A 57,671-nucleotide genomic window follows, 5' to 3' on the forward strand; every position below is an offset into this window, starting at 1 on the left:
TCGAGGGTGGTCTACCCATGTCTGACTCTCCTTCAGGACCTACATAACGGCCCTGCCACTAAGTCTGACGCGCGACAATCGTGCTCAACGGTGTCATCGCTTGGTTACAGCATTTATCAGACACGCCCTAGTGCGTATGACCGTGTCGATCCGGGTGATAACTGCCGGCCAGGGCTTCCGCTACCTGCTCAACAGCGTCGCTGTCGGTGACGGGCATCGTGATGCCGCCGACGCGCTCACCCGCTACTACGAGCAGACCGGCACCCCTCCCGGCCGCTGGCACGGCACCGGTCTCGCCGGCCTCGCCCACCCGCCGGCTGTCGGCGACGAAGTCACCGAACAGCAGCTGCGTCGCCTGCTCGGTCACGGACAGGACCCCACCAGCGGCGACCAGCTCGGCCGGCCCTTCCGCCAGTTCGCTCCCGCCGACGAGCGCATCCAGAGGCGCGTCGACAAACTCCCTCCCACCCTCGAACCCGCCGAACGGCAGGCCGAGGTCACCCGGATCGAGCAGGAGGAAGCCGAACGAGACACGCCCTCCCCGGTGGCAGGGTTCGATCTCACGTTCTCCGCCCCGAAGTCGGTGTCCAGTCTGTGGGCGGTCGCGGATGCGGGCACGCAGGCGCTGATCGCCCGCGCCCACCACGAGGCCATGCAGGATGTGCTCGATCTCCTCGAGCGGGAGGTCGCGATGACCCGGGTCGGTGCCGCCGGCCCCCGTGGAGCGGTCGCCCAGGTGGAGGTCACAGGGGTCATCGCCGCCGCCTACGATCACTGGGATTCCCGCAGCGCGGACCCCAACTGCACACACACCTGGTCGTCTCCAACCGCGTCCAGACGGTCCGCGACGGGCAATGGCGCACCCTGGACTCGCGGGCGCTGCACCAGGCGGTGACCGGGTTGAGCGAGCACTACAACGCCCTCCTCAGCGATCGCGTCGCCGCTATCCTCGCGACCCGGTGGGAGGCACGCGAGCGAGGCCCGGGCCGGTCCACGGCGTGGGAGCTCGCCGGCGTTCCCCAAGACCTCATGGACGCGTTCTCCTCCCGCACCCGCGCGATCGAGGACGCCAAGGACCGGCTGGTGGAGGCCTATATCGCCAAGCACGGTCGGCGCCCATCGAAGACGGTGCTGTGGCAGATCCGCCAGCAGGCGACCCTCGAGACCCGCCCCGAGAAAGAAGTCGTGCCCCTGAGCGAGCTCACCGAGAGGTGGCGAGCCCGCGCCGCCGGCCACCTCGACGCAGAACCCCCGGTGTGGGCGTCACTGATGCTCGCCGAGACCGGCACCGAGCCGCTGCTGCGCGCAGACGATCTCCCGGCAGCGAAGATCGACGACCTCGCTCTCGCGGTCCTGAACGAGGTCGAGCAACGGCGCTCGACGTGGAAGCGGTGGCATCTGCACGCCAAAGCCGTCCGGCAGTCGATGCCCTACCGGTTCGCTTCCACCACCGACCGGGAGGCGATCGTCGGCATGGTCGCCGATGCCGCCGAACGAGCCTCGCTGGCGCTGACCCCGCCGGAGCTGGTCTCGACCCCGCAGCGGTGGCAGCGTTCGGATGGGTCGAGCGCGTTCCGGCCCCGGCACGCGACCGTGTATTCCTCGACGCAGATCCTCGACGCCGAAGACCGCCTCCTGGCTGCTTCCCGGGACCGGGCTGCCCCGACGGTGCCGCTGCCTTTAGTCGAGCACTTCGCCCGCACGCCGTTCAAACGGGGTGGCCCGGTGCTGTCGCCGGATCAGGAGCAGGCGGTGACGCGGATCGCGGTCTCCGGGCGCAGTCTCGATGGCCTCGTCGGCCCGGCCGGGTCCGGGAAGACCGCGACCATGGGGGCACTCCGGCGGGCGTGGGAACTCGAGCACGGCCCCGGTGCCGTGGTCGGGCTTGCCCCCTCGGCCGCCGCGGCCGCGGTCCTCGGTGAGGATCTCGGGGTGCGCACAGAGAACACCGCGAAACGGCTCTTCGAACACCAGCTGGGCCGATGGGATCTGCAGGCCGGGCAGCTGGTGATCCTCGACGAGGCCAGCCTCGCCGGCACCCTGGCGATCGACCAGATCACCACCCACGCCACCGACGTCGGAGCGAAAGTGCTGCTGGTCGGTGACCCGCACCAGCTCACCGCCGTCGATGCCGGTGGCGCGTTCGGGCTGGTCGTGCGCGATCTCGATGACACGGGCGGGGCCCCGCGCCTGTCCGAGCTGCACCGGTTCCGGCACGACTGGGAGAAGACCGCGTCCTTGCAAGTCCGCCTCGGTGACACCGATGCCATCGACGAGTACATCTCTCGCGACCGTGTCCACGGTGGTGCCTACGATGACATCCTCGAAGGCGCCTACCAGGCGTGGCAGGCCGACCGGGCCGCAGGGAAGACGTCGCTGCTGATCGCCGAAACCCTCGAGACCGTGTCCGCGCTCAACGCCCGTGCCCGCACCGACCGCATCGCTGCCGGCGAGGTCGACGACACCACTGGGGTGGTCCTCCATGACGGCAACCAGGCCTCCCGCGGCGACATCATCGTCACCCGCCGCAACGACCGGCGCCTGTCCCTGGGACGGGGGTGGGTGAAGAACGGCGACCGGTGGATCGTCACCAACGCCCGCGCGGACGGATCGCTGACCGTCCGGCGGGAGCACTCCCGGTGGCGGACCACGATCACCCTGCCCGCTGATTACGTGGAGTCCTTCGTCGAACTCGGCTATGCCGTCACCGCGCACCGCTCACAGGGGTCGACGGTCGATACCGCGCACGCGATCGTGCACTCCCCGGAGATGACCCGCGAATCCCTCTACGTCTCGCTGACCCGTGGCCGGGAGGCCAACCATGTCTGGGTCGCGACCGATCAGGCCCACCTCGAGGCCCACCAGCACCGGGACGGTCTGACGATGACCGCGAGGTCCATCTTGTTCGGGATCCTCCAGCATCTCGGCGTCGAGCTCTCCGCGCACGAGACGATCGTCCAGGAGCAGGAGGACTCCTCGAGTGTGGGCCAGCTGGCTGCGGAGTACGAGACCATCGCCGTTGAAGCTCAAGCCCGCCGGTGGATGACCGTGCTCGCCAGCGCCGGCCTCACCCAGGACCAGCTCGACGAGGTCGCTGCCGCGGATTCCTTCGGGGTGCTCTCGGCGGAGCTGCGGCGCCTCGAGGCCGCCGGGCACTGGGTCGATCAGCTCCTCGCCGCCGTCACCGCAGCCGGGTGTCTCGAGAACGTCGAGGACATCGGCTCCCTTCTGCGCCACCGGGTGATGCGCCTGGCGGAGCGGTACCAGCCCGCCACCCGGGAGCGGCCGGACATGATCGCCGGGCTCATCCCGCGCGCCGAAGGCGACCTCGCTCCCGCCGACCGGGCCGCACTCGACGAACGCGAACAGCTCATCGAGGCCCGCGTCGACGCCGTCCTCGACCGGGCCCGCACCCAGAACGACCCCTGGCTCGCCGGGCTCCCCGAACCGACGAGCGAGCTCGGGCACCAGTCGCTGCGGGTGATCGCCGCCTACCGGGACCGGTGGCAGATCAGCGCCGCGAGCCCCTTGGGTGGGCTTCCCGACAACGACGCCCAGCGGATTGATCACCAGCGCGCCGGCCTGTACTTGAACACGCTCGTCGCCGAGGCAGAAGATCTGCTGGAGCCCAGCACACAACGGGCCCAGCAGCCGCGTCATCACGACCGTGGCCTCTGAGCTTCAGCGCCCGTATCCGTACCGTCACGGTGGGTCGGGTGGAGCGCGAGTGCGTCCGGCCGGCATGGTCTGTCCGGAGAGCGCGTTGGAAGGTGTCGGTACGCAAGGAGAAACGATGCTCTGATGCTGGAATGAGTTGCCCTGACTGGTGAACCTCGGAGAGAGATACGCGCCGGTACGCCTTCTCCTAGCTACGCCGTCCCAGTCTCCCCCCCCAGATTATTGCGGTGCCGTATGCATGGGGCCGTCTCGTGGACCAGTCAGTCGACATCCCACCATCCCCAACATGGCTCATGTGCGTTACACACCCTGTCTCGCAACCAGGCGCCACGAGTCGCCGAGCAGGCTGAGCGAAGCTACAGCTGGCGGCGTTACAGCGCTGAGAGCGAGTCTGACGCTCCGGGCTGGCTTCCGTCTATGGACGTGTAGGATAGGCTGTGTAACGTCAAGAACCAGCGCGGCACCGACGCCGATGCGGAGCCACAAAGCCCTGGAGCGCATGCATAGGCCGTAGCGAGCTGCCATACTCCTCGGCGCGACGAGAAGATGGATGGAGGAGCTGCAACGCGAATGGGTCGAAATTCCAGTTGTATGACTTCCAATGCCCACCCCGGGCTTGCAGACCCGCTCGACACCTGGTCCGTCCGACCGGTCCTAACCACCGCTGAGCGAAATGCACTGTAGACGTGTGCCGGGCGAAATGCGCGAAACCGATAGCGCCCGCTTCCTTCATTGGTTGTTTGTCGTCATCGCAATCATTACGTGTGCGGCCACTGCCGAGGCGCTTGGGACTTGGACGTTTCAACTTGGCCCGCTTCAGATTGTTGTCCTGCCGCTCCTAACGGCCTTTGTCATGACGGCCGTTCTGAACATCGTCGCCCTCCGCACTGCTCCCTTATTCGCCGAGAGATGTCAACAGGTTGCCGGCCTGGTAATGGGCCTACTTGCCCTACTATTCGTGCTGCGCGCGGGGCTCGTCTTCGGCGAGAACCTGCCTCTGATTATCGACAACGGGTCAGCCATGGTCTTTCAAAGCATCGGAAAGATCGGCACCCTCCTGGCGTTTCCACTGGCCATGATGCTGGGGATGCGGCGTGCGTCAATCGGGGCGACCTTCTCAATCGGCCGTGAACCCAGCCTCGCCATTATCCAACAACGATATGGCGTAGGAAGCCCAGAGATGACTGGTGTCCTTACGACCTATGTCACCGGCACCGTCTTCGGGGCTATCTTCTTCTCGATCGTGGCGGCAGTCGGCAGCTGGCTGGGTTACTCGACCCAAGCACTCACGATGGCGTGCGGAACTGGAAGCGGCGGTATGACGTTCTCGTGTGCAGGTTCACTTACGCAGTTGCGAGATGACATGGACGGCGAGACCATCTTGGCTCTCGCCACAGCGAGCGATGTCTTGAGCTACGTCGCCACAATCTTGCTTGGGACGTTCGTCGCTATTCCAGTCCTCGAGCGGTTGACCCGTGCCGTCTCCCAGCGAAAGCGACTCATGACCTGCGAAGACGTCGAGGAAGTAGGTCAGGCGCCAACGCCCCCGCAGGCCCCGGTGCGCCAGCTACCGACCGCAATTCTCTCTGCAATCGTCGTCTTCGCCATCGTTACCACGCTGACAGCCATCGGACAAAGCCTTGCACGCGCCATCGTCATTCTTGCCGCGGGAATCGGTCTCGTTGGCGTAACAGCGTTGATTCGGATCATACCGAGACGAATCCAACGCTACCTGCCGCTTCCCATACTCGCGGCAGTGGTTGGCATCCTCGCAGGGGCGCCGGCGTTCCCGTGGGCCACCACCGTCAGCGGAGCATACAGCGACATGCAGCTTCTAACAATCGCCAGCGGAGTGCTCGCCTGCGCGGGCTTGGCAATCAATCGCCAACAGATCCACACCATGAAGAAGTTCGGTTGGCGAGCCGTAGCCGTCGCCTTCGCGGTGTTCGCCGGCTCGTACTTCGTCTCCGCGACGTTGGCTCAGCTGGCTCTGTAGATTCACGAAAGGACGACACCTTGGAAAACCGCAGACAGAACGACTACTCGCCCCCGGAAGGCGGCTTAGACTCGTTCGATCCACAAATCTCAGCGCTTGCCGCCGAGCAGAAGCACGCCCGCTCCGAGACACTTGGCCTGATCGCATCCGCGAGCCCTACACACCCTGCAGTCGTTGCAGCAGAAGGAGGACCTTTTGCCGCAGTCACAGCCGAAGGCTACCCAGGGAAGCGATTCCACTCTGGCGCTCAGACCGTGGACAAGCTCGAGAACCTCGCCATCGAACGCGCAAAGGCCGCCTTCTCCGCCGCTCACGCAAACGTGCAGCCGCTATCGGGCTCATCAGCGAACTTGGCTGTGATGTTCTCTCTGCTCAAGCCAGGAGACACGATTCTCAGCATGTCCCTGGACGCCGGGGGACATCTGACCCACGGCTCCAAGGCGTCCGTCACCAGCCGCTACTTCCGCGTCGTTCACTACGGTGTCGACGAAGAAGGATGGCTCGATTACAACGCCCTCGCGCGTCTCGCCGAGGAACACCGCCCTCGCCTGATCATCTGTGGGGCAAGTTCATACCCGCGTGAGATCCAATTCGACCGCATCCGACAGATCGCAGACTCAATAGGCGCACTCCTACTCGCTGACATCAGCCACATCAGCGGTCTGGTCGCTGCCGGTATCCATCAAAGCCCCATCGAGTTCGCTGACGTCACAACCACCAGCACCTACAAGCAACTCCGGGGCCCACGCGGAGGGCTAATCCTGCTGGGCCAACGCGGATACGAGAGCCCACCGATCGGTGGCAAGCCGCTCATCGAACGCATCGATCGCAGCGTGTTCCCGCAATTTCAAGGCACCCCCAGCTTCTCGTCCATGGCCGCAAAAGCCGTTGCGTTCCGATATATCAACTCCCCAGACGGTCATGAATGGATCAACAACATCCACCGCATCGGAGCCATCATCGCCGAAGAGATGCGTGGACTTGGCTACTCGCTCATGACTGGAGGCACCGATACACACATGATCGTCGTGGACTTCAGGACGAGCCCATCCCTCGATGGCGCTCGAGCAGAGCAAACCCTCGAGCAAGCTGGCGTGCTCGTTAACAGAAACACAGTTCCCAATGACCCTCGTCCAGCGAACAAAACTAGCGGGATCCGGATAGGAGCTAACGAGCTCGCGTTGCACAACCCTTCGAATGAAGCTGTCGGCCTTTTGGTCAAGGTCATAGACCAACTCCTTGCCGCGAGCGGAACTGCAGCAGAAGCGGACGCCAGAAGCCAAGTTGCGCGCTGCGTGCACAGCATCAAACGTCACTATCCATTGACCGGATTCTGACGCCAACCTCTTGGAACGAAAGGTACCAGTATGTCCTCCCTCAGAGTCTGCGTCATCTACGGCGGATGGTCGTCCGAACGCGATGTCTCCATCGCGAGCGCATGGAAAGTACGACCATATCTCGACGAACTCCCTCACGAGTTCGTCGAGATCGAACTCTCGCAAGATCGAAAATGGATCCAGGTCACAGAGCACGAGCGTAAGCACGTTGACCCGCTCCGATTCCTGCAAGATATCGATGTCGCCCTACTCCTCCTGCACGGGGTCGGGGGCGAAGACGGAGTCATCCAGGGCTTCCTCGAAACGGTGGGGGTACCCTACACCGGACCTGGCGTCGCCGCCTCGAGCATTTTCATGGACAAGATCCTCACGAAGCATCAGTTCATGGCGTTGGGCATCAACACACCCGAGTACTTCACGGTGACTGGCGCCGAGGCCCAGGACCGCGCGTACTTGGCTCAGCTCTGGACAGAAAAGGCCGCCCGGTGGGAACAAGGACTGGTGGTCAAGCCGGCGCGTGGTGGCTCGAGCTTTGGAGTATCGGTTGTCGACTCAGAGCACGACTATGTTGAAGCCGTGAACGAAGCCAGCCGCTACGACGACAGGATCCTCGTCGAGCGGTTCATTACTGGAGTAGAAGTGCAGGTGGGCCTGATCGGTAGTTCCGCTGCACCCGAGACCCTTCCCACACTAGAATTAGTTTTCAATGACGGGCAATCATGGTTCGATCCGGACACCAAATATGGCTCTGACCGGTCACGGGTCAGCTTTCGCATGCCTGCCGATGTGCCGAACCACGCTACAACCTATATGCGAGATGTGGCGCTGAAGCTCTATTCACACTATGGGTTCGAAGGATATGGGCGGCTTGATTTCCTCGTTCCCGACAGCGGTCTGCCACTTGCTCTTGAAGTGAACACCATCACCGGCATGACTCCCACAAGCACGTTCCCGCTCATGGCGGAGAAGCATGGCCTCGCATATGGAGAATTAATCAACCGCCTTATCGAGCTTGCTCGCAGTCGAGAAGAGAAAGTGGCCTGATGAGTGCGTACTGCTCTATCTCGTCCATTTACAATGGGCCGGGGTTCATAGTTGAGTGATTTCTTCGTGCAATTGACCGCGGGTACGCTCTCAGCGATTCTCGCCGGCTTGGTAATGCACCTCCTGCCGTCGGTTAGCCAGAAAGTCAAACGCAAGAAGGTCATAAAGAAGCAGAATATTCGCAACGCACCTGGCGGGGTAACTGTTGTCGGCGACGACAACATCACTGGGGATATCTCCGTCGACAACAGCAAACAGGTTGTCGTACAGAACATCTCCGCCACCCCCGGAGGTCGAACTGACTCGGACCCCGCTCAATCAGACGGACAAATATGGATAGCAGTCATCGTCGCCGTAATTGGCGCCGGCCTATTCGTGCTGTACTACGAATTTGTAGTGTTCTTCTGCATCGGAGCGTGCATTGGACTCCTCGTCAATGCCGTCGCCACGATCAGGCAGGCCATTCACCTCAGGCTCTGGGATTCGAGAGCGAGCTTGATCGTAGTCGAGGTCATCCTTACGCTTACTGCGGCAGCATTCTCGAGCTGGAGCCAGCTGAACACGGTGTACGCCGGTTTGCGATTGGAAGAACTCAGCACGTCAACACGCTCAGCTATGCCACCGATAGACGCCGACAATGGGATTACAGGTTATGTCGAATGGCTGCTGGCACCGAGTAAGCACCTAATTGAAGCCAATCAAGGTCTTGAAGGACTCGCTTTCGTGCTATGCCTCATGGCTTCCCTTGTGCTTTCCCTTGTATTGCAGTTCGATTGCTGGCGGAGGCTACGGAGCTGGGGTAGTTATCTCACGTTCTTCTACGGAACGGTCGATGAGCGTTGGGCCAAGCGAGCCAATCGGTTCCTTCAGTACGACTGGAAATCTGCCGTTGGGTTTGCCATCGCCGTCGGCCTGGCGATTGCAATGGCGATGGCCGCTCCGCTTCGAGTTCCCGAGCTATTCTCTTAGCTTCGGCATCCCGTCAACGGACATCTTGCTTCGGGCCATTCCACTGCGGCGTCGTACCGTAAAGCGCCACACCCCTCTCGTGAGACTCTTAGCTCGACATCCGAGTACCCGCAGTCCGCCAGATTCAAGAAGTTGACGTCTCTGGAGAGGCAGGAGGCTTCGCAAGAAGACTGACACCATAAGGCTCTCGCCCCTCCCCTGAACCTGCAGGCGGATCGTCATTCGCCGCAATCGAAGCATAATCGAACGGTCGCGATAGGTCGGCGACCCTTCCATCGGGTCAGCAAACCTCTCCTCGATCGCACCTCGGAGACGAGCGCGACCGGCGGCTCAGCCTCGCCACCGAAGCGACCATGCACCCTCTTGGCTTCCGCAGGCGGAGGCCCTACGATGAATAATCGAAAGTTTGTTCGATGGCTGATCGGGTGGGTGATGGTCGTGAAGATCGCGCAGAAGGGGGCAACGCTCCGGTTTGAGAGCGAGGTTCCGGTGGAACTGAACTGGGACGGTCGGCGGTGGCGGATCATCGACATGCCGACCCTGATCGGAGTCGGTGACGACTTCCTCTACTCGCCGATGATCACGCACCCGCCCGAGCCTTGGACGGGGTGGCGGTTCACTGCCCGCAACGGGGACGTCGACGAGGCCTATCTAATCGATCTCCGGCACGTGACCGGCGATGCCTATGAGGTACTCCGTGCCATCGAATGACCCCCTGGACAGCTTGGAACTCCCGGCCGGCGTGCGCCTGAGTCTGTTACCGCCCGTGAATCGGCGGCTGAAGCGTCCTCCGCCGCAGTGGGCGGTGTGGCTCGGGCCCGACCGGGTTGGGGTGATCGAGCAGTGGCGGGTGAGTAGTGCGAGCGCGACGTTCTATCGTGCCACGGCGACTCACCCTGGCACGGGCAAGTCGATCCCGCTGGAATCGAGCACGAATCTCGCTGAGCGAGTCGACAAGGTCCTCACCGCTTGGCGCGACCCCGACCGCTTCGTTTATCGCAACTCCCGGGATTGAACCAGCGGCGAGAGGCCGGCCATCTACTTCCTTGCATGTGCGTGGCCATTACCCTTGAGGGATGAGCAGCTCTCCCGAGACTGACGATCAGTCGGACTTCCAGCATGTAGAAGACGAGATCCGGTGTCAGTTGCTCAAGTGCGGCATTGCGCAGTCGACCACCCAGGATGGGATCGTCTCAGTGGCAGAGTGGCGCAGCACAGCTCGCGCCATCGGACGAGCGCTCAAGCGGCCCATCAAGACCTTCCTGGCCGGGAACTCCGTATACGCGATCTTGGGAGACTGGCCTCGAGATGACGAAGAGCGGACTCTGCATCAGCAGAACGTGCACGATGCCGCAGTGACGATGAATGAGCTCGTCGCTAAAAGGCTGGGCGTCAAGTAGGCCAGGCCCGAGCAACCTGCCATCAGAGGGCGGACTCCTCTGCAAGAGGTTTCGAAGCATCCCGCCTTAGTGCAGCCCCCAGTTCACCGGTTGCGTCCGGACCCTCCTGACTCGTCGCTGCGAGGCTCCTACGACGGACACGGCACGGCGTGGACCGGTCGTCGTAGCCGCTATTGACCTCTCGGCCGCGGCTTCGAGCTGTCTCGCGCGCATCTGATTCAGGTTCACCATCCGCGAGCTCGGGAATAAGAGCGCCCAACCCACTGGCGATTTCTTCAGCGAAGAAGCGGTGAGTCGAGCACAGTCCTCGGCAAAGTCGCTGCATGAGTGAACCCGCGAGCCCATTTATCACGGCTGTGATAGTTTGGGTTCGTCACCCGCCCCGAGTGATGGAGTACGAGAGGAGGAAGCCGTATGCCGGCACGAATCGAGCCCGAGTTGAGGCGCCAGCAGGTCGTGGAGGCCGCGTTCCGGCTCGTCGTCGCCGAGGGCATCGACGGGTGCTCGCTGCGCAAGGTGGCCACAGAATCCGGGTTGAACATCGGCTCGGTCCGGCACTACTTCGATGGACATGAGGACCTACTGGCCGCCGCAGCCAAAGAGGCCGGTGACCGGATGGGGCGCAGGCTCGCCGCGCATTCGGCCGAGAACTTGCGTGGCCTCAATGGCGATCAAGCACTCGATGCGCTGCAGGCGCTCGTAGAAGAGGTGCTGCCCGTCGATGCCCAGCGGCGAGACGCCGCGATCGTCGTCGTCGAGCTCGTGATGGCTTCCCGCACCCGCCCCGTCTTCCGGACGATGTCACAGCGCATGGGCGCAGACCTCACCGAGGTGGTCCGGGAAGTGCTCGAGGCGCTCGAGGTACCCGATCCCGAGATGGGCGCCGCCCAGGTGGCGGCGATGATCGGCGGATTGACCATCGATGCCGTCACTCCGCACGGAGGGCTCAGCATCGAACGGCTGCGGGAGATCCTACGTGCCCACCTGCGGATGCTGCTCACCGCCGAAAGAAGGAGATGACCTGGATGCCAGCATGGTTGTTCGCGCTGCTCGCGGCAGCGTTCGTGCTCTACACCGACGACTACGTGATCGCCGGCATCCTGCCGGAACTGGCCGGCGATCTCGGAGTAAGCGAGGGGCAGGCGGGGCAGCTGGTCACCGTATTCTCCCTGACTGTCGCGCTGGCTGCGCCGATCGCGGCAGTCGTTCTGGCGAGTGCGGAACGCCGACGCCTGTTCTCGCTCGCGCTGCTGGTGTTCATCGCCGCGAACGTCGCCGCGGCGATGACGCCGTCCTTCGCGATCCTGATAGTGCTGCGGATCGTCGCCGCGCTCGCGGCGGCAAGCACCACCCCTGCGCTCTTCGCCTTCGCCGCCCATCACGCACCACCGCAGAAGGTCGGCCGCTACATCGCCGTCGTCTCTCTCGGGGTGACCGGGTCGATCGCGGCTGGGGTACCGGTGGGCACGTGGATCGGTGGCGTGTTCGGTTGGCGAGCCACGTTCGCGGCGATGGCCATCGCTGGAGCACTCGTCTTGCTCGCTGTGCTGGCGACGCTGCCCCGAGGAGATGGATCAGACGAGGTCCCGGTGCTGCGCGAGCAGATACGCACCCTGCGCCAGCGTCCGATCTTGCTCGGTTTGGTGGCGAACTGCGTACTGATGACCGGGTCGATGATGATGCTCACCTACCTGGCCCCGTATCTCGCCGCATCCACCAATGCAGGAGTGGAGGAACGCGCCCTCGCGTTCAGTCTCTCGGGCATCGCAGGCATTGTCGGTATCTGGCTCGGCGGGATCGCCACCGACCGATGGGGAGCCGACCGTACGTTGCTGTTCGGCATCGGGGTCATCGTCCTCACCATGATCGGCCTCTGGGGCCTGTGGCTGGCGCGGCCCGCCTCCTTGCCCCTGGTTCTTGTCGTGGCGACGATCTGGGGCGGGATGGCGTTCTGGAACTCCCCGGCGATCCAGGCCCGGCTCCATCTCCTCGCCGGTCCAGTGTCCGGTCAAGCGCTCGCGCTCAACACCTCCGGCACCTACCTCGGCGTGTCCATCGGAGCCGCGGTCGGGGGTCTCGCTCTCTCCGGCCCCGGAATCGGGGCGCTGCCGCTCGTCGCGGCAGCGTTCGCGCTCGGAGCTCTCGTACTGCTCGCCCTCGCGCGCCCCTCGGACCCGATCGCTGCACGCAAGGTCTGAAGCGGTAGGAGGAAAGGGTACGAACCGTTGGGCTCAGGCTGAATCGTTTAGATCGCTACTGCGTGGGCACGTGGCGGTCATGGCGTCGTGCACCTGTCGAAGCATTTCCGCCAAGTCGGTCAGGCGTAAGAGAATGATGCCACCGTATACCCGCATGCAGCAGCCACGAGGAGACATGACCGAACACACGCCCCAAGAACTCGTCGGTAGACGCACCCGCACTGCCGTCCGAGAGCTCATGAGTGACACCGTTCTCCGAAGAATTACCGAGATGTGGGAGTCCGAGGGCTTCTCTCCGCCCCCCGACATCGAGCCTGTTGGCGGCCAGCGAGTCACACTGTTCGAGGCCTACATTCGCCAAGTCGATTGGTCCTCTCGATCTGAGGCTGAGGGTGCCTTGCGGGTGTTCCAGGATGCGCTCACTGATGTCTTCGCTTTGTGGGCCGGTGACGATCAGTACCGAGAGCGGGCGATCATGAACGTACGCCGCGCGGTCTCTCGAGATGGTCTCGAGATCGACGACGAGTGGCTCATCCGCATCCCACATCGTGCCGAGCTCAACCCTTCATCACTGGCAAGTCTCAAGGACCCCAGCGCCATACTGCAAGGGCTCGAGCGCCTGTCCGCTGCCCTCCCTGCCGACCCTGAACTCGCCATCGGTGGAGCCAAAGAACTCATGGAGAGCACCGCGAAAGTTGCCCTCATCGAGACCGGTAGGACCGAGACATCTCTCCCCAAAGCCGATTTCACCAAACTGGTCAACGAGGCATCCGATGCTCTCGGTCTCCTCCCCGAAAAGGGTAAAGACCTTCCAGACTCACGCCAGGCCATCCGCCAAATCCTCAATGGCGCCCGGCAAATAGCCACGGGGCTTGCTGAGTTCCGTAACAGCTTCGGCACCGGTCACGGTCCTGCCCGACGACGCACCGGCCTCTCAGATCGCCATGCCCGGCTCGCCGTCAATGCTGCGACCCTGTGGTGCGAACTCATCTTGGACACCTTGGCGGATTCTCAGGCGCCATGGCGCAGCACCCTGCCATCAGGGTCCTCACAATAGAATTCCTACTTCAGCGGGGACGCGAGCCCGCGAGAGGCGTGGTCAAGCCAATTTGGGTGCCGGTATCCTCTCGGTTCTGGAAGTTCACCAACGGCTATCCCTCGCGATCGCAGCCAGCGATCTGCGCTACGTCACGGCAAGCACGCTGGTGGGACTGTGCTAGCGGAGCTGCGAGGCGGCCTAATACGGTGGTGGAGGGGATCACAAGGTCCTGCCTCGGTGATCGTTCCGGAGGCTGTCTCGTTTGGTGCTGCGGGTGCGCGGGTAGACTGGAGCCTCCACACCAATCGGGTGTACTTTCCATTCCTCGACGACGGGTTCCGAAGCCAACAACTCTGAGACCTCAAATATCCGAGATCAAACTGAGATACAGGGGAGGGATGCTGAATGCGACTCTCTGATTTCGCGGCCCTCACGCAGCGGTGCCGTGAGAGCGACTACGGGTTCGCTGAATTCCTCCGCCAAGAGGCAGTCCTCGAGTTGCACTGGCCGGCTGATGTGCTTGAGCAGTGGCTCTACGATCATGCAGACAACGAAGCCTTCCTTCAGGACTATGGCAACCTCGAGCTGTCTCAGGTGGGCTGGCAGGTCGAAGCCATCTCCACTGAAACCTTCATGGCCATGCCCACGGGACCGTCGGACACTGATGCTATCGAAGAATTCGCTCGTGATCCGGAGCACTGGATCGCTGTCCGTCACCAGGGCCCACACCTTGGCGTACGGCTGGCCTGGGACACGCACGGAACATGGAAACGCTGGCCGATCCTTCTGGAGCAGTCCCTTCTGACCCCGCTGGCAACGGGTCTCCAGCTCGTCGAGGGCCGCACGCGAGTCGGCGTGCTGCGCGGGCGCAGACGGCAAGGAGCCGTGGTTGCAGAGCGCCACCTCGCATGGGTCGGTCGGCGTACTTGACCATCATCGACGGGGAACGGGGGCTCCTCGGTCATCTCGTTGCCCTGGCCAGAGATGGCACATGCATGAGCCTCGGTCGCTGAGGTTCATACATTGGTCCTCTACCCCAGATCCCGCGAGGGGCTACTGCACGTCGAAAACCTTCTCTTGCCGTTCGTCATTTTCTGACCATGAGACTTTGAGCTTGGCTCCCTCGACGCCCATCGAATATGTGACCGGTATGCGCCAGGACGTGCCAGCCTGGATGGTGATAGGTTCGGAGGGCGAGGTAATCCTCATAGCACCGTTGTTAGATTCGCTTTCAAACGTAACATCGACAGCGTCATCGCTACCGTCGTTGTACACGTCGAAGCGGCGTTTGGTCGCATATTTCATCTTTCCGCGTTTATCGAGTCCGGTGGCTTCGCGCTCTTGCTCGGACTGTACCCGCAGGCGGACGCCTGTCGGCTTCTGCTGCAGAACGGGCGTTCCAAGGTCAGCTGCGGCGATATCGTGCTCGATCGCCTTCCACACCTCGTGGTTGAGTTGTTCCGGGCTCGCGAACTCACCGAGGAGCCCGCGCTGGCCGATATCAGTCTGGAACTGGCGGAGGCCGTCCAATTGCGTAGTGTCGACATCGCGGGGCAGCGGGGCCGTTGAGAAGTAGACATGGACCGGTTTGCCGCTGTCGACAGCACGCTTGATCTCCTCGGCAGTTCCTGAGGCCGCGGCCGGTGTTGGAGACCCGAGGCGGCTTCCGAACAGTGCAATGACGATGTCGGACTCGTCCACACCTTGAGCGTTGATGAGTGACTGGGGATGATCACCCAAGACGGGGACCGAGGAGGTCTCCCACCGCCATGGGATGAGTACGACCTGCTTGTTTTTCGCGTTGGCGTTGTTCCACCCGTAGAGGGCCTGTTCAACGGCATCGCGAGCATCGGGGATGTCTGAGGGCGACGCAATCATCACGCGCAGCACGGAAGCAACAAAACTCATAGTCCCAAGCCTACGGGCAAGCGCCTCCCTGACTGGTCTCCGGACCCCTGGTCAGCGTTCACCCTTGTTTTTCGATGCCTGGGGCCGCATTCCTGCCCAACGTTCTACGATGCCGATGCCGTAGGAGCTGCCCGGGCAAGTGCATAATTGCGACACCGTCGAGCATACGCCGTTGAAGGCACCACGCCCTCCACGTGAGCTCCCGTTCCCGCGACCTCGTGACAGCACTGTTCAACCCGCTCGCAGAGGTCGTCTACGCAGCAACGGAAGTCTCGCCGTCAGTACTGGGCGAGTGTGCCCTGCATGGGCTGTTCCATCAAGACGCCGTGATGCTCGCCTCCAAGTGAGCTTCGACCTGTTCGAGCGATGAGAACTCAGCGTTGATTCCTTTCCACCACCGGCTCTCAGTCGCTGCGTAGGACCCATACGGTCCATCTGCACGCTCTGTTCTCGTCACAATCAAGCCGTGGCGTGCTCTGGAGAGCATTACCAAGAGCACCCGCTGTTCCTCGGAGAGTGCGTCGCCGTGGTTGTTCCGTTTGAGTGGCAGGTGTCCTTCTTCGAGGCCGATCGCGAACACCCAGTCGAACTGTTGGCCTTTTCCTGTGTGAGCATTCAACAGGTGGACGCCCGGACCAGTCGTCTGCTTGGGGTCCGAGACTCTGATGGATCGCACGGCGGCTCGTGCCGTGGGGGCGTCGCTTTGCTCTAGGGTGTCGAAGGCGCTGTCGACGAGTTCACGGGCGTCGACGTCGGCTGGGTCGACAGCGTCGAGTACCGCGAGCCTGGCATCGTCGATCGTGGCAGCACGCGGGAGCGTGGCGACCGTTGACTGTATGAGCGTGACGATCCCGGGATCCTCGATCGCGAGATCCCAGCGCCGCACCGGGAACGATGTCTCACCCGCGAAAGCGACGTCGATATCCGACCTACGCCAATAGACACGGGTGATGATGCCGATGGACGCACTGGGATCACGCCGGGCAATGGCTCCCGCCAGACGCTTCAACAGTTCCGCTTCCGTACCGCGGTCCTGAGAAACGAGCGCTGCAGAGCATCCTCCGCCAGGCCATAGCTCCGGCTGAGCAGAGACCAGACCAGAGCCAGAGTCAACCTCCTCGCTCACGGAGTTCACCACCGCGAGGACCTTGGGCGACGAACGGTAGGACTCGTGTAGTCGGACGGGCGTACCGCAGGACTTCCGCACCTCCGCTTCTACCTCCGCAGGCGCCGCCCCTGCCCAGGAGTAGATGCCCTGGAGAGGGTCGCCGGCGAACGTACGCCTTGATGTACAACCCAACAGGGCGAGATCGAGTTGCTGCATCGAGAGGTCTTGGAATTCGTCGACAAGCACCGCCCCGAAGTGCGCTTGGTAGAGCCTCGCGACCGCGGGGATTCGGAGCAGGCGTTGCGCGTGCCGAAGAAGGTCGTCGTAGTGGAGCTGATTTCCGTCCTGACGCGCCTGTTCAACGCGTTTCGCAAGTGTGCCAACGGGTCCAGAAGCTCGTTGCTGGAGGGCTGTAAGCACTTCGGCATCGGAGAGCGGGTGTCGCTTGATCTCGCTCAAGAGACGTTCCCCGTCGTACATTCCGGAGCCGCCACCAGCGGCCTCCATCGCCATCCGCATGGTGCTGGTCTTCGGCAGCTCGAGGTTCTCCACGTCGAGTCCAATGGTCCTGCCATGGGCGAGAACGATCTGCGTCGCAAACCCGTGGAGGTTGCGGACGACGATCTGGCGTCGCGCCCGTCCGTGGCCGAGTACAGAGCGCAGTCGCTCTTCGAGGTTCGAGCGGGCCCGTTTGGTGAAGGTCAAGGCGAGAACGCGTTGGTTCCGCTCCAGTGAGTCGATCTGGTGGGCTGCCCGGTGTGCCAGGACCTCGGTCTTGCCGCACCCCGGAGGCGCGATGATCAGTAGATGGTCTTCATCGGAGGTTGCGGCGTCCAGTTGCTCCTGGCTCAGAGAGAACCCGCTCACTGCTGGCTCAGATCATCCAGTATGCGCAGAAGGCGCGTCACGCTACCAATTTTGCCGGCCCTCTCCGGTGTGAGCGCTTCAGCGATGCAGGATGCGGCGTCGACCTTGCCTTTGTCGCGACAGAACTGTGCTATAGCCTCCGGCGTGATCTCGTCGAGCGTCGCGACTCCCGCTGCCTGGAGTATGCCTTGCTCACGGCAGAACCCACCGTCGACGAGTGCCTTCGCAGCTATAGGTCCGCTGAGAGCGCGCGTGTACTCGTCCTCGAGATCGACATCGGAGATGAACACCTTCTTATCAACGACGGTATGCCGTTTGCCTTTGAAAGCGTTGACCCAGGATCCGCTCTCGTTCTGGTCCACCAGCCCGAGGAGCGTGGGTCCGAAGCCGTCGGGGCCTAAGAGCGGGAAGACATTCCTGAACTTATCGGCTCCGTCCAGCTCGACAACGACAGCACCGAGACGGTCAAGATCGATCCCGAGATTCTCCGCTACGGCCGTCACAATCACCCGGTCGGCGTCACCCTCGACCAGGATGACAAAACGCGCGGTCAGGGCCTCCAGAAGCCGTGGAGACCACCAGTGTGCTCGCACTTTCTCGATCTTCGATAGCTTCGCCTCGCCGACCTGGTGGCACCTCCCGTGGCGGTCCACCGCGACCACTTCTGATGGCTCGAAGCGGTGGAGTATGTATGGCGAATGAGTGACGATGATCTTCTGGTTCCCATCGCCGCTCAACAGATCCGCCGCTGTCCGCTGACTTGTCGGATGCAGGTGAATCTCCGGCTCGTCGATCGCGAGCACGTTCGCTGTGCCTTCGGCAAGGTCGAAGAGCGTCATGGACATGAGCTGGCGAACGCCGTCGGACTGCTCTGTCAACGAGACCTGGTCGTCACCTCGGTTGAGGAAGATCGTCACGTCTTGGAGGACGTCGCTAGATGGATCGGTCACGCTCCTGACTGAGAAGTCATCCTGGGAGACGGTGCGCGGCATGGAGCGGCTGAGGTGGGTAGCCACACGGTCCAGCAGCTCACTAACTGATTCGTTGCCGGCAAGTTTTTCATTGAATTGGTCGAGGAGCGCCGTTAACCCTTCCTCGTTCGAACCGAGATCGGCCGCGGCGAGGAGCGTACGCACCGGGCTGTGTGCGCCATCCATTATCGACGCGCCGCGCGTCGCCCGGAGGTAGCGCCACCCAAACTCTTCAAGCTGTTCACGGTTAGGGGTCCGTTCGTGCCCGCTTTCGGGGAACCAACGACGGATCGTGACGGTTTCCTCGTCCTCGGAGTCCGCCTCCACCCGCATCTGAACCCAAAGGTACTCGGTGACGTGGTCGTCGCCGATGCTGATCTCAGACGGGAAGGGTCGACGGTTCTCCTCAGTGAGATCAGTCCACAAGGCATTGACGACGAGCGGTTGCTCACGGTCACGCAGGTCGCTGGGCTTGAGAGCCTGGTAGAGCCCGGAAGTGCTGGTTCCCAAGAGCAGGTTCAGCATGCGCAGGATCGATGACTTGCCTACGTCGTTCGCTCCAACGATGACTGCGTGACGGCGCAGAGCGAGGTTGAGATCCTGGATCCTGCTGTGATTGCTGATCTCGACTTTGGACAGTCGCATACCTCGCCCCCTCGTGCCTCGGAGCGGCGGACCTGCTCCCAACGTCATTCTGTTCTGGTGATCGTACTGAACGATCGGCGACACCCGACAATCATGTCTCTATTCGATACCGAGGCCTCCCCGTCGGCGTAGGCGCGTCGATCCAGGGGCAAGCCATCGCCGGCCACCTGCGATCGACCGAACTCCCAGTGATACCAGATGCATGGTCTCCGCAGCTTGGCGGGGTGAGTGACCACCATGCGACGGCGGCTCCGCACGGCCTATGTCACTGACCGCATACGGTTCCGCGCCGAACGAGCCGGAGCGCACGTCGGGACTGAGCAGCGTCTTTGCCACACTGGTCCGATGCAGGACGCAGCGGTCCAGCGCCAATCGCTTCCTAATCCTCCATCCTCTCAGCAACTCGTGGTGTAGCCAGGGACGAGGCCTTCCCTGCTGTCGTCAATTCGGCAACAACGACAACTGGAGCCTGTCATCACAACGGCCACCCTGGACTGAATCCATACACCCCATGCAGTGCATGGTGAGGAATCCACCCCATAGGGACGCAGAAATCTCAAGTCAGAGGCATGAGACAGTCTATCGTCTATCTGAGTATCTGCGGCGTGTCTGTGTCTGTAGCTACGGTTAAGCCATGGACAGTCACACATCACAGGAGAACCAGCTTCTCAATGTCGCGTTCTCTCTCCACTCGAACCCTGGCGCCTACGCACTCCTGCTCGGAGCTGGAGTCTCTGCACCCAGCGGGATCCCTACAGCCTGGGGTGTACTCGAGGACCTCGTCATCCGCGCGGCCGACCTCGCTGGGGCGACACCGGCTGATCCAATGGCCTGGTATCAGGACTCCTACGGCGCAGCCCCGACCTACGAAGGCGTCCTGGAACATATCGCTCCCACGCAGATCGAACGGCAGCGCCTGCTCCGTGGCTATTTCGAACAAGACGCCGAGGATGTCGACACGGGACGCAAGCTGCCCACCCCTGCACACCGTGCAATCGCTCGGCTTGTGCGCTCGGAAGCGGTGAAGGTGATCGTGACCTTGAACTTCGACCACCTCATCGAGCAAGCCATCCGCGCCGAGGGCATCGAACCGACAATCGTCGCCACCCCTGCCGACATTGATGGAATGGCTCCCCTGCATACGCTCGACTGCTGTGTCATCCACCTCCACGGTGACTACCTCAACCCGACCAGCATGCTCAACACCTTCACCGAGCTCGAGGCCTACCATCCGAGCACGCAACGCCTCTTGCAACGGATCCTGGAGGACTACGGCCTGATCATCGCCGGATGGTCAGCAACATACGATCCCGCCCTTCGCGAGGCAATCGCGGAACACTATCCGAACCGGTTCACCCTGACCTGGTTCGAGCCCGCCAGCCCATCCGAGAAAGCCACCAGACTACGCATCCTCAAGAAGGGAATCCACGTAGTCCAGGATGCCGATACCGGATTCGGAGGCCTCGCCGACGGTGTCACCGCACTAGCAACTCGCCGCGCCCGCCATCCGCTAACGATTCCCGTCGCCGTCGAGACTGCCAAGCGAGAACTCTCCGGCCGTACCGTAGCGATCGGACTCCACGACACGCTCCACCGCGAGCTCGACACCCTGCACCGCCTCCCAGAGTTCCATCTCACCAACTACAACGAGCGCGGCGTCTATGAAAGCAAGCTCGCACGAGTCGAGGAAGCAACGCGGCTGCCTGCAGCCCTCATCGCTGCCCTGGCCTACTGGGGTGACGCCACCACCGACCGATGGTGGCTCGACGAGATGCCCCGTTTCGCGACCCGGGCTGATGGTGACGGGAGCGTGGCGCTGCTGTCACTCCGAGTCGTCTCTGGAACCATCCTCTTCTACACGGCCGGTGTCGCAGCGGTCGCCGCGCAACGATTTGACCTCCTCACGCGACTATTCGCATTGAAGCGCCCCGATCGACACAGAGGCGGATATGAAACCCTCTCTGCTGGCCTCGACGCAGAAAGGACATATGAGGAAGCGAGGAACACGCGCACGCGGATCTTCGACGTCGTCGCTCCTCTTATGGCCAGTTCACTGTCCCTCGGAGAAGAACCGCTGGAAGAAGCATGGCAGCAGTTCGAAATACTACGCCTTGCCGTAACTATCCTCACAGAACCCCGATTCACCGAGCTCGCCGGCGAGTACAAGAAGTTCGACAGGGCACTTGCTGTCGCCGAAGAGGAAGTGCAGTCGGGGAACTCTGAAGCACAAAGAATCCGCGCGGGAGCTTGGACCGACCGGGATCGTGTACTCGGCGATATCGGTCGGCTGGCACCCATCGGGTATCCGCACATCCTCACTGCGGACTTTCGTGATGAGCACCGAAGGTACCGGAGTGTGACTGCGAACTATCTCATTCACGACCTCAGGGCTGAAGGCACAGCGCATCCGCTGGTCACCAGTGGGCTCTTTGCTGACGTCGATCATGCACTCATTGCGATCGAAGCAGTCAACGCAATGCTGGGCGGTATCGGCCGCGGTCAAGCATGGGGCAGAGCCCGCAACTCCACCGGTTTTATTCCCTCCCAAATCTGGATTGACAGCGAACAGACTCCACAGGAACGTACGCATCGAGACTGAACTCGGCCAACGGTGTGGACTCCTGTCTCGACATCGGAGCAAGCAGCCAGACGACCATCGCACCTCCAGAAGTGAGGAGCCACTCGCAGAAGCTCTCGCAGCGGCCAGGCTCATGCCGGAGGACACGCGAGGCAGTTGAAACGCCGGGACCAAACCGGGACCAGAACCATGCATCCCATGCATCCCATGACGTGAAACTCGCCCCACAGGACCGCAATAATCCCAGTTCAGAGGCCAGAAGTGGCCTGTCGTCCACCTGGGGGTGCAGAGGTCGTGGGTTCGAATCCCGCTAGCCCGACCAGCGATGAGGGCCCCGGTCACCGACCGGGGCCCTTGTGCATCCGCGGGCACCCTGGGCTGCGGCTGCGGCCAGTCCCGTGGGTTCAGTCTTCGGGATCCGGGTCTGCGGGGTCCGGGCCTGTCTCGGCGCGGCGCAGCCCGACCGTCAGCCCGACGATCGCGGCGACGAAGACGGCGCTGAGCCCGAGCGTGACGGCCGGGCTCTCCCGGTAGGCGGTGACGATCGCACTGAGGCCGACGAGCCCGACAGTCGAGTAGATGAGCGCCCACACGGCTCCGCCCAGACCGAGGGCCGGCAAGTACCGGCGCAGGCTCATGCCGATCGACCCGGCGGCCAGGTTGACGACGGTCTGCACACCGATGAGCAGGAAGCTCACCGCCACCGCGGCCGCCCCGTAGCGGCGCAGCAGCTGCTCGGCATGCTGGTAGCGGCCTGACTGCATGATCCGCTCGACCCGCTGGATGCGGCTGACACCCCGGCGGGCGAGCCTGCCGAGCAGGTAGGTGCCGCCGGCACGGAAGATGATGACGGCGTACATGATGAGCCACACGACGAAGAGCGGCAGCGGCCAGTCAGCGGGATTCACCACTCCATCGTAGACCCTCACTTCGGTTCACCTCACCTGGAATTCCTGCCGCGCGGTGTGAGCTTGCCTACCCCGCACCCCGGCCCGGTGCTCCCCCAGCGCTGCCCGGCCACGGGCTAGGATTCACTCAGAGCCCGTCTGAGCCCGGAGGAACCACATCATCGTGCATGCACCGCAGTTCCCGGGAGCGCATCGCGCCGCCCCTGAACGCACGCTCATCGACATCCTCATCGACGTCGCATCCCAGCACCCCGAAGCACCGGCCCTTGACGACGGGGTGCGCTCGATCAGCTACACCCAGCTGCTGGAGGCGATGCGCGACTTCGGCCACCAGCTCCACGACGCCGGTGTCGGCCCCGGCGACACGGTCGGCGTCCGTGTGCCCTCCGGCACCCTCGACCTCTACATTGCGATCCTCTCGACCCTCATGATCGGCGCAGCCTACGTCCCCGTCGACGTCGACGACCCCGATGAGCGGGCCGCCACCGTGTTCTCCGAAGCCGCGGTCACCGCGATCGTCACCGCCGGACTGCAGATCGAGTCGCGCCGCGATCCTGCGACCGAGGCGGTGCCGGCCCTGCGTGCCCCGGAGCCGGATGATGACTGCTGGGTGATCTTCACCTCCGGTTCGACCGGCAAACCCAAGGGCGTAGCCGTCACCCACCGCTCAGCTGCTGCCTTCGTCGACGCCGAAGCCCGGATCTTCTGCCAGGACGAGCCGATCGGCCCCGGCGACCGGGTGCTCGCCGGGCTCTCAGTGGCCTTCGACGCCAGCTGTGAGGAGATGTGGCTGGCATGGGCGCACGGGGCCTGCCTGGTGCCCGCCCCGCGCGCACTCGTGAAGTCCGGCATGGACCTGGGCCCCTGGCTGGCCGGCCGGCGCATCAGCATCGTCTCGACAGTGCCGACGCTGGCCGCGCTGTGGCCGGCGGAGACGCTCGAGAGTGTGCGGCTGCTGATCTTCGGCGGCGAGGCCTGCCCGCCGGAGCTTGCCCAGCGGCTGTCGGACGGCACCCGCGAGGTGTGGAACACCTACGGCCCGACCGAGGCGACCGTCGTCGCCTGCGCCGCCCCGCTCGGCGGGCCCGGCCCGGTGCGCATCGGCCTGCCGCTCGACGGCTGGGATCTGGCCATCGTCGACGCTGAGGGCATCCCCGTCGCAGACGGCGAGAGCGGCGAGCTCATCATCGGCGGCGTCGGCCTGGCCCGCTACCTCGACCCGGCCAAGGATGCCGAGAAGTACGCGCCGATGCCCACCCTCGGCTGGCAGCGCGCCTACCGCTCCGGCGACCTCGTCGTCAATGACCCTGCCGGGCTGCTGTTCGTCGGCCGCGCCGATGAGCAGATCAAGCTCGGCGGCCGGCGCATCGAACTCGGTGAGATCGACGCCGCCCTCCAAGCGCTGCCCGGAGTCTCCGGTGCCGCCGCAGCGGTCAAGTCCACCCCCGCCGGCACCCAGCTGCTCATCGGCTACCTCGCCCCTGCCGACAACTCGGCGCCGGCACCCCTGGCCGACTGGGAAGCCCAGCTTCGCGAGGTGCTGCCACCGGCGCTCGTGCCCCGCCTGGCGGTCGTCGACACGCTGCCGACGAAGACCTCCGGCAAGGTCGACCGCAACGCCCTGCCGTGGCCGCTTGCCGACATCGTCGACGACGCCTCCGGTGAGGCGGTGCCCGAGGAGGCCGACTGGATCGCCGAGCAGTGGCAGGCGGTGCTCGGCGGCCGCCCGAGCATGGACACCGACTTCTTCACCGCCGGCGGCGGCTCCCTGGCCGCCGCCCAGCTCGTCTCCCGGCTGCGCGCCCGACACACCACCATCACCGTCGGCGACGTCTACTCCCATCCGCGCTTCGGGGCGCTGGCCGAACTGTGCCTCGGCGACGAGGGCGCCGGCAGCGCGGTGCCCGGCCGGCATCGCACGGTCACCCGCACCCGCCGGTCGATGCAGTGGCTGCAGACGCTGCTCGGCACGCTCGTGACGATCCTGGCCGGGATGCGCTGGGTCGTCCTCCTCATGGCCGCAGCCAACCTCGCCGCCTGGCAGGGTGCGCCGCTCATCACCACCCCGTGGTGGCTCATCATCGTGCTGTGGGCGGTGTTCGTCTCCGGCTGGGGCAAGATGCTCGTCTCCGCGCTCAGCGCCCGCGCCCTCATGGCAGGAGTCAGGCCGGGAGTGTACCCGCGCTCCGGCAGCGTGCACCTGCGGCTGTGGCTCGCCGAGCACATCCAGGACCTCGCCGGCGCCGTCTCAGTCGCCAACGCCCCATGGGTGACGTGGTACGCCCGGCTGCTGGGCAACAAGATCGGCCGCGATGTCGACATGCACACCATCCCGCCGGTCACCGGACTGCTGACGATCGACCGCGGTGCCGCCGTCGAACCCGAAGTCGACCTCAAGGGCTGGTGGGTCGATGGCGACCTGCTGCGCATCGGCACGATCGACATCGGCCGCGACGCCACCGTCGGGGCACGCTCGACACTCATGCCCGGCACCCGCATCGGCCAAGACGCCCACGTCGAACCCGGCTCGGCAGTGACCGGGAAGGTGCGCAAGAACCAGGTGTTCTCCGGCTCACCGGCGGTGCGCATCGGCAAGAAGCGCCGCACCTGGCCCGACCCACCCGACCGCCGCGCCCGCACCCCGTTCCTGTTCTACGCACTCGGCTCCCAGCTCCACGCCCTCATCCCGTACATCGCGCTCATCCCGGGAGTGGCGCTCATGCTCGCACTCACCGGGCCCGAGGTGTTCGCCCAGCCGCTGACGCTGCTCGCCTGGGCACCAGCACAGGCGCTCATCTGGTTCCTCACCACCGCGCTCCTCGTCGTCGTCTCGGTGCGCACCCTAGCGATCGGGATGCGCGAGGGCCTGTTCCCGGTCCGGTCGATGATGGGCTTCCGGCTGTGGGCCACCGAGCGGATCCTCGACATGGCCCGCGACCTGCTCTTCCCGCTGTATGCCAGCCTGTTCACCCCGATCTGGCTGCGCATCCTCGGAGCGAAGGTCGGCCGCAACGTCGAAGTCTCCACCGTCCTTCTCGTGCCCTCGATGACGCAGATCGCCTCTGGGGCGTTCCTGGCCGATGACACGATGGTCGCCTCCTATGAGCTCGGCCACGGCTGGATGCGCATCGGCCGGGCCAAGGTCGGCAAACGCGCCTTCCTCGGCAACTCCGGCATCGCCGCCGCCGGGCGCCGCGTGCCGAAGAACGCGCTTGTCGCCGTGCTCTCAGCAGCCCCGGTCAAAGCGAAGAAGGGCAGCTCCTGGATCGGCTCCCCGCCAGTCGAGCTGCGCCGCAGCGAAGTCGATGCCGATGAGGCACTGACCTACAACCCGCCTGTCCGCCTCAAGGTCGCCCGCGGCTGCTGGGAGGCGCTGCGCGGCCTGTCCGTCATCACCGCAGGCCTGCTCATCACCGGGCTGCTCGTCACGCTCTACGGACTGCTCGCAGCCGGTGCCGCACTCGCCGAGGCGACCGGCGCCTCGGCAGCGGTGCTGGCACCCCTGACGCTCGTCATCGGCTCCGGAGTCGTCATGATGGCCACCGGCGCCGTCGCCGCCGGCACTGCGGTCATCGCCAAGTGGGCCTTCGTCGGCCGCACGCAGCCGAGTGAGCATCCGCTGTGGTCGAGCTTCATCTGGCGCAACGAGGTTGCCGACTGCTTCGTCGAACTCATCGCCGCCCCGTGGTTCGCCCGCACCGCCGTCGGCACCCCGGCACTCGTGTGGTTCCTGCGCGCCCTCGGGGCGAAGATCGGCCACGGTGTGTGGTGCGAGACCTACTGGCTGCCCGAAGCCGACCTCGTGACTCTGGCCGACAACTCCACAGTCAACCGCGGCTGCGTTGTCCAGACCCACCTGTTCCACGACCGGGTGATGTCCCTGGACACCGTCACCCTCGACCCCGGTGCCACACTCGGGCCCAACAGCGTCATCCTGCCAGCGGCCACGATCGGCCAGGCCGCCACCGTCGGGCCGACCTCGCTGGTCATGCGCGGTGAGTTCGTGCCCCCGCACGCCTACTTCTCCGGCAACCCCGTTGTCCCCTGGATCGACGCCCCTCCCCTGCCGGAGACCCCGCACCGGCCCGCACCGGCCAGCGCAGAACGCACCACCTGTCCACCTGAGACCCCGACCGATTCCGAGGACACCCGTTGACCGCTGTCGACTCCTACACACCTGACTCCGGCACCACCATGCTGCGGGTCGAGCACTACGACCTCACGCTCGACTACCGCATCGCCCCCAACCGGCTCGCCGGCCACGCCCGGCTGCGGGTGCGCCTGCTGGAGGACACCAGCGCCTTCGAACTCGACCTAGCCGGCCTGCAGGTGTCCAAGGCGATCGTCGACGGCACCCGGGCACGGTGGCGGCAGCGCGGCCGCAAGCTCATCGTCCAGCCCCGCCGGACCTATCAGCGCGGTACTGTGAGCACCGTCGAGATCTCCTACGCCGGCAATCCGCAGCCGGCGATGGGCATGTGGGGAGATGTCGGCTGGGAGGAGCTGACCGACGGGGTGCTGGTCGCCGGTCAGCCCAACGGTGCGGCCACCTGGTTTCCGTGCAACGACCATCCGTCGAACAAAGCGGATTTCCGCATCTCGGTGCTCGTCGAGTCACCGTATGCCGTCATCTCGAACGGCCGGCTCGTGAGCACCTCCCGCAAGGCCGGGCGCACCCGGTGGGTGTGGGAGTCCCAGGCGCCGCTGGCCCCGTACCTGGCGACTGTGCAGATCGGGCAGTACGAGACCACCGAGCTGGCGCCGGCCCAGCGACCGGGCCCGGTGCCGATGAGCATCGCCTGCTCACGCGGACTGCGGGAGCGCGCCCAGCGGGCATTGGGCAAGCAGCACGACATGATGCGCATCTTCAGCGACTGGTTCGGCCCGTATCCCTTCGAGCACTACGGCGTCGTCATCACCGATGACGTGCTCGAGATCCCGTTGGAGTCCCAGCCGCTGTCGATCCTGGGCCCGAACCACCTGGCCGCGACATGGGAGGCCGAACGGCTCGTCGCCCACGAGATGGCCCACCAGTGGTTCGGCAATTCGCTCACGCTGACCCACTGGTCGGACATCTGGCTCAATGAGGGCTTCGCCTGCTACGCCGAATGGCTGTGGGCCCAGGCCGCCGGACGCGGTCGCACCGATGAGCTCGCCCGCATCCACTGGGATCTGCTCGACAGCCAGCGCCAGGATCTGGTGCTGGCCGATCCGGGTCCAGCAGACATGTTCGATGACCGGATCTACAAGCGCGGGGCGCTGACCCTGCACGCCCTCCGGCTGCGCATCGGCGATGAGTGGTTCCGGCGGCTGCTGCGCGGCTGGACGCAGCGCTACCGGCACGGCTACGTCACGACCGCCGACTTCCTCGACCTGGCAGCAGAGGTCACCGGCTCCTCGGTCGCACCGATCGTCGACCCGTGGCTGTACGAGGAACGGCTGCCGCAGCTGCCGAGCTGACCGGTCCCCGTCGCGCGCCCCGGCGCTGGACTCAGAGCCGTTTGAGCATGACATCGCTGTCGCCTGAGCGGCCGATGTCTGAGAATCCGAGCTGAGTGTAGAGGTGCTTGGACATGTTGCCGTCGGACACCGACAGGCTCAGCGCCGGATGACCGGACACAGCAGCAAGCCGGCACAGCGTGTGCAGCAGCTGGCGGCCAGCACCCTTGGCCTGGAAATCCGGTGCCACGGCGATGGACACCTCGGGAATGTCATCGGCCACCCACCCGTAGCCGGGCGGATCGCTCAGCAGCCGGCACCAGGCAGCGCCGACCGGCTGGTCATCGTCGTCCCAGGCGATGACGGCGATATCGCCGTCACGGCCCCAGCCGTCGATGTAGGCCGCGAGCTGGTCGTCGGCGTCGATGACCGAGCCATCGAGCTCCGGTGAGCTGTGCGACCAGTTGATGCACTGCAGAAGGAAGGGCAACAGCAGCTCGCGTGCGTGCTCAGGCGTGTGGTCTGCAGGCAGCGGTGTGATGTGCATGAGTGTCCTCTCCGTCATCGGCCTCCACCAGCGTAATGGTCGCAGCCGCAGTTTCTGCGCAGATCCCGCCTGCCGGTCACGAGCGTTCGGCGACCGCCTCGGCGCGGCGGATCCAGCCGTCGTTGCCGACCCGGAAGCCCAGGCCGATCGCGCGCAGGGCGACAAACCCGATCCCGAAGCAGGCCCACAGCACCGTGACCGTCGGCCACTGGGCGTAGATGAGCGCGAGGATGCCGCAGTAGCCGAGGAAGGCGGCCAGCTGCGCGAAGGCGAGGTAGCGGGCGTCCTCGGCGCCCATGAGCACGCCGTCGAGGGTGAAGACGTATCCGGCGAGCGGCATACCGATGGCCAGCACGATGACGAGAGGCGTGAGCAGGCTGCGCACGTCCGGATCGGAGGTGAAGACGAAGCCGATGAGCGGTGAGACGGCGGCCAGGACGATGCCGACGAGGACACCGAAGCCGATCCCCCACTGGATGAGCCGCCGGTTGATCGCTGCGACCTGTTCGCGGTTGCGGTAGCCCAGCTGCAGGCCGATCATCGCCTGCCCGGCGATGGCGAGCGCGTCGAGGACGAGGGCGAGGGAGTTGAACAGCGTCTGGATGATCTGGATGGCCGCCAGCTGGACGGTGCCCAGACTGGTGGCGAGCACGATGAGGACGATCATCGCTGCCCGCAGCGACATATTGCGCATGAGCAGCCAGCCGGAGGTCCGGGCCGAGGCGAGCACTCCGGACCAGTCCGGGCGGATCGGTGCGTGGTAGCGGCGGGCGGCACGCACGGCGATGACGAGGTAGATCGAGCACATGCCCGCATGCGCCATAACCGAGCCCAGCGCAGAACCGGCCACGCCCATGCCGAGTCCGTAGATGAACACGGCGTTGAGGCCGATGTTGGCCAGGAACCCGCCGACGGCCACGTACAGCGGGGTCTTGGTGTCCTGCAGGCCGCGCAGCAGCCCGGTGGCGGCGATGACGGTGAGCATGAACGGCAGTCCCCACCAGGAGATCGCAAGATAGGCATGAGCGCCGGCTGCCACCTCGGGCGTGGGGTTGAACCAGCTGATCGGCACCTGCAGCAGCGGCAGTCCTGCTGCCAGCAGGACCACCGAGGTCAGCAGCGCCAGCCAGATGCCGTCGAAGCCGGCGCCGATCGCGGCCGGGGTGTTGCCTTCGCCGAGCTTGCGGGCGACCCGCGGGGTGGTGGCGTAGGCGAGGAAGATCATGAGGCCGAGCACCGTCTGGATGATCGTCGAGGCGATCGCCAGCGCACCCAGCGAGGCCGGTCCCAGGTGTCCGACCATCGCGGTGTCGGCGAGCAGGAACACCGGTTCGGCGGCCAGCGCGCCGAGTGCCGGCAGCGCGAGGGCGAGGATCTCCCTGTCGAGGAAGCGGTTGCGGGTGCTGATCGGTCGGGCCTTTCGACGGGCGGTGGGGGCGGACGTGCCGAGAGGCGGACGCCGTGTGGCATCCGCCTCTCGATCATAGTCCCGCAGCTGCGTACGGGCGCGGTTCGGGCGTGTGACTCAGCTCGCCTCGCCGGAGACCTGCTCGGCTCCGATGCGGCGCATCTCGCGGCGCAGGATCTTGCCCGAGGCGGTCTTGGGCAGCGCTTCGATGAAGTTGACGTGGCGCGGGGCCTTGTAGGAGGCCAGGTGCTCACGGCAGTAGGCGACGAGTTCCTCCTCGGTGGCCTCAGCGCCGGGCTGCAGGCTGACGAAGGCGGTGACGGATTCGCCGCGGTACTCATCGGGTACGCCGACGACGGCGGCTTCGAGCACGGCGGGGTGGGTGTAGAGGACGTCTTCGACCTCGCGCGGCCAGACTTTGAAGCCGGCGGCGTTGATCATGTCCTTCTTGCGGTCGACGATGAACACCCAGCCGTCTTCGTCCATGAATCCGACGTCGCCGGTCTTGAGCTCCCCTTCGGGGATCTCCGAGGCCGAGGCGCTCGGATTGTTGATGTACTCGCTGACGACCATCGGGCCGCGCACACAGATCTCACCGACCTCACGGAAGCCGAGCTCGTTGCCGTCGTCGTCGAGGATGCGCACGACGGTGTCGGGCACCGGCAGCCCGCAGGACAGGTTGCCGCTGTCGGGGTCGACTGGGGCGCGCATGCCCGGCGGGACGACGACGCACTGCGCGGTCGTCTCGGTCAGCCCGTAGCCCTGGCCGATGTAGTGGCCGGTGCGCTCCTCGAACTTCCGCACGATCGCATCCGGCAGCGGAGCACCGCCGGACATGAGCGACTTGAAGGAGTCGAAGGCGTCGGTGTCGAAGGTCGGGTGCGCCAGCAGCGCCATGTAGGCCGTGGCCGGGCCGGCCATGTACTGCGGCTTCTCGCGGCGGAAGATCTCCAGGGTGCTGGCCGGTTCGAACCGGTAGTTCATCGCCAGGGCCGCGCCGATGGCGACCGAGGCGATGAACTGGCAGACGAAGCCGGTGATGTGGAAGACCGGGGCGAGGGTGAAGATGACGTCGTTCTCGTCAAGGCCCTGGTGCATGCCCAGGGACAGGGAGTTGACGCTCACCCCGCGATGAGTCACCGATGCGCCCTTCGACCGGCCGGAGGTGCCGGAGGTGTAGCCGATGATCGCGGTGTCGTCTGGGCTGAGCTCAGGGGCGGGCACTGCACGGCCCTCGTTGGCTTTGACGACGTCGAGGAGCTCTTCGCAGCCGGTGTCGTAGTGGTCGGCGAAGATCCCGAAGATGCGCTCATCGTTCGTCGTCTGGAAGTCGGTGTCCTGGCAGGTGAGCACCCATTCGAGGTCCTGGCTGTAGTTCTTGACCCGGTCGAGGTAGGCCGCAGCGGAGACGACGAGTCCGCGGATGCCGGAGTCGGCGAAGATGTGGCTGAGCTCGTCGCGGTACATCGGGTTGAGCGGCACCGGGATCGCGCCGACCTTCCACGCACCGAACACAGCGATGTGATAATGCGGGGTGTTCTGCAGGTACACGCCGATCCGGTCGCCCTTGCCGATGCCCTTGTCGGTCAGCCAGGCGGCGTAGGCGTCGGTCTGGCGGTCGATGTCGGCCCACGTGGGCTCGTATCCGAAGTAGGTGATGGCGCGGCGATCAGGGAACTTCTCGACCGTCTCGCGCAGCAGCGCATCGCCGGTGGTGTGCGGGACGGGCTCATTGAGCTGGGACAGGTGGCTGTAGGTCTTGAGCCAGGGACGGGTCTCCGAAATGCTCATCGTCTCTCCTCGGATCGTCATGTTCGGAATTCGGGGTGTGCCCGGCGGTCAGCGGTGACCGCCGGGCGCAGGCCGGCTGATGATCAGCAGACCTCGAAGAGCCCGGCGGCGCCCATGCCGCCGCCGATGCACATCGTGACGACGACGAACTTGGCGCCGCGTCGCTTGCCTTCGATGAGGGCGTGGCCGGTGAGCCGGGCACCGGTCATGCCGTAGGGGTGGCCGACGGAGATGCCGCCGCCGTCGACGTTGTAGCGCTCCGGGTCGATGCCGAGCCGGTCGCGGCAGTACAGCGCCTGCACCGCGAAGGCTTCGTTGAGCTCCCACAGGTCGATGTCGTCGACGCTCAGGCCGTGCTGGTCGAGCAGCTTCGGCACCGCGAAGACCGGGCCGATGCCCATCTCGTCCGGCTCACAGCCGGCCACGGCCATGCCGCGGTAGATGCCCAGCGGCTCGAGTCCGCGGCGGGAGGCCTCCTCATCGGACATGAGGACAGCAGCCGAGGCGCCGTCGGAGAGCTGCGAGGCGTTGCCGGCGGTGATCGACGGGTGGGCGGAGGCGACACCGGGTTCGAGCACCGGGTTGAGGACGGCGAGACCCTCCAGGGTGGTCTGCGGGCGGTTGCCCTCGTCCGTGGTCAGGGTGACGGTCTTCTCGGAGATCTCCTTGGTCTCCCTGTCCTGGATCAGCTGCACGGACTCCAGCGGCACGATCTCCTCATCGAGGCGGCCGGCCTCCTGGGCGGCGGCGGTGCGCATCTGGGATTCGTACGCGTAGGCGTCCTGGTCCTCGCGGGAGACCTCGTAGCGTTCGGCGACGACCTCGGCGGTGTGGAGCATCGGCAGGTACAGGCCCGGGATGTTCTCGACCAGCCACGGGTCCTTGGCGCGGAAGGTGTTCATCTTGTCGTTCTGGACGAGCGAGACCGATTCGACACCGCCGCCGACGGCGATCTTCATGCCGTCGTGGATGATCTGCTTGGCCGCGGTGGCGATCGCCATCAGGCCCGAGGAGCACTGCCGGTCGATCGTCATGCCGGAGACGGTGACGGGCAGGCCGGCGCGCAGGGCGGCCTGGCGGGCGATGTTGCCGCTCTGGGAGCCCTGCTGGAGGGCCGCACCGAGGATGACGTCGTCGACTTCCGCACCCTCGATGCCGGCGCGCTCGACGGCGTGGCGGATGGCGTGGCCGGCGAGTTCCTGCGACTGGGTGTTGTTGAAGGCGCCGCGATAGGCCTTGCCGATCGGGGTGCGGGCGGTGGAGACGATGACTGCGTCTGTCATGGGTGTCCTTTCTGGATGACGAGGGGCGCCTCGTCAGTCTATTTCGTCTGTGTGATCCTCAGCACGCAGGAAGTTCGGTGAGTTCGGCCAGGGCTGCGCGGTTGGCTGCCGGATGTCCGAGGATCAGCTCACCGGCCTTGGCCCGCTTGAGCAGCAGGTGGATGGGATACTCCCAGGTCATGCCGTTGCCGCCGTGCAGCTGCACGGCTTCCTCGGCGGCCTGCACGGCGACCGGGGCGGCGTAGGCGAGCGCGGTGAGGGCGCAGATCTGGGCTTCGCGCAGGTCCTCGTCCCCGCGTTGCCAGTTCGCCGCGGTCTGAGCGGCATACGTGGCCGCGGCATCGGCCTGGCTGACGGCCAGCCACAGATCGGCCAGCCGGTGCTTGATCGCCTGGTAGGAGCCGATCGCGCGTCCGAACTGCACGCGGGTGCGCACGTAGTCCAGGGTGGTGGAGAGCGCCTGGGCTGCGGTGCCGGCGAGTTCGGCGGCCAGCGCCACCTGCCCGGCCAGCGTCGCCGCCTCGACCGCGGCCACCGCCGGTGCGCCGGTGGCGATGATCCGTGCCGCTGCGTTCTCGACGGTGATGTCGGCGAGCCTGCGGGTCTCGTCCAGGCTGAGGAAGGGCAGAATGCGTGCCTCTGCCGGGTCGATGACGACGATCGTCGTGTCCTTCCCGCTGCCGAGCACAGCGATGAGGTCATCGGCACCGTCGGCTTCCATCACGCCTGCGATGGTGCCGCTGACGTGGGCTGACCCCGCCTCGTCCGCACCCGAGGCGGTGGCTGCCGTCAGTCCGCTGTCCAGGGTCGGGCTGGTGGCGGGGAAGACGACCGCGGCGTACCGGTCGCCTGCAGCCAGGGCGGCTGCCAGGTCGCGGTCCCCGGCGTGGGCTGCCAGGGTGGTGGCGATGACGCCGGAGGTGAGGAAGCGCAGCGGGGCGGCATGCCGGCCGATCGCGTGGGCGACGACGGCGGCCTCGGCGAGGCTAGCACCGGCTCCACCGTTGGCTTCGGGCACGAGCAGGCCGGCGAGGCCGAGTTCGCGTGCCCAGCCGTCGTTGAGCTCGCGGGAGGCGACAGACGGGTCGTCGTAAACCTCGGCGACGGTGCCGGGATCGCAGCATTCGGTGAGGAACGCGCGCACGGTGCGTCTGAGGTCGGCGGCCAGTTCGGTGTCGAGCATTTCGATGGTCATCTGGGCAGGTCCTTGAACGGCAGGTCTTTGTCGGTGCGGTGTTCGCCGGGCAGCCCGAGGACGCGTTCGGCGATGATGTTGCGGATGATCTCGCTGGTGCCGCCTTCGATCGAGTTGCCCTTCGCACGCAGGTACCGGTAGACCGGGGTGCGGCCGGTCATCGAATAGTGCTCGGGCCGGCGCATTTCGTAGCTGTCGTGGCGTAGCCCGTCGACTCCCCGCATGCGCACATCGAGAGCTGAGAGCTGCTGGGCGTTGCGGGCAAACGACAGCTTCGCACCTGAGCCTTCCGGGCCGGGCTGGCCGGCGGCGACCTGCTGGGCGGTGCGCTCTCCGAGCATCCGGGCGGTCTCGGACTCGACCCACAGGCGCATGAGCTCATCGTGCAGCAGCGGGTCGCGAACCTCGGGCTGCTCACGCCAGGCCTTGGTCACAACCCCGAGCATGCCGCCTTCCCGGGGTGCTCCCCCGCCGATGGCCACCCGTTCGTTATTCAGCGTCGTGTTCGCAATCTTCCAGCCCTCACCGGGCTCACCGAGCCGCATCGAGGCAGGCACCGGCACATCGGTGAGGAACACTTCGTTGAACTCGGCCTCACCGGTGATCTGGCGCAATCCGCGGGTCTCGACGCCGGGGGCGTGCATGTCGAGCAGGAAGTAGCTCAGTCCGCGGTGCTTGGGCACACTCGGGTCGGTGCGGGCGATGAGGATCGCCAGGTCAGCGTTGTGCGCCCCGGAGGTCCACACCTTCTGCCCGGTCACCCGGTAGGTGTCCCCGTCGCGGACGGCCTTCGTTGCGACGGCGGCGAGGTCGGAACCGGCGCCGGGTTCGCTGAAGAGCTGGCAGACGATCGTCTCAAGCGTGTAGATGCGTCTGAGCCACGTCTTCTGCTCATCGGTGCCGTAGACGGCGATGGTCGGGGCGGCCATGCCGAAGCCGATCGCGTTGTCGTGCGGGTCCGGCCGGTGCAGCCCGGCGGCGTCGACGGCGGCATCGGCGTAGTCCTGCAGGCTCGCCGAGACGCCCAGGCCGCCGGCGCCATGCGCGAAGTTCACCCAGGCCAGGCCGTGATCGTAGAGCAGCCCGGCGTGCGCGGCCCTCAAGTCGGCGTCGGCGCCGGTGAGCCCGGCGGCCGCGGCTGCGGCTGCCGCGACCGCCTCGTCAATGCGTGCGTATTCGCTCAACGGATCAGTCCTTGGGTCCGCCGGCGACGTAGATGACCTGGCCGGAGACGAAGCCGGCTCCTTCGCTGGCGAGGAACGATGCGGTGTGGGCGATGTCCTCGGGCTTGCCGGAGCGGGCGACCGGGATCTGGCTGACGGCCATGGCGACGAAGTCGTCGAATTCGACGCCGACGCGCTCGGCGGTCGCCTTCGTCATATCGGTTTCGATGAAGCCCGGGGCGATCGCGTTGGCGGTGACGCCGAACTTGCCGAGCTCGATCGCATACGTCTTCGTCATCCCCTGGATGCCGGCTTTGGCAGCCGAGTAGTTCGCCTGTCCGCGGTTGCCCAGCGCCGAGGTCGAGGACATCGAGATGATGCGGCCGAACTTCTGCTCGACCATGTGGGACTGGCAGGCCTTGGTCATGAGGAAGTTGCCGGTCAGGTGGACGTCGAGGACCTTGGTGAAGTCAGCCGGGGACATCTTGAACAGCAGGTTGTCCTTGATGATGCCGGCGTTGTTGACGAGCACGGTCGGGGCGCCGAGCTCATCGGCGGTGCGCTGGACCGCGGCGGCGGCCTGGTCCTCAACGGTGATGTCAGCACCGATGCCGATGGCCTGTCCGCCGGCTGCGCCGATGCGGGCGACGACGTCATGGCAGGCGTCTTCGCTCAGGTCGACGACGGCGACCTTCATGCCGTCGGCGGCCAGCCGCTCGGCGATCGCGGCGCCGATGCCGCGGGCGCCTCCGGTGACGATGGCGGTGCGCTGGGTCATGGGTTCTCCTTCAGGTTCGGGGTGTGTGCGGTCAGGTGGTTGTCCAGGTCAGGATGCGTACTTGCGCAGCTCGCGGCGGGCGATGGTCATCTTGTGGACCTCATCGGCGCCGTCGACGATCCGCAGGGTGCGGGCGTGGGAGTACATCTCGGCCAGTGGGAAGTCGTCGGTCACACCGGCGCCGCCGTGGACCTGGATGGCCCGGTCGATGACGCTCAGGGCGACCTTCGGGGCGGCGACCTTGATCTCGGAGATGAGGTTGCGGGCCTCCTTGTTGCCGACCTTGTCCATCATGTCAGCGGCATGCAGGGTCAGCAGGCGGGCCTGGTCGATGTCGACGCGGGATTCGGCGATCCAGTCCTGGATGTTGGCCTTGGCTGCCAGCGGCTCACCGAACACGACGCGCTCATGGGCGCGGCGGCACATGAACTCCAGGGCGCGTTCGGCCATGCCGATGGCGCGCATGCAGTGGTGGATGCGGCCGGGGCCGAGGCGGGCCTGGGAGATCGCGAATCCCTCGCCTTCGCCCTTGAGCACGTCCTTGGCCTCGACGCGGACATCGGTGAAGGTCACTTCGGCGTGGCTTTCGCGGTCGAGGTAGCCGAAGACCGGCAGGGAGCGGACGATCTCGACTCCGGGGGCGTCGGTGGGCACGACCATCATCGACTGCTGGCGGTGCTTCTCGGCGTTCGGGTCGGTCTTGCCCATGACGATGAGGACCTTGCAGTCCGGGCGGGCGCCATTGGAGGTGAACCATTTGCGGCCGTTGAGGAGGTAGCCGTCGCCGTCCTTCTCCATGCGCATCTCGATGTTGGTGGCATCCGAGCTGGCCACGGCCGGTTCGGTCATCGCGAACCCGGAGGCGATCTCACCGTCGAGCAGCGGGCGCAGGTACTTCTCCTTGTGCTCATCGGTGCCGAAGAGCGTGAAGACCTCCATGTTGCCGGTGTCCGGGGCGTTGCAGTTCGTCGCCTCGGGCGCCAGGTTCGGTGAACGGCCCATGATCTCGGCCAGTGGGGCGTATTCGAGGTTCGTCAGGCCCGGGCCCCATTCCTCGTGCGGGTGGAAGAGGTTCCACAGTCCCCGGGATCGGGCTTCGCCCTTGAGCTCCTGGAGGATCGGCGGGACGGCGTGCGGGTCGTCCTGGGCTGCCATCTGCTCGCGGTAGACGGGTTCGGCTGGATAGATGTGGGAGTCCATGAAGGACTCCAGCTTCTCGCGCAGCTCCTTGGCGCGGTCGGTCTCGTCGAACATCGCTGGCCTTTCTCTCAGGTGTTGTCGTGTGTGCGGGCCTCGGCCTTGAGCCAGGCCTGGTAGCGGCGCATGCCGCGCAGCCATCGGTCGTAGTCGGAGCCCTTCATCTGGAACATCTCGGCGACTTCCGGGTGGGGCAGGATGAGGAACGTGCCGTCGTCGATCGCGTCCATGACACGGGCGGCGACGTATTCGGGGCTGAGCAGCTCACCGGCTTCGGCGACCGAACGGCTGGCAACGCGTTCGGCGGGGTCCGCGCTGTCGAGCCCGGCCATGAGCAGTTCGGTGCGCACGCCCATCGGGCACAGGCAGGCGACCTGGATGCCGTCCTCGCCGTAGGTGACGGACAGCCATTCGGCGAAGGCGAGCGCGGCGTGCTTGGACACGGCGTAGCCGGCCTGCCCTATCTGGGTCAGCAGGCCCGCCGCCGAGGCGGTGGAGACGAAGCAGCCTGCTCCCCTGGCCTGCCAGGTGGGGATGAGCGCCTGGGCGGCGCGGATGTGGGCGCGCAGGTTGATGTCGAGGACCGCGTCCCAGTCGGCGTCAGATGCGCCGAGCCCGCGCGCACCGGCGATGCCGGCATTGGCGACGTAGAGGTCGATCTCACCGAGTTCGGCGCGGGTGCGGGCGAGGAGTTCGGTGATGCCGTTCTCGGATGCGCAGTCGCCCTGCCAGGCACGGCAGCCGAGTTCGGAAGCGATCACGGAGACCGTGTCGGCGACGTCGGCGAGCATCACGAAGGCGCCGCGGTCGATGAGCTGTGCGGCGATGGCCCGGCCGATGCCGCCGGCGCCGCCGGTGACGATGGCGACTGCGCCTGAGACGTCCATGGGTGCCCCTTCTGAAGAATTCTCCTGCTGCGTCTGTGATGCAGGTGACATCTCAACTTATAGTTGACGTAAGCGTCAATTTCAAGAACTAACGAACGAACGTTTACCTCCTGGAAGGAGATCCTCATGTCGCAGGTGTCGCTTCTCGACCCGCTGCTGGAGCACGCGCGCACCCGGCCGGAGCACATCGCGGTGCGCGGCCCGCGCGCCGCGCAGCGCACATCCCTGACCTTCTGGCAGTTGGCCGATGCGATTGCCGCGCGTGCACTCACACTGCAGGCCTCCGGTCTCAGACCGGGTGAGCGCGTCGGTCTCATCGCACCGACCTGCCCGGAGTTCCTCGTCGAATTCCTCGCCGTCGAGGCCTGCGGAGCGATCACTGTGTGCCTCAATCCCCTTTCGACGGTTCCCGAACTGAGCTTCGTGCTCTCCGATTCCGGTGCCAGCCGCCTCATCATGCACCCGATCTGCCCCGAGGCCGGCACGGCTGCCGCCGAGTCGCTCGGTATCACCGCCGAGCTGCTGACCCCCGTCGACATGGATGAACTCCCGGCAGCGCGCCCGGATTTCACCCCGGTGACCCGGGACCTGGAGGACTGCGTGCTGCTGCTCTACACCTCGGGCACCACCGGCCGCCCGAAGGGGGCGATGCTCTCAGCGCGCACCCTGCTCACCGGTGTCACCGCCGCCGAGGCGGTGGCCGGCCTGTCCCCTGCCGACCGGGCTGGCACCGCACTGCCGCTGTTCCACGTCTTCGGGCTCGGTTCGGTGGCCTACCCGGTGCTGGCCAACGGCGCCGCCATCACGCTGCTGCCGCGCTTCGATGCCGATGAGCTGCTGGAGACGATCATCGCCGACGAGCTCACGATCGTCGCAGGCGTGCCGACGATGTGGAATGCGCTCACCCACTCCACTGCCCACGAGGACGTCACGACTCCGCAGCTGCGCTTGGCGCTCTCAGGTGGGGCGGCGATCTCACTGGACCTCATGCGCGCCTTCCACACCCGGTTCGGCGCCTCGATCACCGAGGGCTACGGGCTGACTGAGACCTGCGCGTTCGGCACGTTCAACGCCGCCGAGGGTGAGGACAAGATCGGCTCGGTCGGCCTGCCTGCCCCGACGATGGACGTGCGGATCGTCGATCCTGCCACCGGTCAGGCGTGCGGGCCCGGGCAGACCGGGGAGGTGCGGCTAGGCGGCCCGCTCGTGATGCTCGGCTACTGGAACCGACCCGAGGCCACCGCTGAGGCGTTCGATGCCGACGGGTTCTTCTGCACCGGGGATCTCGGGCATGTCGATGAGGACGGCTATCTCTACATCGTCGACCGGCTCAAGGACCTCATCATCCACGGCGGCTACAACGTCTATCCGCGTGAGGTCGAGGAGGTTCTCTACGCCCATCCGCAGGTCTTCGAAGCCGCTGTCATCGGGGCTGCCGACGACCATTACGGCCAGCAGGTCGCCGCTGTCGTCACCCCGATGCCCGGCGCCGAGCTGACAGATGATGAGATTGAGGCGTGGTGCCGGCAGTCGCTGTCGGCGTATAAGATCCCGCGCATCATCCGCATCGTCGACGGCCTGCCGAAGGGCCCGACGGGCAAGATCCGCAAGCGCTCGATCGAACTGTGAAGGAGTGAGCGATGACCATTCAGCGCCAGCCCGGTGCACCGCTGACCGAGCGCGGCCGCCGCACCCGGCAGGCCCTCATCGATGCGGCGATCGACGTGTTCTATGAGCAGGGCTACTTCTCCACCCGGCTCTCGACGATCACCGAGCGGGTCGGCTGCTCGACCGGCACGCTGTACACGTACTTCGCCAACCGGCAGGAGATCCTCGCCGCGATCATCGAGGAGTCCTACGCCCCGGTGGTCGCTGCCGATCATGCGTGGGGCGACCCGGACCATGATCCCGGCGCAGACGTGCCCGGCCCCGAGGCGCTCATCGCCAAGATCCGGAAGGCTACCGGAGTGTACGTGCGCCGGTACCGGGACAATGCCCGGGAGGTTGCGCTCATGGATCAGGTCGCTGCGGTCGATCCGGAGATCCGGGATATCCGGCTGGCGCGCAACCGGGTGTTCTACCGGCGCAACAGACGCAGCATCGAGCAGATGCAGGCAGCCGGGCACATCCGCACCGACCTCGACCCGGACCTGACGGCCAAGGCGCTCTCGGCAATGGTGAGCCGCACGTGCAAGTCGATCTACGTCGACGAGCCCCAGCAGCGCTACTGCAGCGAAGCAGGAGTCGAGGAACTGGCCGACAAGCTCTCACAGCTGTGGGTCTCGGCCCTCGAGCTCGCCCCCGGGCAGCGCTGAGAGACTCGCCCCGGGCAGCGCTGAGCGCTCAACACTGCGCGCTGGGCCCCGCGCCTCGGGCTTACGGGACTGGCGGTCAGGCTTCGTCGATGTCGTCGAAGCGGGAGATGTCGCCGGCGCCGATCCGGCGCACGACCGGCGAGCCGGGTGTGAAGTCGATGACCGAGGTCGGAGTGGTGCCGGGCACGCCGGAGTCGATGATGACGTCGACGTGCTTGCCGAGCGCCTCCGCGACGTCCTCAGCGTGGGTCAGCGGCTCCTCGTGATCGGGCAACAGCAGCGTTGAGGACAGGATCGGCTCGCCGACCTCCTCGACCAGTGCCAGTGCGGTGGCGTTCTGCGGAATCCGGGCGCCGACCGAGTGCTTCTTCGGGTGCATCATCTTCCGCGGCACCTCCTTCGTCGCCTTCATGATGAAGGTGTAGGGCCCCGGCGTCAGGGACTTGATGGTGCGGAACGCGTAGTTGTCGACGATGACGAACTGGCCCAGCTGCGCGAAGTCGTGGCACATGAGCGTGAAGTGGTGCTTGGAGTCGAGCTGGCGGATGCGGATGATCCGCTCGATGCCGTCCTTGTTCTCCAGCGCGCACCCGAGCGCATAGCAGGAGTCGGTCGGGTAGGCGACGAGACCGCCATCGGCGATGGCCTTGGCGGCCTGGCGGATGAGCCGCGGCTGCGGGTTCTCAGGATGGATATCGAGTATCTGTGCCATTGGCCAAGTCTATCGAGACATGCAGGCGGTGCACACCGGTCTCAGTCCAGTCCGGGAACCCGCCGTCGGGCCATGAGCGTCACTGCGGTGGCGACGGCGACTGCGGCCAGTGCTGTGAGGCTGAGATGGGTGCCGTCTGGACGCAGCTCCTCACCTGCCTGCCCGGCCAGTGCCAAGAGCACGAGGGCGGCGAGCGCACACACAACTGCGGCGCTGACGACCCAGAGCAGAGCACTCACGATGATGCTGAGGAGGGTTTTCACGACTGCGCCTACCTGCAGGGGCGGTCAGTCGAGGTCGATGACCGCGCGCTTCGGTGAGCGACCGGGGGCTGCCGTTTCGCTCATCGTCAGCCCCGGCTGGGAGTCCTCCACCGCCTCGGTGTGAGACTCCTCACCTGAATTGTCCATCGACTCGCTCGGGCTGGCAAGGAGCGGGGACTCTGCAGCGCGCACATCGGAGGCGACAAGCAGGTTGATCCAGCGGGCGCGCGGGTCGGCGTCGACGAGCAGCGCCTTGACCAGCAGGGTCGCCGGCAGGGCCAGCAGCGCACCGAACCACCCGAGGACCCACACCCAGAACAGCAGGGACAGGAACGAGATGAAGGGGGTGACGCCGACGGACTGGCCGGTGAACTTCGGCTGGATGATCGCCTGGATGACGAAGTTGAGCAGGCTGTAGGCGATGACGACCCACAGGGCGTCCCACCAGCCGCCTTCGATCAGCGCCATGATGGCCGGCGGCACCAGGCCGATGACGAAGCCGATGTTGGGGATGTAGTTGGTCAGGAACGCCAGCACACCCCACACGAGCGCCAGCGGCACGCCGATGATGATGAGGGCGACGACGTCGAGGGCGGCGACGATGAGGCCGAATACGGTGGCGACGACCCAGTAGCGGCGCACGCCCACAGCGAAGGTGTTCATCGCCTGCACGAAGCGCGGCTGCACGCCCGAGGCCAGGGTCATGCGCCGCGGGAAGGCCAGAGAGTCCATGAGGATGAAGAAGGTCGCCATGATCGCCGTCGTCACGAGCGTCACGACCAGAGTCGCGTTCGACAGCACCTCGCGCAGCGCAGCGGCGAGCTGGTTGACGTCGAAGTTCGCCATCTGCTCCTTGACGAACTCGGGAGTCAGACCCAGCGATGAGCTGCCGGCGAGCAGGTCGCGGTAGAGGCTGTCGAGCTCATCGGAGTATTCGGGGATGACGAGGACGAGTTCGGCAATCGACCAGCCGGTGACTGCGAAGAAGGCCGCCACGACGCTGAGCACCAGCAGCACGGTCACAACAGCGGCAGCGGCGGCCGGGACGCGGCGGCGGATCAGCCAGGCCTGCACCGGATAGGCGACGATCACGAGGTTGAAGGCCAGGAACACCGGGGCGATGATGAGCTGGAGGTCCTTGATGAATCCGACGGCGAAGAACAGCCCGGCCAAGCCGAGGACGATGATCGTGAACCGCGGCAGCGCCCACTCCCGGGGCCGGACCGCCTCAGCGGTGCCCGACCGGCCTGCGCTGGTCAACGGCCCTTCCTCTTCTCCCGGATCCGCATGCTCACATCGATCGGGGTGCCGGTGAAGCCGAAGGTCTCCCGCAGCCGCCGGGTGATGAACCGGCGGTAGCTGGGGTCGAGGAACCCGGTGGTGAAGAGCACGAACTTCGGCGGCCGGGTGGAGGCCTGCGTGCCGAAGAGGATGCGCGGCTGCTTCCCGCCGCGCAGCGGGTGCGGATTGGCAGCTGAGAGCTCGCCGAGGAAGGCGTTGAACCGGCCGGTCGGGATGCGGGTGTCCCAGCCTTCGAGAGCCGCCTCCATGGCGGGTACGAGCTTCTCGGCGTGCCGGCCGGTCTTGGCGGAGATGTTGACGCGCGGGGCCCAGGCGACGTGGCCGAGATCGCGTTCGATCTCGCGTTCGAGGAAGTGGCGGCGCTCCTCATCGAGCAGGTCCCATTTGTTGAAGGCGAGCACGAGTGCACGGCCGGCGTCGAGGACGAGGCGGATGATCTTCATGTCCTGATCGCTCAGCGGCTCATTGGCCTCCAGCAGCACGACGGCGACCTCGGCGCGCTCGAGCGCGGTCTGGGTGCGCAGGGCCGCGTAGAAGTCCGCCCCAGAGGACTGACGGGCGCGCTTGCGGATGCCGGCAGTGTCGATGAAGCGCCACTGCCTGCCGCCGAGTTCGACGAGTTCGTCGACCGGGTCGCGGGTGGTGCCGGCGGTGTTGTCGACGATGACGCGTTCGGTGCCGACGAGCTGGTTGAGAAGCGAGGACTTGCCGACGTTGGGCCTGCCGACGAGGGCGATGCGGCGCGGGCCGCCGACCTCTTCGGTCTGCCCGGTCGCCGAGACCTCCGGCAGCATCTCCATGATCGCGTCGAGGAAGTCGGCGACTCCCCGGCCGTGCATGGCGGAGATCGGGTGCGGTTCGCCCAGCCCGAGTGACCAGAGTTCGGCGGCCATGAGTTCGCCGCGTTCGTCATCGACCTTGTTGGCTGCCAGCAGCACCGGCTTGCCCGACCGGCGCAGCATCCGCACGACGTGTTCGTCGGTGGCCGTCGGCCCGGTGGTGGCGTCGACGACGAAGACGACGCCATCGGCCATCCGCACGGCGATCTCGGCCTGCTCGGCGATGCGGGAGGCCATGCCGCGCGAATCGATGTCCCAGCCGCCGGTGTCGACGAGGGTGAGCGGGCGGCCGTTCCATTCGGCGTGGTAGCTCACCCGGTCGCGGGTGACGCCGGGGACGTCTTCGACGACGGCCTCGCGGCGCCCGAGGATCCGGTTGACCAGCGTCGACTTGCCCACGTTGGGCCGGCCGACGATCGCGAGCACCGGGGCCGGTCCGCGTCCGCCGTCTTCGGCCTCGATGACACCGTAGGCTTCGAGCAGCTCCCGGTCCTCCTCTTCCAGTTCGTACTGGTCGAGGCCGGCGCGCAGCGAGGCGGCGCGCTGTTCGGCGTCATCGTGGTCGATCGCCTGCACGCGCTCGGGCAGCGAATCGTCGGGGTGCTCGACGAATCCGTCGGCAGGCTGGGATCCGGGCTCCTGTGCGGAGGGTGACATGGTCATCAGGCTTTCTGTGCGGCGGCGACGAGTGCGAGGACTGCGCCGACCGACTGGTCGAAATCGATGTGGGTGGTGTCGAGCGTGTGCACGCCGTCTGCTGCGGTGAGGAAGCTCGTCGTCTGCGCGTCCTTGGCATCGCGGCCGAGGGTGACGTCGCGGGTGGCGGCCACCGCCTCGGCGCCGGCATTGCCGTGGGTCTCCTTGGCACGGCGGGCCACACGCACCTCGTCATCAGCGGTCATGAGGATGCGGACCGGGGCGTCGGGAGCGACGACGGTGGTGATGTCGCGGCCTTCGACGACGATGCCGGGCTCAGCTGCGGCGATGATCTGCCGCTGCAGTTCGATGAGCTCGCTGCGCGCCTCAGGTACGGCCGAGACGACCTGCACGCTGGCCGAGACCTCTGCCGAGCGGATCTCCTCGGTCACGTCGATGCCGTCGACGGCGACGGTCGGGGCGCTCGGGTCGGTGGAGATCTCCAGGTCAGCGCCGCGGACGAGTTCGACGACGTCGCCGGGGTCGGTGATGCCGCGGGTCATGCACAGCCAGCCCATCGCCCGGTACATCGCCCCGGTGTCGAGGTAGGCGTAGCCGAGGCGGGCGGCCACGGCCTTCGAGACGCTGGATTTTCCGACGCCGCTGGGGCCGTCGATGGCGATAACGGTCATTCCTGTCCTTCGTGTTCGATCACGGCTTCGGGAACCCACCAGCCGCGGGAGGTGAGGCCCTCTTCGAGTTCGCGCTGCCGTGCCGGCACGACAGCGACTTCGACACTGCCCAGCTTAACGCCGGTGGCGTGCTCGATCCGGATGTCCTCGATGTTGATGCCGAGTTCGCCGACGTCGGCGAAGAGCTTGCCGAGCATGCCGGGGGTGTCGTCGATGAGGACGGTGATCTCGGCGTACTTCTGCGGTGCCTGGCCGTGCTTGCCGGGGATCCGGTCGTAGCCGTCGTTGCCGGCGGTGATCGTCTGCGCGATCGTCGCGATCGATCCCGGTTCCAGGTCGAGGGCGCTGATGAGGGTGTCGAGGTCTGTCCGGATGGCGGTGAGCACGTCGCGGACCTCGGCGGCGTTGCCGGCCAGGATCTGGGTCCACAGGCTGGCGTCGGAGGCGGCGATGCGGGTGACGTCGCGCAGTCCCTGCCCGGCCAGTGCCACTCCGTCGGCGGGCATGTCGACGAGCTGGGCGGCCATGAGGCTGGCCATCACCTGCGGGGCGTGCGAGACGCGGGCGACTGAGGAGTCGTGGAACTCCGGATCGAGGTGGACGACGGCCGCGCCGACATCGGTGGCCAGCGCGACGATCTGGGCGAGGCGCTCAGCCGGGGTGTCGTCGTCGGAGCACACCACCCAGGGCCGGCCGACGAACAGGTCGTCGCGGGCGGCGATCGCCCCGGACTTCTCGCGGCCTGCCATCGGATGGGAGCCGATGTAGCGGTCGAGGTCACCGGCTGCGCAGGCTGCGCGCACCTCATGCAGCAGCACGGTCTTGACGCTGGCGACATCGGTCACGGTCGCCTCGGGGAACCGCTCGAGTGCGGTGAGGATCGCCTGGCCGGCCACATCGGGCGGGGTGGCGACGATGACGACGTCGGTCGCCTCCGGTTCGCCGACGGTGCCTGCGCCGAGGTCGGCGGCCAGCCGCTGGGCGGTCGGTGACAGGTCGGCGAGCGTCACCGCGTGGCCGGCGCCGGTGAGCGCGAGTCCCAGTGAGGTGCCGAGCAGGCCGGTGCCGACGATGTGCACGCGCATCGTCTGGCTCACAGGCCGACCGCCTGCATGAGCTCGCCGATCTCGTCGGGGCGCAGGTCGCGGACCTTGCCCTGGCGCTGTTCGGCCAGGGCGATCGGGCCGAAGTGGGTGCGCACGAGCCGGTCGACGGGGTTGCCGACGGCGTCGAGCAGGCGGCGCACGATCCGGTTGCGGCCTTCGTGGAGGACGAGTTCGACCAGCGCCCGGCCCGGTGTCGAGTCGATGAGCTTGAAGGAGTCGACCCGGGCGATGCCGTCGTCGAGTTCGATGCCCTCGCGCAGGCGGGCGCCGACGTCCTTGGCGACCGCCCCGCGCACCTGGGCGAGGTAGGTCTTGGGGATCTCATAGGACGGGTGGGTCAGCCGGTTGGACAGCTCCCCGTCGTTGGTGATAAGCAGCAGACCTTCGGTCTCAGCGTCGAGGCGGCCGACGTGGAAGAGCCGTTCGGGCCGGTCGCGCAGGTACTCGGCCAGGCTCGGCCGGCCGTCGGGGTCGTCCATCGTCGAGACGACGCCGGCGGGCTTGTTGAAGGCGAGGTAGACGCGGTCGGGGGCGGTGACGATGCGCATCGAGTCGACGTGGACGGTCTGGGTCTCCGGGTCGATGCGGGTGCCGAGTTCGGTCACGATCTGCCCGTCGACCTCGACGCGGGCGTCGGCGATGAGCTGCTCGCAGGCGCGCCGGGAGCCGAGGCCGGCATCGGCGAGCACCTTCTGCAGGCGCACGCCGTCAGGCTGGTGGACGGCGTTGGCCGCCGAGGCGTTCTGCTGGGCGGTGCGCTGCGCGTGGCTGCGCTGTCGGCGGGTCGGGCGGTTGGACCGGTGGCCGGGTCCGCGAGGATTGCTGCGAGTCATAGGGGTCATTGTCTCAAACCCGCACGTGGTTGCCGAACCGGGCACGAGGTGTGGCTGCGGGTCGTGCTGCCGCTCAGGTGTCGGTGGGCTCTCCGCCGGTCTCCAGGCCGACCTCGGCCGGTGCTGCCGGTTCGTCGGCGTCTGCGTCGAGGTCGATGTCATCGCCGGTGGCCACGTCGTCGTCGGCCGGCAGGAAGGGTGCGATGTCGGGCAGTTCGTCGAGGCTGTCGATGCCGAGGCTTTCGAGGAACTGGCCGGTGGTGGTGAACTGGCGTGCACCGGTCAGCTCCTCGGTGCCGGCTTCGACGATGAGCCCGCGCATGAGCAGGGTGCGCACCACGCCGTCGACGTTGACGCCGCGGATCGCGGAGATCCGTGCGCGAGTGACCGGCTGCCGGTAGGCGATGACGGCCAGGGTCTCCAAGGCCGCCTGCGACAGGGTGGCGGTCTGCCCGGCGGTGAGGAAGTCGGAGACGAGGTCGTGGTAGTCGCTGCGCGAGTAGATCCGCCAGCCGCCGGAGGCCTCCCGCAGTTCGAAGCCGCGCCGCCGGGTGCCCGGCTGCCGTCCGTCGTAGTCGGACTGCAGCTGCCGGCAGGCGGCGGTGACGGCGCCGGCGTCGATGCCGAGGCTGACCGCCAGCGCTTCGGCGGTGACGGGGGCATCGGCGATCATGAGCACGGCTTCGATCCCGGCCAGCAGCGTTTCCTCGACCTGTGTCACGGCCTGCTCAACGCCCTGCGTCGCGGCCGGTTCCCCACCCTGCAGGGTGTGCTGCTCGCTCATGTCGGCTCCTCGTCATCGGGTGGGGTCGGGGCGTCCCATTCGTCGGTGTCGGGCAGTGCGATGGTCGCCAGGTCCTCGGCTTCGGCGGCCACCACGGTGAGCTCGCCGAGCGGGGCGGGCTGGTCGAAGTCGCACATCCCGGCTTTGAAGAGCTCGAGCAGTGCCAGGAACCGGGCGACGACGACGAGGGTGCTCTCGGCATCGGCGATGAGGTCCGAGAAGGTCAGCCGGCCGTGCTGGCCGAGGCGGGTGAGGACCACGGTGCGCTGTTCGGCGACGCTGATCTGGGGCAGGTGCAGGTGGTCGGTGCTCACCGTCGGCGGGGTGTGGTCGCGCTGCAGGACGGTCGCGTAGATCGCGGCGAGGACCTGCGGGGTGGCGGTGATCTCCAGGGGCGGCAGGATGTCGCGCAGCCCGTCTTCCAGCGGCACTGAGCGGGCGGTGCGGGTGGCGGCGTGTGCCATCTGCTCGGCAAAGACGGCGGAGACGGCCTTGTAGGCGCGGTACTGCAGCAGCCGGGCGAAGAGCAGGTCGCGGGCTTCGAGCAGCTCCAAGTCGAGTTCGTCATCGACGTCGCCGCGCGGCAGCAGCCGGGCGGTCTTGAGGTCGAGCAGGGTCGCTGCCACAAGCAGGAAGTTCGACAGCTCCTCGAGGCTCTGCTCTTTGCGCAGCGCGGTGACGTAAGCGATGAACTCGTCGGTCACCTCGGCCAGGGCGACATCGGTGATGTCGAGCTTGCGCTTGGAGATGAGCCCGAGCAGCAGGTCGAAGGGACCGGAGAAGTTCTCCAGCCTGACGACGAAGCCGCCGGACGCGTGCTGCCCGGTGGCTGCGCTGCTCTCGGCATCGCCGGCGGCCGGGGCCGAGGCGTCCTGCTGTGCCGTGGTCATCGCTGGGCTCAGGGTGCTCCCCCGCGGGCGACGAGCTCGCATGCCAGCTGACGGTAGGCCTGTGCTCCGGTGTGGGTGGGGGCGAACGAGATGATCGGCTCGGCTGCCACCGAGGCGTCGGGGAACTTCACGGTGCGGCTGATAACGGTGTCGAAGACCCGGTCTCCGAAGGCTTCGACGACCCGGGCGATGACCTCTTTGGCGTGCAGGGTGCGCCCGTCGAACATCGTGGCGAGGATGCCGTCGATCTCCAGGCCGGGGTTGAGGCGGTCCTGGACCTTCTCGATCGTCTCGACGAGCAGGGCGACGCCGCGCAGGGCGAAGAACTCGGTCTCCAGCGGGATGATGACGCCATGGGCGGCGGTGAGCGCGTTGACGGTCAGCAGGCCGAGCGATGGCTGGCAGTCGATGAGGATGACGTCGTACTCATCGGCGACCTTGGCCAGGGCGCGGGCGAGAACCTGTTCGCGGGCGACTTCGCCGACGAGCTGCACTTCGGCAGCCGAGAGGTCGATGTTGGCCGGCAGGATGTCGATGCCCTCGACGTTGGAGGGCTCGATGACCTCGTGCGGGTCGAGGCGGGAGTTCATCAGCACGTTGTACACGCTGCGCTCGAGGTCGTGGGGGTTGAGGCCGAGCCCGACGGAGAGCGCGCCCTGCGGATCGAAGTCGACAAGCAGCACACGGCGGCCGTAGTCGGCCAGCGCCGCTCCGAGGTTGATCGACGAGGTCGTCTTGCCGACGCCGCCCTTCTGGTTCACCATTGCGATGATCCGTGCCGGGCCGTGCCCGTCGAGCGGCGGCGGTTCAGGGTACTCGACCTGCGGTCGCCCGGTCGGGCCCATCACCTCGGCATCTGGGATGTCCAGCTTCTGCTGCGAATCAGCCACGCCAGTCTCACCTTTCGTCTCGGATGTGCTCAGCTTATCGTGCGCACCGGCAGTTTCGCCGCTCCACCGCGCCTGCCGCCGCAGCCTGGGCTGCGCACCGGTTCAGCGGGCCCGCGGGTGGGTGGTGGCGTAGACCTCGCGCAGGGTCTGGCTCGTCACCCGCGTGTAGATCTGGGTGGTCGTCACGGCGGCATGACCGAGCAGCTCCTGCACGACCCGGATGTCGGCACCGCCTTCGAGCAGGTGGGTGGCAAATGAGTGGCGCAGTGAGTGCGGGCTGATGTCGTCGTCGAGGCCGGCATGCTCGGCGGCGGTCTTGATGGTCTGCCACGCGGATTGGCGGCTGAGCCTGCCGCCGCGCTGATTGACGAACACGGCGCCGGCGCGCTGCCGGCCGGTCTGCTGGCCGGTGCCGGCGCGGGCGGTCATATCCGGCCGAGCGCGCACAAGCCAGGCTTCGAGCGCCTGACAGGCGTGTGAGCCCAGCGGCACGAGGCGCTCCTTGCTGCCCTTGCCGTACAGGCGCACGATCCGGGATTCGAGGTCGATGTCGTCGATGTCGACGCCGATCGCCTCGCTGATGCGCGCGCCGGTGGCGTAGAGGAACTCCAGCAGCGCCCGTGCCCGCAGCTGGACCGGTTCGTCTCCGCCGCAGGCGGCGAGCAGACGTTCGACCTCGGCGATGGTGAGCGCATGCGGCAGGGAGTTGACGTCCCGGGGCGGGGAGATCTCAGCGGCCGGGTCGTCGGGGACTCGTCCTTCGGCGTGGAGGAAGCCGAAGAGCCGCCGGATCGCCACGGTCAGCCGGGCGCGGGAGCGCACCGCCAGGCCGGTGTCGGCGATGTGCGCGAGGAAGGTCTCCAGATCCGCGCCGGTGACGGCGGTGAGGTCGCGGATCTGCTGGTCGTCGAGCCAGGTGAGCAGCCGGGCGAGGTCGCGGGCGTAGGCGTCGAGCGTGTTGTGCGACAGGCCGCGTTCGAGCTGCAGGTGGGCGAGGTAGTCGCGGACCGGGTCGCCGAGGGTGGCCGGCGCCTCGGGCAGCAGTTCGGCTGCGTGGCGGGCCATCAGGATCCGTCGGTGACGGGCCCGGTTCGGGTGCGGGTGCCGCGGGTGCGCAGCTGCACGTCTCTGGCCGGCCACGGTTCGTCGGCTGGGCGCATGTTCTCCCAGCCGCGGGTGCGGGCGTGTTCGGCGTGGAGGATCGCCAGGGCTGCGGTGCCGTTGGTGATGCGTCCGGCCAGCACAGCCTCGACGGCTTCGGTCAGCGGGATCCAGACGGGCACGATGCCGTTCTCCTCCCCGTCGCGCAGGTGGCGTTCGGCTTCCGGGACGGCGCTGAGCTCGCGGGCGGTGAAGATCCGCAGCGTCTCGCTGACGCCTCCGGGGGTCGAGAGCTGGTCGGCGAGCAGGTGCCACTGCCCTGCGTGCAGGTCTGCTTCCTCACCGAGTTCGCGCTGCGCGGCATGCAGCGGTTCCTCGCCGGGCACGTCGAGCAGGCCGGCTGGGATCTCCCAGTCCCGGCACAGCACCGGGTGCCGGTACTGCTGGATGAGCAGGATCCGGTCCTGGGCATCGATCGCAGCGACCGCGACGGCTCCGGTGTGCTGGACGAAGTCGCGGGTCAGCGGCTCCTCGGATTCGGGCAGGGAGAACGTCTCGCGCAGCACATCCCACACGTAGCCGCGGAAGGCGGTTTCGCTCGCGGTCACCTCGGCGGGTGCGAACTCGTCGCGCAGCTCGCCTGCCGGGTGCTGCCCGGCCGTCAGGGCTTCGGCCGCCGAGGTGGTGTGTCGGGCGTGCATCAGACGCTGCGCCGGTCGAGTGCTGCGCGCACGAGACCGGAGAACAGCGGGTGGGCCTCAGTCGGCCGGGACCGCAGCTCCGGGTGGGCCTGCGTGGCGACGTAGTACGGGTGGACGTCGGCGGGCAGTTCGACGAACTCGACGAGCTGCTGGTTCGGCGAGGTGCCCGAGATCACGAGTCCGGCGTCGGTGAGCTGCTCGCGGTAGGCGTTGTTGACCTCGTAGCGGTGGCGGTGGCGCTCGGAGACCTCGTCGGCGCCGTAGACGCCGGCGACGATGCTGCCGGGCAGCAGGTCGGCGCTGTACAGGCCCAGGCGCATGGTGCCGCCGAGGTCCCCTGCGCCGTCGACGATGTCGAGCTGCTCGGCCATCGTGGCGATGACCGGGGCCGAGGTGTCGGGATCGAATTCCGTTGAGGACGCCTCGTCGATGCCTGCGACGTTGCGTGCGTATTCGACGACCATGCACTGCATGCCCAGGCACAGGCCGAGGGTCGGGATGCCGTTCTCGCGGGCGTAGCGCAGGGCGCCGAGCTTGCCTTCGATGCCGCGGATGCCGAAGCCGCCGGGCACGCAGATCGCGTCGAGACCGGCGAGGTGCTCGGCAGCGCCTTCGGGGGTTTCGCAGGAATCGGAGGCGATCCAGTGGATGTTGACCTTCGCGTCTTCGGCGAATCCGCCGTGGCGCAGCGCCTCGGTCACCGACAGGTAGGCGTCAGGCAGGTCGATGTACTTGCCGACGAGGCCGATCTCGACTTCGTGGCGGGGGTTGTGGACGCGTTCGAGCACCCAGTCCCACTGGTCCCAGTCGACGTCGCGGAAGGGCATGTTGAGGCGGCGGATGACGTAGACGTCGAGGCCGCCGTCGTGCAGGACCTTCGGAATGTCGTAGATGGAGCGGGCGTCGACGCAGGAGACGACTGCTTCGAAGTCGACGTCGCAGGCCGAGCCGATCTTCGCGCGGATCGAATCCGGCAGTTCGCGGTCGGAGCGCAGCACGATCGCATCGGGCTGGATGCCGATCGAGCGCAGTGCGGCCACCGAATGCTGGGTCGGCTTGGTCTTGAGCTCTCCGGAGGGCCCGAGGTAGGGCACGAGGGAGACGTGGATGAAGAAGCAGTTCTCGCGGCCGACGTCGTGGCGGACTTGGCGGGCGGCTTCGAGGAACGGCAGCGATTCGATGTCGCCGACGGTGCCGCCGACCTCGGTGATGATGACGTCGGGGGCCTCACCGTCGGTGCGCTCGGCCTGGGAGCGCATCCGCAGCTTGATCTCATCGGTGATGTGCGGGATCACCTGGACGGTGTCGCCGAGGTAGGCGCCGCGGCGCTCCTTGGCGATGACCGAGGAGTAGATCTGGCCGGTGGTGACATTGGCGCTGGCGTCGAGGTCGGTGCCGAGGAAGCGCTCGTAGTGGCCGATGTCGAGGTCGGTCTCTGCGCCGTCGTTGGTGACGAACACCTCACCGTGCTGGAAGGGGTTCATCGTGCCCGGGTCGACGTTGAGGTAGGGGTCGAGCTTCTGCATCGCGACCTTGAGCCCGCGCTGTGCGAGCAGGTGTCCCAGCGATGATGCTGTCAGTCCCTTGCCGAGGGAGGATGCCACACCCCCGGTGACGAAGATGTGCCGGGTTGTGTTCTGTCCGCTTGTTCGCAATCGATTCACCACGGAATTGAATCCTATCAGGGAGGAGGGCACCGCGTCCCGTCAGGGAGGCGGTGGGTATCAGCGGCGCTCGATCGGGCGGGTGCCGGCGTGCATGCCGAGGACCGTGTCGTAGATGTCGAGCAGGATCAGCCCGGCGGTGTCGACGCTGGTGGAGGCGGCAACCCGATCCTTGGCTGCGACTGCTGCGGTGGCGCGGGTGGCTGGGTTGTCGACGTAGTCGGTGATGGCGGCCAGCAGGCCGGGCGTGTCGTCGGCATCGACGTGGGTGACGCTCTCACCCCAGATGCGGGCGCCGCGCTCCCGGCCGATGTGGACGACCGGCCGGCGCATCTGCATGAGCCCTTCGGTGCTCAGCCCGGTCATCCGGTCAGCGGCGATGACGAGATCGGCGGCAGCGGCCACCTCGGCGGCGGAGTATTCGCTGGCCACGCGGATGTGGTCGAAGCGGTTGCCGATCTCGCGGCTGACCTGGTCGCGGGCTGCTCCCCCGCCGGTGAAGGCGACGACCCAGCGGCGGTCGGGACGGTGGCTCGGCAGCCTGATCGCGGCGTCGAGCACGGTGGTCAGGTCGGTGCCGTCGCGCATCTCGATCGGGCTGGCGATGAGCCAGTGGCCGGCGGGCACGTCGAGGTCGCGGCGCACACGTCTGCGGTCGCGGGTGATCGCCGTCTGCAGGTCGCCGCGCGGGTCGAGGTCCGGGCGCAGCAGCGGGGCCCGTTCGGTGACCGGGACCTCCAGGTCGGCGAAGTACTCGCAGACCGGGTCGGTGGTGCCGAGCACGGCTGTCGAGGTGCGGGCGACGGTGCGGGCCAGCAGCGTGTCGACGGTGCTGGACTCATCGAATCGCTCGACAGTGGTGATGATCGCCGGGTGCCTCCGCTGCGGCAGGCCGGTCAGTGCCAGCCCGGCCAGCGCACCGGCGTGGAGGCCGTGGGCGTGGACGAGATCGACGTGCCGGTAGTACTTGTGCAGCGTGAAGGCATGCGAGGCGTCGGAGACGCGGATGCCGCGCACGGCGCCGATCTCGATGTGGACGAGCAGCGGGTCGGCAGTGTCGAGACCAAGGGAGTCGAACACGTTGCGGCGGGCGGCGACGGCGGTCGGGTAGCCGGCCTGCAGGTGGCGGGCGATGGTCTCGCGGGCCATCTCGACGACGACGGAATCGGCAGTGTCGAGAACGTGCATGATCCGGGTGTTGGGATCCGGTCCGAGGGGCGTCTGGCTGGCGAGTTCGCTCATGGCTGTCGCTCTTTCTGCTGGTCGCGGATGGGTGGTGCGTCTGTCTCTAGCCTAGCGATGTTTCAGCGGCTGCCGGCATCGAGCAGGGACGTGTAATGGCGGAGGATCGTGCGGGCGACTTCGGGTTCGCGCGGCAGATCGAGTGCCTTGTGGGCAGCACGGCGGCCGAGCTCGGTGCGCATCCGCTCCTCAGCGGCGAGCATCCGGATGCCCTCGGCCATCGCCTCGGCGTCCCCGGGGGTGACGAGCAGGCCTGCGTCGCCGAGCAGTTCGGGGGTGCCGCCGGTGGCGGTGGCGATGATCGCCTTGCCGGCCATCATCGCCTCCTGCAGCACGAGTGCGCGGGCCTCCCACAGGCTGGAGAGGACGAAGATGTCGGCGGCCTGGTTCAGCGTGGTGACATCGTCGCGCTGACCGAGGAACTGCACCGGCAGCTGCTCGGCGATCACACGCTTGCGCAGCACCCGCAGCTCCTCCTCATCGGCGGCCCCGGCGATGAGCAGGTGCACCCGGTCGTCATCGAGCCGGGCGAGGGCGTCGAAGAGCAGGCCGTAGTTCTTCTGCGGGGCGATCCGGCCGACAGCGAGCATGAGGACGGTATCGCGCGGCAGGGCCAGTTCGCGCAGCAGCCGCGAACGCAGCAGCCGGTTGTTGACGTCTTCGGCGAACTGCGGGTCGGGGGCTGCGGCTGGGGCGAAGACAGCGTTGCGGGCACCGTGGTCGCGGGCGCGGACGACGAGGTCGGAGCTCGCCCCGATCGTCAGGTCGGCCCCGCGGGCGACGTACATCTGCACGGCCTTCTCGGCCAGTTCCCTGATCCCGCTGCCCATCGCCTGGTTGTGCCAGGAGACGACGGTGCGCGGGCGCTTGCGCTTGGGGATCCGGCTGGTGGCCATGAGGGTGGTGAAGCCGGCGCGGAAGCCGTGGGCGTGGACGATGTCAGCGTCGAAGGCGGCGATGAGCTTGCGCAGCCGGTTGATCGAGGCGGTGTCCCTGAGGCTGAGGCTGGTGCCGAGTTCGAGCGGGGCGAAGACCACCTGGCCGAGGGCGTCGAAGCCGAACTGATCGTTGGTGGCTGATGGACCGATGACGCCGACGGTGTGGCCTGCCTGCGCGAACTCCCGGGCCAAGGAGGCGACGTGGGTTCCCACTCCTCCGGTGGAGGTGGCTAAGACCAACAGAATCCGCAGGCTGCGCATGGACGATGTCCTCTCAGTCGATCGCTCAACGGGGCCTGACGGCACCGCACTGGCCAGTCTAGCGAATCCGGAGGGCTCCGCTGGCCGGCCGGATCAGCGGCCGGACAGCTGACGCAGCGAGATGAGGAGCCGGCGGTTGAGCACGAAGGTGAGTCCGGCCATGACGGCGACGGCGGCAAGCCCTGCGATGAGCCCGGAGACGACTGCTCCGCCGGCCGGCGGCCAGCTGCCTGTCGCAGCGAGCATGAGCTGGGCGCTGCCGTAGCCGGCGGCGGCTGCGGCAAGGGAGGTGAGCACGGTGACCGGGAGGCTGCGCGTCACCCCCTGCAGCGCGTCGGGGCCGACGGCCCGGCGCAGGAAGGACAGGTGGAGCACCGCAGCGACCGTCATGCCGACGGCATGGCCGAGGCAGACGAGGATGAACGTCAGCGCTGCACGGTGGCCAGGGTCGGTGGTGGTGATGACGGCGGCTCCGATGAGCACGGTGGCGATGACGGAGATCCATCCGGTGGTGGTGCCGATGGCGGCATAGCGGGCGGATTCGAGGGCGGCGTACATGCGCATCGCCCAGGCGATCATGCACCAGCCGGGCACGGCCAGTGCCATCACGAGGATGGCGGTCGACATCGCAGCGAAGGGCACCGCCTCGGAACCGGAGGCGGCGTCGAAGGCGGTGAAGAACTGCTGCAGCGGCACGGCTGCGGCCACGAGGATCGCGGCTCCCAGGCCGCCGGCGATGAGGATCGCGGCGGTTGTCGTCGCCACGGTGCGCGGCACCTCGGCGCCGGCCTCGGCGACCTGCCGGGACAGGCGCGGGAACACGACGGTGGCGATCGGCACGGCGAGCACTGCGTACGGGAGCATGTACACGGCCTGGATGTAGTTGAACAGCACGAACACGCCGGTGCCGCCGGTGCGGTTGGAGACGGTGAGCACCGAGAGGATCGCGATCTGCTGGGCGATGAGTGCGGTCATGCCGGCGGTGCCGAGGCGCACGGCGCGGCGGGCCACGCCGTCGGGGAAGGTGAAGGTCGGCCGCAGCCGCACCCCGGTGGCAGCGGTCGGCAGCCACAGCGGCAGGGCCAGGGCGACGACTCCGGCCGTGGTGCCCCAGGCGAGCAGAGCCAGGGGCCCCGCGGCAGCGTGGTTCGGGTCGGTGGGCACGGCGCCGTAGGCGAGGTAGGTGCCGATGACGACGAGGCTGGAGAGCAGCGGCATGAACGCCGGCCACAGGAACTTCCGGTGGGCCTGCAGCACGCCGGTGAGCACCGCCCCGACTGCGTAGAGCGGCAGCTGGGCGGCGAAGATGAGGAGGAACTGGCCGGCGTAGTGGGCTGCGGCCGGGTCGGCTTCAGCACCGCCGGAGATGAGGGCTGCGGCCAGCGGCTGGTGGAAGACGGCCACGAGGACGGCCAGCGGCAGGGTCAATGCCAATGCCCAGGTCAGCAGGGCTGAGGCGATCCGGTTGACCTGTGCGCGGTCGGCCCGGGCGATCGGGGCGGCCAGCAGCGGCACGACCGCACCGGCCAGCGCACCTCCGGCGACCACCTCGTAGAGGATGTTCGGGACCTGGTTGGCGGCCTGGTAGGCGGTGCCGACGACGCCGGCGCCGACGGTCGGTGAGAAGACGAGCCAGCGGACGAACCCGATGACCCGAGTCAGCAGGGTGATGACGGAGACGGCCAGTGCCGCCCCAGCCGTGGCCCGCAGCCAGCGGGGCATCAGTGCACTCGTGCCCAGGCGTCGAGCTCGCGCAGTCCCGGGGTGCTTTCGATGACCTCGGTGAAGGAGACCTTCTCGCTGGCCAGGGTCAGGCCGGCCAGCAGGGCGAGGCTGAGGGCGAGTTCGGTGCGGGAGGCGTCGAGTGCGGCAGCGGTGCCGAGCAGGCTGCCGAGGGCATTGGCGCCGGTGTCGCCGAGCATTGTGAGACCGGCTGCGTCATCGGCGAAGGCTGCGGCGATGACGCCGAGGCTGCCGCCGCTGAGCACGAGGGCGGAGCCGCGGCCGCTGAGCAGGCCGATGCCGGCGAGCAGGGCGCTGGCCTTGAGCGCCCGGGCCGGGCGCAGGTCGAGGAGGTTGATGAGGTTGGCGGTGCCGGCGATGACGCCGCCTGCCAGCACCGCATCGGCGAGGCTGCCGGCGAGCTGGGAACCGAACAGCTCCTCGGC

General features: G+C 66.7%; 47 protein-coding genes and 1 pseudogene (1 of these 48 running past the window's edge). 18 read left to right on the forward strand and 30 right to left on the reverse strand.

The annotated features are described in order from the left end of the window. Positions 1–136: 136 nt before the first annotated feature. From mobF to H9634_RS11625, 13 genes and pseudogenes are all read left to right on the forward strand, one after another. Positions 137–1,170, forward strand: a pseudogene (gene mobF, locus H9634_RS14595) (MobF family relaxase); the annotation flags it as partial. Positions 1,171–1,473: 303 nt separating this feature from the next. Further along, on the forward strand, positions 1,474–3,678 hold the full coding sequence (locus H9634_RS14600; protein WP_225210891.1) for an ATP-dependent DNA helicase: 2,205 nt from the start codon (positions 1,474–1,476) through the stop codon (positions 3,676–3,678). Positions 3,679–4,366: 688 nt separating this feature from the next. Further along, entirely contained in the window at positions 4,367–5,674 is a 1,308-nt protein-coding gene (locus tag H9634_RS11575; RefSeq protein WP_165882694.1) for a DUF3100 domain-containing protein, read from the forward strand. A gap of 20 nt (positions 5,675–5,694) precedes the next feature. Next, on the forward strand, positions 5,695–7,011 hold the full coding sequence (locus H9634_RS11580) for a serine hydroxymethyltransferase (protein WP_165882693.1): 1,317 nt from the start codon (positions 5,695–5,697) through the stop codon (positions 7,009–7,011). Positions 7,012–7,041: 30 nt separating this feature from the next. Next, positions 7,042–8,055, forward strand: coding sequence for a D-alanine--D-alanine ligase family protein (locus H9634_RS11585; protein WP_191726804.1), 1,014 nt, complete (start codon positions 7,042–7,044; stop codon positions 8,053–8,055). Between the two features lie 51 nt (positions 8,056–8,106). After that, positions 8,107–9,024 carry a hypothetical protein gene (locus H9634_RS11590; RefSeq protein ID WP_165882691.1) on the forward strand — a complete coding sequence of 306 codons (918 nt, stop codon included), beginning with the start codon at positions 8,107–8,109 and terminating at the stop codon, positions 9,022–9,024. A gap of 438 nt (positions 9,025–9,462) precedes the next feature. Then, positions 9,463–9,735: a hypothetical protein gene (locus H9634_RS11595; RefSeq protein WP_191726805.1), complete on the forward strand. Its 273-nt coding sequence runs from the start codon at positions 9,463–9,465 to the stop codon at positions 9,733–9,735. Further along, positions 9,722–10,039, forward strand: a complete 318-nt coding sequence (locus H9634_RS11600) for a hypothetical protein (RefSeq protein WP_165882689.1) — start codon at positions 9,722–9,724, stop codon at positions 10,037–10,039. Before H9634_RS11595 ends, H9634_RS11600 begins: the two co-directional genes overlap by 14 nt. Before the next feature lie 61 nt (positions 10,040–10,100). After that, positions 10,101–10,424 carry a hypothetical protein gene (locus H9634_RS11605; RefSeq protein WP_165882688.1) on the forward strand — a complete coding sequence of 108 codons (324 nt, stop codon included), beginning with the start codon at positions 10,101–10,103 and terminating at the stop codon, positions 10,422–10,424. A 414-nt stretch (positions 10,425–10,838) separates the two neighbouring features. Continuing rightward, complete coding sequence (locus H9634_RS11610; RefSeq protein ID WP_165882687.1) at positions 10,839–11,444, forward strand: TetR/AcrR family transcriptional regulator; 606 nt, start codon at positions 10,839–10,841, stop codon at positions 11,442–11,444. After that, positions 11,441–12,622, forward strand: coding sequence for an MFS transporter (locus tag H9634_RS11615; protein ID WP_225210886.1), 1,182 nt, complete (start codon positions 11,441–11,443; stop codon positions 12,620–12,622). The genes H9634_RS11610 and H9634_RS11615 overlap by 4 nt, the downstream gene beginning before the upstream one ends. 175 nt (positions 12,623–12,797) lie before the next feature. Continuing rightward, positions 12,798–13,679: an abortive infection family protein gene (locus H9634_RS11620; protein ID WP_165882686.1), complete on the forward strand. Its 882-nt coding sequence runs from the start codon at positions 12,798–12,800 to the stop codon at positions 13,677–13,679. Between the two features lie 387 nt (positions 13,680–14,066). Then, positions 14,067–14,591 (forward strand): hypothetical protein, encoded by a 525-nt coding sequence (locus tag H9634_RS11625; protein WP_165882685.1) that lies wholly within the window; start codon positions 14,067–14,069, stop codon positions 14,589–14,591. A gap of 123 nt (positions 14,592–14,714) precedes the next feature. Here H9634_RS11625 and H9634_RS11630 read toward each other — a convergent pair whose 3' ends face one another. From H9634_RS11630 to H9634_RS11640, 3 genes are all read right to left on the reverse strand, one after another. Next, positions 14,715–15,569, reverse strand: a complete 855-nt coding sequence (locus H9634_RS11630; protein ID WP_165882684.1) for a DUF4062 domain-containing protein — start codon at positions 15,567–15,569, stop codon at positions 14,715–14,717. A 316-nt stretch (positions 15,570–15,885) separates the two neighbouring features. Then, positions 15,886–17,544 carry a UvrD-helicase domain-containing protein gene (locus H9634_RS11635; RefSeq protein ID WP_165882683.1) on the reverse strand — a complete coding sequence of 553 codons (1,659 nt, stop codon included), beginning with the start codon at positions 17,542–17,544 and terminating at the stop codon, positions 15,886–15,888. Continuing rightward, positions 17,541–19,160 (reverse strand): ATP-dependent nuclease, encoded by a 1,620-nt coding sequence (locus H9634_RS11640; protein WP_191726806.1) that lies wholly within the window; start codon positions 19,158–19,160, stop codon positions 17,541–17,543. Before H9634_RS11640 ends, H9634_RS11635 begins: the two co-directional genes overlap by 4 nt. A gap of 634 nt (positions 19,161–19,794) precedes the next feature. Between H9634_RS11640 and H9634_RS11645 the strand changes: the two genes are divergently transcribed. Further along, positions 19,795–21,759: an SIR2 family protein gene (locus H9634_RS11645; protein ID WP_191726807.1), complete on the forward strand. Its 1,965-nt coding sequence runs from the start codon at positions 19,795–19,797 to the stop codon at positions 21,757–21,759. Between the two features lie 383 nt (positions 21,760–22,142). Here H9634_RS11645 and H9634_RS11650 read toward each other — a convergent pair whose 3' ends face one another. Continuing rightward, positions 22,143–22,646 (reverse strand): DedA family protein, encoded by a 504-nt coding sequence (locus H9634_RS11650; protein ID WP_191726808.1) that lies wholly within the window; start codon positions 22,644–22,646, stop codon positions 22,143–22,145. 157 nt (positions 22,647–22,803) lie between these two features. Between H9634_RS11650 and H9634_RS11655 the strand changes: the two genes are divergently transcribed. Both H9634_RS11655 and H9634_RS11660 read left to right on the forward strand, forming a co-directional pair. Next, entirely contained in the window at positions 22,804–26,802 is a 3,999-nt protein-coding gene (locus H9634_RS11655; RefSeq protein WP_191726841.1) for a Pls/PosA family non-ribosomal peptide synthetase, read from the forward strand. Beyond that, on the forward strand, positions 26,799–28,106 hold the full coding sequence (locus tag H9634_RS11660) for a M1 family metallopeptidase (protein ID WP_225210887.1): 1,308 nt from the start codon (positions 26,799–26,801) through the stop codon (positions 28,104–28,106). Before H9634_RS11655 ends, H9634_RS11660 begins: the two co-directional genes overlap by 4 nt. Before the next feature lie 31 nt (positions 28,107–28,137). Here the strand turns inward: H9634_RS11660 and H9634_RS11665 are convergent, their stop codons facing one another. The 9 genes from H9634_RS11665 to H9634_RS11705 form a co-directional block, all read right to left on the reverse strand. Then, positions 28,138–28,650 (reverse strand): GNAT family N-acetyltransferase, encoded by a 513-nt coding sequence (locus tag H9634_RS11665; protein WP_191726809.1) that lies wholly within the window; start codon positions 28,648–28,650, stop codon positions 28,138–28,140. Positions 28,651–28,708: 58 nt separating this feature from the next. After that, positions 28,709–29,959 carry an MATE family efflux transporter gene (locus H9634_RS11670; RefSeq protein WP_404801690.1) on the reverse strand — a complete coding sequence of 417 codons (1,251 nt, stop codon included), beginning with the start codon at positions 29,957–29,959 and terminating at the stop codon, positions 28,709–28,711. A gap of 198 nt (positions 29,960–30,157) precedes the next feature. Further along, positions 30,158–31,831: a class I adenylate-forming enzyme family protein gene (locus tag H9634_RS11675; protein WP_191726810.1), complete on the reverse strand. Its 1,674-nt coding sequence runs from the start codon at positions 31,829–31,831 to the stop codon at positions 30,158–30,160. Positions 31,832–31,914: 83 nt separating this feature from the next. Beyond that, positions 31,915–33,114 carry an acetyl-CoA C-acyltransferase gene (locus H9634_RS11680; RefSeq protein ID WP_191726811.1) on the reverse strand — a complete coding sequence of 400 codons (1,200 nt, stop codon included), beginning with the start codon at positions 33,112–33,114 and terminating at the stop codon, positions 31,915–31,917. Positions 33,115–33,172: 58 nt separating this feature from the next. Then, positions 33,173–34,309, reverse strand: coding sequence for an acyl-CoA dehydrogenase family protein (locus tag H9634_RS11685; RefSeq protein ID WP_191726812.1), 1,137 nt, complete (start codon positions 34,307–34,309; stop codon positions 33,173–33,175). Then, positions 34,306–35,493 carry an acyl-CoA dehydrogenase family protein gene (locus H9634_RS11690; protein ID WP_225210888.1) on the reverse strand — a complete coding sequence of 396 codons (1,188 nt, stop codon included), beginning with the start codon at positions 35,491–35,493 and terminating at the stop codon, positions 34,306–34,308. Before H9634_RS11690 ends, H9634_RS11685 begins: the two co-directional genes overlap by 4 nt. A 4-nt stretch (positions 35,494–35,497) precedes the next feature. After that, a complete protein-coding gene (locus H9634_RS11695) occupies positions 35,498–36,250 on the reverse strand; it encodes an SDR family oxidoreductase (RefSeq protein ID WP_191726813.1) in 753 nt (250 codons plus the stop codon). A gap of 48 nt (positions 36,251–36,298) precedes the next feature. Beyond that, positions 36,299–37,504, reverse strand: a complete 1,206-nt coding sequence (locus H9634_RS11700) for an acyl-CoA dehydrogenase family protein (RefSeq protein ID WP_175294971.1) — start codon at positions 37,502–37,504, stop codon at positions 36,299–36,301. A gap of 14 nt (positions 37,505–37,518) precedes the next feature. Beyond that, positions 37,519–38,334, reverse strand: a complete 816-nt coding sequence (locus H9634_RS11705; RefSeq protein ID WP_191726814.1) for an SDR family oxidoreductase — start codon at positions 38,332–38,334, stop codon at positions 37,519–37,521. Positions 38,335–38,460: 126 nt separating this feature from the next. Between H9634_RS11705 and H9634_RS11710 the strand changes: the two genes are divergently transcribed. Together H9634_RS11710 and H9634_RS11715 are read left to right on the forward strand one after the other, a co-directional pair. Next, entirely contained in the window at positions 38,461–39,963 is a 1,503-nt protein-coding gene (locus H9634_RS11710; protein ID WP_191726815.1) for a class I adenylate-forming enzyme family protein, read from the forward strand. 11 nt (positions 39,964–39,974) lie between these two features. Then, positions 39,975–40,649 carry a TetR/AcrR family transcriptional regulator gene (locus tag H9634_RS11715; protein ID WP_191726816.1) on the forward strand — a complete coding sequence of 225 codons (675 nt, stop codon included), beginning with the start codon at positions 39,975–39,977 and terminating at the stop codon, positions 40,647–40,649. Positions 40,650–40,725: 76 nt separating this feature from the next. Here the strand turns inward: H9634_RS11715 and H9634_RS11720 are convergent, their stop codons facing one another. The 17 genes from H9634_RS11720 to H9634_RS11800 form a co-directional block, all read right to left on the reverse strand. Next, positions 40,726–41,361, reverse strand: coding sequence for an L-threonylcarbamoyladenylate synthase (locus tag H9634_RS11720; RefSeq protein WP_191726817.1), 636 nt, complete (start codon positions 41,359–41,361; stop codon positions 40,726–40,728). Positions 41,362–41,402: 41 nt separating this feature from the next. After that, a complete protein-coding gene (locus H9634_RS11725; RefSeq protein WP_225210889.1) occupies positions 41,403–41,624 on the reverse strand; it encodes a hypothetical protein in 222 nt (73 codons plus the stop codon). Between the two features lie 24 nt (positions 41,625–41,648). After that, positions 41,649–42,884: an AI-2E family transporter gene (locus tag H9634_RS11730; protein ID WP_191726819.1), complete on the reverse strand. Its 1,236-nt coding sequence runs from the start codon at positions 42,882–42,884 to the stop codon at positions 41,649–41,651. Then, positions 42,881–44,422, reverse strand: a complete 1,542-nt coding sequence (gene der, locus H9634_RS11735; RefSeq protein ID WP_191726845.1) for a ribosome biogenesis GTPase Der — start codon at positions 44,420–44,422, stop codon at positions 42,881–42,883. The genes H9634_RS11730 and der overlap by 4 nt, the downstream gene beginning before the upstream one ends. A 5-nt stretch (positions 44,423–44,427) precedes the next feature. Beyond that, positions 44,428–45,093, reverse strand: a complete 666-nt coding sequence (cmk, locus tag H9634_RS11740; protein WP_191726820.1) for a (d)CMP kinase — start codon at positions 45,091–45,093, stop codon at positions 44,428–44,430. Then, complete coding sequence (locus H9634_RS11745; RefSeq protein ID WP_191726847.1) at positions 45,090–46,178, reverse strand: prephenate dehydrogenase; 1,089 nt, start codon at positions 46,176–46,178, stop codon at positions 45,090–45,092. The genes cmk and H9634_RS11745 overlap by 4 nt, the downstream gene beginning before the upstream one ends. 8 nt (positions 46,179–46,186) lie before the next feature. After that, entirely contained in the window at positions 46,187–47,032 is an 846-nt protein-coding gene (locus H9634_RS11750) for a pseudouridine synthase (RefSeq protein WP_191726821.1), read from the reverse strand. A gap of 73 nt (positions 47,033–47,105) precedes the next feature. Further along, on the reverse strand, positions 47,106–47,816 hold the full coding sequence (gene scpB, locus H9634_RS11755; protein ID WP_191726822.1) for an SMC-Scp complex subunit ScpB: 711 nt from the start codon (positions 47,814–47,816) through the stop codon (positions 47,106–47,108). Further along, the gene (locus H9634_RS11760; RefSeq protein WP_191726823.1) at positions 47,813–48,706 is read right to left on the reverse strand and encodes a segregation and condensation protein A; all 894 of its coding nucleotides are present in this window, start codon (positions 48,704–48,706) and stop codon (positions 47,813–47,815) included. The genes scpB and H9634_RS11760 overlap by 4 nt, the downstream gene beginning before the upstream one ends. Before the next feature lie 8 nt (positions 48,707–48,714). Next, positions 48,715–49,551: a ParA family protein gene (locus H9634_RS11765; protein ID WP_175295077.1), complete on the reverse strand. Its 837-nt coding sequence runs from the start codon at positions 49,549–49,551 to the stop codon at positions 48,715–48,717. A 147-nt stretch (positions 49,552–49,698) separates the two neighbouring features. Next, positions 49,699–50,661, reverse strand: a complete 963-nt coding sequence (gene xerD, locus H9634_RS11770; protein ID WP_191726824.1) for a site-specific tyrosine recombinase XerD — start codon at positions 50,659–50,661, stop codon at positions 49,699–49,701. Then, a complete protein-coding gene (locus tag H9634_RS11775; protein ID WP_191726825.1) occupies positions 50,661–51,398 on the reverse strand; it encodes an NUDIX domain-containing protein in 738 nt (245 codons plus the stop codon). Before H9634_RS11775 ends, xerD begins: the two co-directional genes overlap by 1 nt. Then, a complete protein-coding gene (locus H9634_RS11780; RefSeq protein ID WP_404801691.1) occupies positions 51,398–53,062 on the reverse strand; it encodes a CTP synthase in 1,665 nt (554 codons plus the stop codon). The genes H9634_RS11775 and H9634_RS11780 overlap by 1 nt, the downstream gene beginning before the upstream one ends. 60 nt (positions 53,063–53,122) lie before the next feature. Further along, complete coding sequence (locus tag H9634_RS11785) at positions 53,123–54,304, reverse strand: group 1 glycosyl transferase (RefSeq protein ID WP_191726827.1); 1,182 nt, start codon at positions 54,302–54,304, stop codon at positions 53,123–53,125. A 62-nt stretch (positions 54,305–54,366) separates the two neighbouring features. Beyond that, a complete protein-coding gene (locus H9634_RS11790; RefSeq protein ID WP_225210890.1) occupies positions 54,367–55,503 on the reverse strand; it encodes a glycosyltransferase family 4 protein in 1,137 nt (378 codons plus the stop codon). 93 nt (positions 55,504–55,596) lie between these two features. Beyond that, entirely contained in the window at positions 55,597–57,225 is a 1,629-nt protein-coding gene (gene murJ / locus H9634_RS11795; RefSeq protein WP_191726828.1) for a murein biosynthesis integral membrane protein MurJ, read from the reverse strand. Continuing rightward, on the reverse strand, positions 57,225–57,671 hold the 3' portion of the coding sequence (locus H9634_RS11800) for a hypothetical protein (protein WP_191726829.1). It continues 399 nt past the right edge of the window; 447 of the gene's 846 nt are visible here — the last part of the coding sequence; its start codon lies off the right edge, out of view; it ends in the stop codon at positions 57,225–57,227. The genes murJ and H9634_RS11800 overlap by 1 nt, the downstream gene beginning before the upstream one ends.

The sequence above is a fragment of the Brevibacterium gallinarum genome (genome assembly GCF_014836885.1).
GTDB classification, from domain to species: domain Bacteria; phylum Actinomycetota; class Actinomycetes; order Actinomycetales; family Brevibacteriaceae; genus Brevibacterium; species Brevibacterium gallinarum.

What these genes read in the sequence shown, in the direction of transcription:
- H9634_RS14600 (WP_225210891.1), top strand. Translation starts at nt 1,474, where the DNA reads ATGGTCGCCGATGCCGCCGAACGAGCCTCGCTGGCGCTGACCCCGCCG.
- H9634_RS11585 (WP_191726804.1), top strand. Translation starts at nt 7,042, where the DNA reads ATGTCCTCCCTCAGAGTCTGCGTCATCTACGGCGGATGGTCGTCCGAA.
- H9634_RS11605 (WP_165882688.1), top strand. Translation starts at nt 10,101, where the DNA reads ATGAGCAGCTCTCCCGAGACTGACGATCAGTCGGACTTCCAGCATGTA.
- H9634_RS11610 (WP_165882687.1), top strand. Translation starts at nt 10,839, where the DNA reads ATGCCGGCACGAATCGAGCCCGAGTTGAGGCGCCAGCAGGTCGTGGAG.
- H9634_RS11615 (WP_225210886.1), top strand. Translation starts at nt 11,441, where the DNA reads ATGACCTGGATGCCAGCATGGTTGTTCGCGCTGCTCGCGGCAGCGTTC.
- H9634_RS11620 (WP_165882686.1), top strand. Translation starts at nt 12,798, where the DNA reads ATGACCGAACACACGCCCCAAGAACTCGTCGGTAGACGCACCCGCACT.
- H9634_RS11625 (WP_165882685.1), top strand. Translation starts at nt 14,067, where the DNA reads ATGCGACTCTCTGATTTCGCGGCCCTCACGCAGCGGTGCCGTGAGAGC.
- H9634_RS11630 (WP_165882684.1), bottom strand. Translation starts at nt 15,569, where the DNA reads ATGAGTTTTGTTGCTTCCGTGCTGCGCGTGATGATTGCGTCGCCCTCA.
- H9634_RS11640 (WP_191726806.1), bottom strand. Translation starts at nt 19,160, where the DNA reads ATGCGACTGTCCAAAGTCGAGATCAGCAATCACAGCAGGATCCAGGAT.
- H9634_RS11645 (WP_191726807.1), top strand. Translation starts at nt 19,795, where the DNA reads ATGGACAGTCACACATCACAGGAGAACCAGCTTCTCAATGTCGCGTTC.
- H9634_RS11665 (WP_191726809.1), bottom strand. Translation starts at nt 28,650, where the DNA reads ATGACGGAGAGGACACTCATGCACATCACACCGCTGCCTGCAGACCAC.
- H9634_RS11675 (WP_191726810.1), bottom strand. Translation starts at nt 31,831, where the DNA reads ATGAGCATTTCGGAGACCCGTCCCTGGCTCAAGACCTACAGCCACCTG.
- H9634_RS11680 (WP_191726811.1), bottom strand. Translation starts at nt 33,114, where the DNA reads ATGACAGACGCAGTCATCGTCTCCACCGCCCGCACCCCGATCGGCAAG.
- H9634_RS11685 (WP_191726812.1), bottom strand. Translation starts at nt 34,309, where the DNA reads ATGACCATCGAAATGCTCGACACCGAACTGGCCGCCGACCTCAGACGC.
- H9634_RS11695 (WP_191726813.1), bottom strand. Translation starts at nt 36,250, where the DNA reads ATGACCCAGCGCACCGCCATCGTCACCGGAGGCGCCCGCGGCATCGGC.
- H9634_RS11700 (WP_175294971.1), bottom strand. Translation starts at nt 37,504, where the DNA reads ATGTTCGACGAGACCGACCGCGCCAAGGAGCTGCGCGAGAAGCTGGAG.
- H9634_RS11705 (WP_191726814.1), bottom strand. Translation starts at nt 38,334, where the DNA reads ATGGACGTCTCAGGCGCAGTCGCCATCGTCACCGGCGGCGCCGGCGGC.
- H9634_RS11710 (WP_191726815.1), top strand. Translation starts at nt 38,461, where the DNA reads ATGTCGCAGGTGTCGCTTCTCGACCCGCTGCTGGAGCACGCGCGCACC.
- H9634_RS11715 (WP_191726816.1), top strand. Translation starts at nt 39,975, where the DNA reads ATGACCATTCAGCGCCAGCCCGGTGCACCGCTGACCGAGCGCGGCCGC.
- H9634_RS11720 (WP_191726817.1), bottom strand. Translation starts at nt 41,361, where the DNA reads ATGGCACAGATACTCGATATCCATCCTGAGAACCCGCAGCCGCGGCTC.
- der (WP_191726845.1), bottom strand. Translation starts at nt 44,422, where the DNA reads ATGTCACCCTCCGCACAGGAGCCCGGATCCCAGCCTGCCGACGGATTC.
- cmk (WP_191726820.1), bottom strand. Translation starts at nt 45,093, where the DNA reads ATGACCGTTATCGCCATCGACGGCCCCAGCGGCGTCGGAAAATCCAGC.
- H9634_RS11745 (WP_191726847.1), bottom strand. Translation starts at nt 46,178, where the DNA reads ATGCGCGTGCACATCGTCGGCACCGGCCTGCTCGGCACCTCACTGGGA.
- H9634_RS11750 (WP_191726821.1), bottom strand. Translation starts at nt 47,032, where the DNA reads ATGACTCGCAGCAATCCTCGCGGACCCGGCCACCGGTCCAACCGCCCG.
- scpB (WP_191726822.1), bottom strand. Translation starts at nt 47,816, where the DNA reads ATGAGCGAGCAGCACACCCTGCAGGGTGGGGAACCGGCCGCGACGCAG.
- H9634_RS11760 (WP_191726823.1), bottom strand. Translation starts at nt 48,706, where the DNA reads ATGACCACGGCACAGCAGGACGCCTCGGCCCCGGCCGCCGGCGATGCC.
- H9634_RS11765 (WP_175295077.1), bottom strand. Translation starts at nt 49,551, where the DNA reads ATGGGCCCGACCGGGCGACCGCAGGTCGAGTACCCTGAACCGCCGCCG.
- xerD (WP_191726824.1), bottom strand. Translation starts at nt 50,661, where the DNA reads ATGGCCCGCCACGCAGCCGAACTGCTGCCCGAGGCGCCGGCCACCCTC.
- H9634_RS11775 (WP_191726825.1), bottom strand. Translation starts at nt 51,398, where the DNA reads ATGCACGCCCGACACACCACCTCGGCGGCCGAAGCCCTGACGGCCGGG.
- H9634_RS11785 (WP_191726827.1), bottom strand. Translation starts at nt 54,304, where the DNA reads ATGAGCGAACTCGCCAGCCAGACGCCCCTCGGACCGGATCCCAACACC.
- H9634_RS11790 (WP_225210890.1), bottom strand. Translation starts at nt 55,503, where the DNA reads ATGCGCAGCCTGCGGATTCTGTTGGTCTTAGCCACCTCCACCGGAGGA.
- murJ (WP_191726828.1), bottom strand. Translation starts at nt 57,225, where the DNA reads ATGCCCCGCTGGCTGCGGGCCACGGCTGGGGCGGCACTGGCCGTCTCC.